Raw genomic sequence first — 54,574 nt, 5'->3', positions numbered from 1 at the left:
CCCCGGAGGCAATCAAGAAAACGTACATCATCACGACGCCCCTCAACACCCACCGCTCCCCCTGATGGAGCGTCTGCCCTTTGGAAGTAAGGGCAAGCACTGCAATACCGCGCAAGCACCTTAGCCACCAATCAACCTTGATGATTCCGACTGCAGCGAGTACTTCCGGCCGTTCGCGCTCGATTTTCAGCAACATCCTGTGAGCCGCAAATGCGTTTATCCACATGGCACCTAGAATGATGGAAGCCAAAATGGGGAATCTCTCAACAAAGCCTGGCACTCAGCCTCTCCTTTTGAAGCTACTCCATCACATAGCACCTGCACACCCAATCTTCTACGCAGCAATCAGCTGTGGAGTCGATGCGTTCCAGGGCGCAATATGACCTCTGATTCATCCCGCGAGGCCAACAACGTCCTCAGCTGCACCAGTAAACCCTCCTCATCTAGCGGCCCTCCTGAATTCCGTCATCAGAGGCAGCAATGCCATCATCGATGTAGAAGTGAACGTTGTCCTTGCCAATCAGACGCGCATACAGGGTAATCACCTGATCTGCCCTTACCAGTGCGGAGCAAATCTCTCGCGTAGCGAAGACCCTGTCCCCCGCGACCACGCGCCTCCAGAGATCACCCAGCAGCACGTCATCCGCTGAAGTTAATGTTTCAATGGCTGAAACCTCCCAGATATCCCCAGGGCCCGCAAGCGACTCGAGTGTTTCAGCGACTACTCTCCCGGCAATAGGAAATTGGGCAAACCCTTCACTCATGACCTACTACCCTCCATTCAATGGTCTTTCATCGCCACGCATTGGTGTTCCGCCCGTCTTATTCGGAATATACGGGTGTTCATGCGGATTCACATACTGACTTGGGCGACCGTGGTCAGTGAAATCAATGTCTTCCACCGGCTTTCCATCCCCATCGAACTCTCGAGCCTGATCATATCGCGACTTCCTTCCGTCCTTCTGACCAAGCTGAGTCTGTGGTCCTTTTGCACCAGGATCCGGGGTGGGATTTCCGTGTTGATCTCGCGGCAGATCTCGATCAGGAAATCGATTTCCAGAGCTCTCGCCACCAGCTGATTCCGGTTTATAACCATCAGGCTTTTTCTCCGTGCTCGGAGCACCTTTGGGAGCAGCCTTAGGAGCGGGCTTTGGCGACACCTTTGGCAAGACCTCAGGAAGAATTTTCTTTATCAATTCCGCGACAAGCTTACCGATCCGCCCATCTGGATCGGCATACTTACAAGGGTTTCCATTCGCATGGAGATATCTCGCAAAATTTCCTCCCGTCGCCTTATCCGCCGCGACGGGATCAACTGAAAGGAATACGCCAGCACTTGGGTCGGAACACCTCTGCTGCATGTAACTCAGCCCGGTCTCCGAGTCCGTCACATGCCCCGTATATCCCGGTCCATCCTTCAATCGATTTCCCATCGAATAGCCGAGGAGTGGCAGCCAGCGCCCCGAAGCTGATTCCACAAACTGGATTCTGGCCGATCCCACAGACCTTTGCGGGCGGTGTCTGCCCCCCCCTCTTTCTGAAGACCGCAACCGACCACGGAATCACCAAGAAGAAGGCCACGCAAAGCTGATAGTTTATTTTAATTTTCCTCCAGCAAGAAACTCTCGCTGTTGGCGGGCGGCAACGCGGCATCCGCAGTTGCCGCCACTGCGCTCTACCGTGCCTGGTCGCGACCGCGCAGAACTTTAACTGGATCAGCGAAGAACACTCGCAATGACTGAAGTAACATATCGCGCCCGAGCAGTAGCAACACCACTATATTCCCTCAACAAGACCCTTGACTGCTCAACCATCTCCCGCCCGCCCGTAATGGACAGAACATGAAATGCCGGCTCTATGTAACCATCACTTTTACGAATGAAGTTCATGCATTCAGTCAACCCGAAGTCTTCCCCGTAGTCGGCCCAGCGAATATATCGACCCCAGAAGTCCACCTCCCCCCATCGAAAGCAGCCATCCCCTGACATACGAATCAACTCAGAAAGCCTAGCCTCCAATTTTCCAACAAAGTCAGGATGTAGATTATTAGATGCCACATTTCCAAAATCCAAAGATTGCCAACAAAGAACCATGGAATTTGCGACAGCAGCCGAGCTCCTCGACAACCTTATTACATCATCATAAGCATCAATCGCGGCACCAACATCCCCCAGCCCCTCGATTCGAATAGCATCTTCAGTGTTCATCTCGCACTCCCAGCAGCATTGACGCCAGCATTCACAACTTCACCCTTACGAACACTTACCCATATCTGGGACCCATTTCTTGCCGTAACAGTGTAAGCGGAAACACCAGCAGCAGCTGCATCTTGCGTGATGATTCCGGCCGCAGCTGCATCCACCCTATAGTGTGCAGGATTGGAGGCAACATTCTCAAACATTCGCGCATAACGGAGGCGCGATGCCACCGCAACAGGATTAACGTGCCCCACCGCATCTCTGGAAATATGGCCAGCACGCGCAAAATTGAATTGCACTCCAGCTGCACCAACCAGAATCCCACCCGATGCCAGCACACCCCCGCCGGGAGAGTTCATCGCGGGGATCGCAATGTTCCGCACTCCGCAAGATCACTGATACTTCCGATCGCATCAGTACGGCAGCGGCTCACACTACATCGTGCTACCTGGCGGTCGCCCGCCCTCCGCCCCCGACAACCTTGGTGCTGGAAGATCGCCGGATTTATAGACTGGAATGTGGCAACGAACCTTCCGGAACGCTTGAGCCTGCCAGGATCAGCTGTAATGACCCACCGGTTTCTGCTCAGGCCATGCGGTTAATGTAGCGGCATAAGCCGCATCCGGGGTCATCATCTTCAGCGCCTGATGAAGGTGCTTTTGATTGTAGAAGGCGATCCAATCGGTGATCGCCCGTAATGCGTGTCAGTAGAAGCAGCGATCACAATAGCCAACAACGACAAGGCCAGCGATGCGGGCCTTGTACGTCATGGGCGAGGATTAATTCCCTCCGTCCCGTCTAGCTCGCGGCGGTCGAAAGTGAACCTGGAACCGTTCCTCGCTAAAAGTCAGTCCGCTGAACTACCTCTTCTAGCTTGTTCTGCTCATCTGCCAGCAGCTCAAGTGCGTACTTGATCCCGGTTGGAGATTGGATACTGAAGTCAGAACTGTAAACAATCCTGCCATCAACCTCTCCGCGATCAAATCTGACCCGAAAGTGACTCGATGCCTTCTCCCTGGACGCTTCAATGCCCTCACCAAACAGCAATCCTGCCGGCAATGTCGCTCCGGGTTTGGCATCATACTTATTCACCGAGATACGTGACAACGCACCATCGAAGAACACGTATTGCCTGCCCTGAGAGTCCTTGGCCCTGCAATCCACAAGCTCAGATTTCTCGCAGTCAGAGCTTGCGAACACAGACATGTTCTTTGGGACCTCACCAATAGAAGCAACCGCTCCTTGACCTTGCGCTCCTACGGAAGCTTGAGTATCGCCATTCTCAGCTGCATGGTATGAAGTGGCGGCAATAGCAGCTGCTAGTAGCACCGTTCTCATGGAAGACCTCATGGCTCTGACAAGTATGGGAGAGGATCAACAACAGTCCTGCCTGCTGCAACGATGCCCCGCACAAGTTCGATGCCGGCACCCCGAACATCGCCGGCTTCATCGGCCTGGGCGTGGCCGTGGACTACCTGGAAGGCCTCGGCCTGGACCACGTGGAAGCGCGCGAAGCCGAACTGCTGGCGCACTTCACCGAGGAACTGCAGAAGATCGATGGCCTGCGCATCTTCGGCACACCACCCCGGACAAGGCCGCCGTGGTCTCGTTCCTGATCGACGGCGCCCACGCCCACGATCTGGCGACCCTGCTGGCCCTGGAAGGCGCGGCAGTAGCTCGGGCCAGCACTGCGCCCACCCGCTGCTGCAGCACTTCGGCGTGGCGGCCACCTGCCGTGCCTCGCTGGCGCTCTACAACACGCACGCCGAGATCAAGCGGTTCGTGGCGGCGTTGACCAAGGTGCGCAAGCTGCTGGGCTGAGGATTCGCCAGAATCAGGGAAGTACAAGAACGCCGCAGGAAACTGCGGCGTTTTTTATTGCACGTTGGGCGCAAACAAGCAGAGGTGCAACTGGGAAACGCTGAGTGATGCCAGGAACGGGCCATCGCACCGTACCGCCTTCTACATGTCACCCAGTATGGACATCCGCAGGCAATCAAGAATACGCACGCCATCACGGCACCGCTCGGCTCACACTCCCGCCCCATTCCTCGATGATTTTCTCGACCGCCGATATCTGACTCTGCGCATAATCTCTGTCGCGAAAACGAATATCAGCATCATCGAAGTAATGCCATATCAAATGCGGAACATCGATTCCATAAACACTTGATTGAAGGGTTCGCTTAAGCGCCTCGGCCTCTTTATACCAAGCAGAGACCTGTTCCGCAGAAGCAGGCTCGGATTCCAACAACATCCGCAGACAGAAAACAACGGACTTCACTTCATCAGCAGCACTCATAGCGGCACCTTCTTCTTCATCTGCCGAGGATCAAACCATACAAGATGAGCAGCCTCATCGCGATTGGTAGACCCATGGTCAATATGAAGACCCAGAGTTCCCTTCCCACTTATCGACCGTGGGCAGCGGCGAGAACATCAATCACGAGATCCGCCCCAGCTCCAGTTGGATCCCCGTAGCTCACAGCGGTCTTTCCTATGGATCCATCGCCATCGATGAACGTAACGAACGGGATCCATCATTTCACCTTAAAGAAGCAGTCCTCAGCCGCAATGTACGCGCCAGAGCTCGCCCCAGCATTTACCACTCCATTCACACCCCTGAAGTCGAATCCCATGACTGATCCGCCGTTGGTAGCCACACAGTCACGTCATAAACTCATTACATTCACGCAAAATTTGCGACTTCAGATCCATCACTTAGACAGATTGATCACAGAAACATCGTAAATCCTTGCATCAGCAATGACGGCCGAGCAACTCTTGCGAGATGCGTCCAGCGCCACCCTGCCAGAAACCGTCGCAAAATAGACACCATGCTGCCTTTTAACCTCACCCCACTCTATGGTTTCCTTCTCGGTCCACACTACGATACAGCTATACATCTCAGTACGATTCGGGAGATCGGGTCCAGGATAAAAAACAACACCATTTTCATTTTCGTAAAGCATAAAACCGCCGGTCTCCACTTCCACAGAATCCAGCAGCCCGGGATTAACTATAATCCTGGAGATCGGCACGCCACATAGCCTTTTGAGTTCCCGAGGCACAATATCGTTACAATTGCCTCTCACAGAATCATCCGCGGCAGGAGCGGCCGTACTCGACAAAGACCAACCTGCCACTATCACGAGGGCAGCCAGTCTAAAGAATCTTCTCAAAATGTCCCGCATAGACGCGCTCCGTTCCTAAGGCTTCAACCGCAGCCCGCCAAGCCTTCTGATTAAACCATACGATCCGCCCATCTGGCCTGGCAACATAGCCATCCACCATTTCCCCGAAGGATCTCGCGATATCGTGATCATCCGCCATCCCAACATAATTAAATTTACCAGACGAAGCATATGCACCGTTCCCGCTGCGCATGTTGTTTTTCGGATGCGTGTGCAGGATTGCCCTCAACTTATAGGCACCGCCATAAGGAACGATGGACGCAGATCCACCTGAAGAACCAGCGCCCCAGCCCATTACTCTTAAGTCTCGTGAATGCCTTTCCTCCATGTTAGCGAAGACTTCTCTACCCGAGGCTTCCTGAAGAGGCATGGCTTTATCCGAAAAATATCTTACCGCACCTTCCGGACTTGAATGAGGAAGCGCTGCTGACATCTTTTCCTGCGTGCCACCCTGAACGCCCAGCGCAAGGCGCGCGGCGAAACCGCAAATTCATTTACCCACATGCCTCAGGAATGATGGGGAGCAGACAGGGTAATCCACAAAACCCTCCCATTTGGCCCCATCCCGGAAAGGCGATACCAACCTCACTCAATTACACCCCCACCCCATACTGAATCGTAAAGCCCCACCGCGAGAAATATCATGAAGGAAATCATTCCAAGATGGAGGAATCGACTCGCAAGCCGGTGCGAATCACAAACATCCTTGCTCAAAAGCACCCCATCCAATCGCCCCTCCCTTACCGCACGCAGCTGCCTGTATGCCCGGTTAGATGCCCCAAAACTCTTCCCGCACAACTCAGGGTGATCGCGCCGCAACCGCATCCTGAATTCAGCAGCAAAATAGAAATATATCGGATAGAAAATCAAAATCCCCATTCCGGAAGGCAAGAACAACCAGGCCATAGTTCATTCACTCCCATAATTTAATGTTACAGCGACTGGATTTCACAGAAGGCATAAATGAAAGGAGGCAGCGCCATCGCCACGATTCACCACTCACTTCAGATCTTCAAGATTGATGGAGACGTCTCCAAATTTCGCACGCGGCACCGGACCTGGGATTCGCAGGGATCGAACTTCAAGAGGAGCGTGAATTTCACCAAGCAGCAGATCATCCGTCGAACCGTCACTCACCCTGGTCTTGAATACTCCGATCACCGACACCCATGAGTACGCGTGCTCATTGAATACGCTCCGCTGCAGATCTATTGACCCTCTAATTCGAACTTCGGTCTCTTCATGCACCCCGGCCTCAAACCACTCTTTGCTTGAATTCAAGACAAAGAGCCCCCGAGTTACCTCAAGACAGCCCTCCATCCGCAGGGGCTTTCCATCGTATAGCAACGGATTTACCGCGAGCGCACTGGAGCCCCCCTCCCTGCAACGTGGATGATCGCCCCCCTCCCAGCCGGCCTTGCCCGCACCTAGAATGTGCGCATGAGCCCCCTGACCTTCCGCGCCGCCACGTCGGCCGACATCCCCGCCCTGATCACCCTGGTCACCTCCGCCTACCGCGGCGAAAGCAGCCGTGCCGGCTGGACCTCCGAAGCCGACCTGCTCGACGGTGCCCGCATCGACGCGCCGGGCCTGCAGGCCGACCTGGACACCCCGCGCTCGACCATCCTCATCGCCGAACGGGACGGCCAGCTGGTCGCCTGCGTGCACGTGGCCGACGTCGAGGGCAAGGGCTACTTCGGCATGTTCTCGGTCGATCCCACCCAGCAGGGTGGCGGTATCGGCAAGAGCGTCATGGAGGCCGCCGAAGCCCACGTCGTGCGCGAATGGGGCGTGCCGGTCATGCAGATGACCGTCATCGATGTTCGCGACGAACTGATCGCCTTCTACGAGCGCCGCGGCTATGCCCGCACCGGCATCAAGAAGCCCTTCCCCTACGGCGACGAACGCTTCGGCACGCCCCGGCGCGACGACCTGCGCTTTGAAGTGCTGGAGAAGCCGCTGCCCGGTACCGCCGCGTGAGCGATGCCTGGACCTTCGTCTGCCCCGGCGCCGAACTGCTGCCGGGCGAGCTGAAGAGCGTATTCGATGAAGTCACCGGCACGCCGATCGTGGTGTTCAACCTCGACGGCGAGCTGTATGCACTGGAAGACCAGTGCACGCACGAAGAGTTCGAGCTGTCCTCCGGGGCCTTCGACACCACCGAAGGCAGCATCGAATGCGTGCTGCACGGGGCGCGGTTCGACGTGCGTGATGGCCGCGCCCTGTGCGCGCCGGCCTATACCGCCGTGCCGAAGTTCCCGGTCAAGCGCGAACACGACGCCATCTGGACCCGCGACGACCGCGACTGACTGTCGCGGCCGGCCGCCCCCCCCCTTTCCTCCCATCCCCCTGCGCCAGCCCGGCGCAGCGGTCGTCCGATGCCTGCCGGATGCGCCCCGATCGCGCCCGGATGCGCACATGCGAATCATTCTCGTTGCTGTTATCCTTGCGTAACACCGTGTAATGAAGCCGCCGCGCCATGGCCCTGCCCGCGCCCATCGCCACGTTCTGCCAGGTCGCCCGTCGTGGGTGGCCGGTGCTCGCGGCTGCGCTGCTGACCCTGCTGCTGGGCTGGGCGGCCTTGCATGAAGGCCGGGGTGGGCCGGCCGGTGCCGGCTTTCAGCCCGCAGGCAGTACCGCCGCTGCAGTACTGGAAGGCGCATTGCCGGGGCCGCTCCCCGCTGGCGAGGATGCGCTGCAGTTTGCCGCCTGCGTACCGGAAGCTCCGGCGGACGGCGATGCTGGCACGCCCCCCGTCGCCGCCCGCGCGGTCCCGTGCACACGCTGGGTCGCCCATGTCGCCCCTTGGCCCGCCGATGCCCTGCGCTGGCACCGCCTCGAGCCATCCCTGCGCCTGAACCCCGGCCACGCCCCACCGGCGGCCTGATACCGCCGTAGCGCCCTCCCGGCGTTGCCCGCTTCCGCACGACCGCCGCCATCGGCCGTGCCGCGTCCCCGCACCGTTCTCCGCCCGCCTGCCGCGCCCCGTGTCCATCGGCGCTGGCCGCCCCCTCCTGCCCTGCTACCCACCCATTGCCATGAATCCGATCAAGAGCCGCAAGCACGCCTCCCCCTTCCGCCCCCTGCCGCTGGCCACCGCCAGCCTTGCCGCCGGTCTCGGCCTGGCGGTGCTGCCGGCGCTGGCCCATGCCGAGGCCAGCGACACCGCCCGCACCCTGGACAAGGTCGACGTGCACGCCGTGCGCGGCTACAAGGCCGACAAGGTCGCCTCGCCCAAGTTCACCCAGAGCCTGCAGGACACTCCGCAGACCATCCAGGTGATCACCGGTGACCTGTTCAACCAGCAGGGCGCCACCACGCTGACCGAGGCCCTGCGCAACAGCCCCGGCGTGGGCACCTTCTATGCCGGCGAGAACGGCAACACGACCACCGGCGATGCGCTGTTCATGCGCGGCTTCGACACCTCCAACAGCCTGTTCGTCGATGGCGTGCGCGATCTGGGCTCGATCTCGCGCGATGTGTTCAACATCGACCAGATCGAAGTGACCAAGGGCCCGGCCGGCACCGACAACGGCCGCTCGGCGCCGACCGGTGCGATCAATCTGGTCAGCAAGCAGGCCAACCTGCACGACAGCCTCTCCGGCACCGCCTCGCTGGGCAGTGACCAGCAGCGCCGCACCACCGCAGACTGGAACACCGCACTCGGCGCCAGCAGCGCGCTGCGCCTGAACGCCATGTGGCAGGACAGCGACCAGCCCGGCCGCGACCACGTGCAGAACAAGCGCTGGGGCATCGCGCCGTCGCTGGCGTTCGGCCTGAACACCGCCACCCGCTATTACCTCAACCTGCTGTACGTGAAGCAGGACAACGTGCCCGATGGCGGCGTGCCGACCCTGGGCCTGCCGGGCTGGACCCCGCAGCCGACGCTGGAAGCGCTGGCCGGCCATCCGGTCGATCCGTCGAACTTCTACGGCACCCGTGCCGACCACGATGACGTGACCGCGAAGATGGCCACGTTCCGCATCGAGCATGATTTCAACGATGCCGTGCGCCTGACCAACACCGCGCGCTGGGGCCGTACCGAGCAGGACTACCTGCTGACCGCCTTCATGGGCACCGGCGTGCGCGGCGCCAACGGCCGCCCGACCGGCAACATCACCTATACCAACCCGGCCGACCTTTCCACCTACGCGATCGCGCGCAGCCTGCCGACCTTCAAGGACCAGCGCAACACCATCCTGACCGACCAGGTGAACCTGCGCGCGGACTTCGCCACCGGCAGTGTCAACCATGCGCTGAGCACCGGCCTGGAGTTCACCCGCGAGGAACTGGACAGCTTCGGCCAGGCCGTCACCGGCAACACCGCCTGGCCGGCAGCCAACCTGTACGACCCGGACTGGAATGTCAGCGGCCTGACCTGGGCCCACAACGGTGCCGACGCGCATGGTCGCACCACCACGTCCTCGGCCTACCTGTTCGACACGCTGTCCTTCGGTGACAGCTTCAAGCTGACCGCTGGCGTGCGTGCCGACCACTACAAGACCACCTATGCCAGCGCCTCGGTGTGTGGCGGCCGCGCCGGTCCGGCCTGTGGCAGCAACCCGGCCGGCACGGTGCTGCGCAATCCGTCGCTGGAGGCCTCCGACACCCTGCTGAACTGGAAGCTGGGCGCGCTGTACAAGGTCGGTGACGTGGTCAGCCTGTATGCCAACTACGCCATCTCGCAGCAGCCCCCGGGCGGCGCCAACTTCCAGCTGAGCAGCTCGGCCAGCAGCGCCGACAACCCGCAGCTGGACCCGCAGAAGGCCAAGACCTTCGAAGTGGGCAGCAAGTGGGCGTTCCTCGGCGATGCGCTGGCGGTGAACCTGGCACTGTTCCGCACCGATGTGGACAACGAGATCAACACCACCGTGCTGGATGAAGCCGGCAACCCCACCCAGACCGGCCGCAAGCAGGTGCAGGGCGTGGAACTGTCGGCGGTGGGCAAGCTGACCGACAACTGGTCGGTCAGTGCCGGCTACAGCCACCTGGACACCCAGGTGAAGGAAGGCGCCAAGGTCGCGGCCGACGGCACCACCAACCTCACCTACACCCCGGCCGATACCTTCACCAGCTGGACCAGCTACACCCTGCCGTTCGGCCTGACCATCGGCGGCGGCGTGCGCTACGCCGGCGGCCTGCACCGCGGCACCGACGGTGCGGTGGGCACCCCGGCCTACACCCGTTCGTACACCGTGGTCGATGCGATGGTGTCCTGGGCGATCAACGACAACGTGTCGCTGCGCTTGAACGGCTACAACCTGTTCGACAAGGACTATGTCGCCAGCATCAACAAGAGCGGCTACCGTTACACCCCGGGTGCCCCGCGCACCTTCCTGCTCAGCGCCGACGTGCGCTTCTGAGCCGGTGGCGCGGGGAGGCCTGCCCTTCCCGCGCCTGCCATCGAGACCGCCATGCTCCTGCACATCCCCAACGTACTGAGCCCCGAGGACGTGCAGCGGCTGCGCCAGCGCCTGGACGCGGCCGACTGGACCGACGGCCGCGAAACCGTCGGCGCCCAGGGCGCCCAGGTCAAGCGCAACGAGCAGTTGCCCGATGCCTCGCCGCTGAAGGCCGAACTGGGCGCCACCGTGCTGGCCGCCCTGCAGCGCAATCCGCTGTTCTTCGCGGCTGCGCTGCCGCTGAAGATCCTGCCGCCCCGCTTCAACCGCTATGCCGGCGGCGGCACCTACGGCTTCCACGTCGATGGCGCAGTGATGGCCAACGGTGCCCAGGGCCACCTGCGTTCGGACGTCTCCTGCACCCTGTTCCTGTCCGCACCGGAAGACTACGACGGCGGCGAACTGGTGATCAGCGATACCTACGGCGAACACGAGGTGAAGCTGCCGGCCGGCGATCTCATCGTCTATCCCTCCAGCAGCCTGCACCAGGTCAATCCGGTGACCCGTGGCGTGCGCGTGGCCTCGTTCTTCTGGGTGCAGAGCATGGTCCGCGACGACGTGCAGCGCCGCCTGCTGTGGGAAACCGACAACGCGATCCAGCGCCTGCGGCAGACCGGTGGCGACGCCGACGCGGTGCTGCAGCTGACCGGGGTGTACCACAACCTGCTGCGGCGCTGGAGCGAGGTCTGAGCCGCGCCCCGCCGGCACCCGCCTTTTTGTCAATCATTCTCATTTGCAACAACTAACGACTCTCATTACAATCACGCCCCGTTGACGCCGGCCCCTGCCGGCAGACCCTCCGGGACCCCCTGCTTGCTGCGCCCGCTCCGCCCTCGCCCTGTTGTCCATCGCCAGATGGGGACCGCCATGCGCGGCCAGCGTCCTGCGCTGGCCAGCCTGCTGGCGTGGGTGGCAATGCTGGCGCTGCTGCTGGGCAGCCTGCCGCTGCTGCCACAGGCGCACGCCGCCCTGGCCGTGCAGGTGCCGCTGGAAGAACGCGGCGGTGAAGGCCCACTGCAGGAAGAAGCACCGGCCAAACTGCGGCGCTGCGCATCGGCCCCGGTGAAGCGCGCCGAACCGGCACGGCCACCGCTGCTGCTGGCCCGCCAGTGGCTGCGCACCGAACTCAACCTCGTTCCCGCCACGCCGGCCATGCCCGGCGTGCGCCCGGACTGGCCGCTGGCCGCTCCGGACACGCCCTGGGCCGACGCGCCCGGGCGCCGCCAGCAACGCGGCCAGGCACCGCCGCTCGCCTGATCCACGCTGTGACGTGACCGCCTGCGCGGTCGCGTCCACACGCCGCTGCCTGCTTCATCCCTGCCGCCCCTGACCGGGCTTTCCGTGCATGCCGCGCCCTTCGCGCCCGGCATCGCGCTTCCCTGCATCCTTCGAGGTAACTGCCATGGCCCAGCGCCATCGTGTCCGTTCGTCCCTGTCCCGCTCCCTGCTGACCAGCGCCGTGCTGGCGGCAATGTCGGCCCCTGCCTTCGCCCATGGAGAGATCGCCGGCGCCCCGCAGACGCTGGACAAGGTGGTGGTCACCGCCTCCGGCTTCGAACAGAAGGTGGTCGATGCACCGGCCAGCATCAGCGTGGTCAGCCGCGAGGAACTGAGCAAGCGCCCGTACACCAGTCTGGTCGATGCACTGCGCGACGTCGAAGGCATCGACGTCGGCCTGGAGGCCACCGACAAGAACGGCCGCGCCACCCTCTCCATGCGCGGCCTGCCCTCCGAGTACACCCTGGTGCTGATCGACGGCCGCCGCCAGAGCAATGTCGGCCAGCTGTACCCGAACAACTTCGGTGGCGGCCAGTTCGCCTACCTGCCGCCGCTGGACGCGATCGAACGCATCGAAGTGGTCCGCGGCCCGATGTCCACGCTGTACGGTTCCGATGCGATGGGCGGTGTCATCAACATCATCACCCGCCGCAACCAGGACAGCTGGCATGGCGCACTCACCCAGGGCTTCACCGTGCAGCAGGACAACCAGTTCGGTGATGCACGCACCACTGACCTGTACCTCAGCGGCCCGCTGCTGAAGGACCGCCTCGGCCTGGCAGTGCGCGGCAGCTACTACGATGCCAAGGCCTCCAACCCCGAGTGGGATGCACTGACCCTGCCCGATGGCAGCCTGTGGGAACGCAGCATCGGCTTTGGCGGCGGCGGCAAGTCGGTGGCCAACACCAACTGGAACACCGGCGTGCGGCTGAATTTCCACGTCAACGATGACCACGAACTGTGGCTGGACTACGACGTGTCGCGGCAGAAGTACGACAACAGCGAAGGCCAGACCGGCACGCTGGACAGCCTGGCCAGCCTGTGGCGCGTCGGCAACGCGGTCATTCCCAACCCCAACGGCAGCGGCACGATCACCCGCCGCGTGGTGCAGCCGCGCGTGGGCTACACCGCCTACCAACGCTACGAGCGCGACCAGCTGTCGCTGACCCACCAGGGCCGCTACAGCTTCGGCACCTGGCAGACCTCGCTGACCCACAGCAAGAGCAGCAACCTGGGCCGCTCGCTGCCGCTGACCCTGGACGAGCGCGCCAGCCTGCAGACCCTGTGGAATGACGTCTGCCGCCGCACCGGCGCGGCCAACAACTGCACGGCCGGCCGTACCAATGCGCTCACCGCGCTCAATCCCAGCGAAATGGCGCGCCTGCAGGCGTTCCTGCCGCGTCCGCTGCGCACCATGGAACTGGAAGGCTACGTGCTCGACACGATGCTCGACCTGGACTTCGGCGCGCACAAGCTCACCGTCGGCGGCCAGTACAACGACACCGACATGATCGACGGCGTGTTCGGCATGGACGGCGCCGGCTACCGCAGCAATACCCGGCAGAAGCACCGCATGTGGGCGCTGTTCGCCGAAGACAACTGGGCACTGACCGACACCCTCACCGCCACCTTCGGCCTGCGCTACGACGACCACAACATCTTCGGCAGCCATGTCAGCCCGCGCGGCTACCTGGTGTGGAACGCCAGCGATGCCTGGACCTTCAAGGGCGGCGTCAGCACCGGCTACAAGACCCCGCGCCCGGACCAGCTGTTCCCCGGCATCACCGGCTTTGGGGGCCAGGGCGTGCTGCCGCTGGTGGGCTCGCCCAACCTGAAGCCGGAAACCAGCACCAACTACGAGCTGGCCGCCTACTACGAAGGCCAGCGCTGGGGCTTCAACGTCACCGGCTTCATCAACAAATTCGAGGACAAGATCGCCAGCGGCGGCACCTTCCCGAACTGTGAAGTGGCACCGGCTGGCAGCGGCTACTGCGTGGACATCGGCCCCGGCTGGGCCGCGCTGGGCTACAGCACCTTCACCCAGAGCGTGAACATCGACAAGGCCGAGACCCGTGGTGCCGAACTGGCCGGCCACGTCGACCTGCTCGACACCCTGCAGCTGCGCGGCAACTACACCTGGACCCAGAGCGAGCAGACCAGTGGCCCGCAGAAGGGCCTGCCGATCACCGGCACCACCCCGGCCAAGCACATGGCCAATGCCAGCCTCAACTGGCAGCTCAACGACGCCATCAGCCTGTCGCTGATCGGCGAGGGCCGCTACGACCGCTACCGCGACACGCTGCTTGATGCCAGCGGCGCCAGCCAGACCCGTTACTACGAGGACTACACCATCTTCCACCTCGGTGGCAGCTGGAAGGCCACGCCGTGGCTGACCGTCAACGCGCGGGTCAACAACCTGTTCGACAAGGACTTCGTGTCGCAGTCGTGCCTGCTGATCAACCCGAGCGAGTTCAACTGCGTGGACGACTACGCCACCAAGGACCAGCGCCGCAGCTACTGGATCTCGTTGAACGCGAAGTTCTGATCGCCGCGCACCGGTAGTGCCGGCCGCTGGCCGGCATTGCCCTGCTTTGGTGGGTGCCAACCTTGGCCGGCACCGTGTCATCCACGCGTGGCATGGATCTACCGACCCGCGGTAGCCGTGGAGCCGGCCGCTGGCTGGCGGCCGGCACTACCCACGCCGGGATACACAACGACACGCAATTGCGAACTATTCTCATCAATGCTGTAATGCTCAGCCATCGCCCGCCCCGACCCCTGCCGTGAGCCGTCCTGCCCCCTCCGCCGTGCAGCAGCAACAAAGCCGCGGATTCTGGCTGCGCACGCTGCACCAGTGGCACTGGATCAGCTCGGCCGTCTGCCTGATCGGCATGCTGCTGTTCGCGGTGACCGGCCTGACCCTCAACCATGCTGCGAAGATCGAGGCCAGACCGCAGGTGCAGAACCAGCACCTGGAACTGCCGGCCAATCTGCTCGGCCAGCTCGGCACGCGCGAAGACGGCAATGCACCGATCCCGCGCCCGGCCCGGCACTGGCTGGATGCCCAGCTGGGCATCGCCATCGGCGGCCGGCCGGCCGAGTGGTCGGCCGATGAAATCTACCTGTCGCTGCCGCGCCCCGGCGGCGATGCCTGGCTGAGCATCGACCGCCAGACCGGCGCGGTGGAATACGAATCGACCTCGCGCGGGGTGGTGTCCTACCTCAACGACCTGCACAAGGGCCGCAACGCCGGCCCGGCGTGGGGCTGGTTCCTGGACCTGTTCGCCGTGGCCTGCCTGGTGTTCTGCATCACCGGGCTGTTCCTGCTGCACCTGCATGCGCGGCAGCGGCGCATGACCTGGCCGCTGGTCGGCCTGGGCCTGATGATTCCGCTGCTGATCGCCCTGCTGCTCATCCACTGACCTGTCCCGTTCCCGGAGCCGCCCCATGCGCGTCACCCTGACCATCGCCCTCAGCGGCCTGCTGGCCACCTCGCCGGCCTACGCCGCCACCCTGGACATCAATGTCGAGGTACCCAAGCTCAACGTGGCCGAGTACCACCGCCCGTATGTGGCGGTGTGGCTGGAAGGCGCCGACCAGAAGGTCGCCGCCAACCTGTCGGTCTGGTACCAGCAGACCAGCAACAGCGAAGGCCATGGCACCAAGTGGCTGCCCGACCTGCGCCAGTGGTGGCGCAAGAGCGGCCGCACCCTGGAGGTGCCGGTGGACGGCGTAACCGGCCCGACCCGTCCCGCCGGCAAGCACGCGCTGTCCTTCACCGACAAACAGCCGGCGCTGAAGCAGCTGGCCCCGGGCAACTACACCCTGGTGGTGGAAGCCGTGCGCGAAGTCGGCGGCCGCGAACTGCTGAAGATTCCCTTCACCTGGCCAGCCACCGCCGCGCAGAACGGCAAGGCGCAGGGCGCCACCGAACTGGGCCTGGTCACCCTGGCCGTCAAGCCCTGATTGAACGACCGGCCAGCGTGCTTCCGCGGGAAGCACGCCGTCCTCCCCATCACCCCTGGAGTCTTCCGCATGAAGCGCACGCTCGTCCTCGCCGCCGCTCTGGCCGCTGCCCTTCCCTTCTCCGCTCTGGCCCACAAGGCCTGGCTGCTGCCCTCGCAGACCGTCATCGCCGGCAACGCGCCGTGGATCACCGTCGATGGTGCGGTGTCCAACGACCTGTTCTATTTCAACCACGTACCGCTGCGCCTGGAATCGCTGGTCATCACCGCGCCGGACGGCAGCAGCGTGCAGCCGCAGAATGCCGCCACCGGCAAGTACCGCAGCGTGTTCGACGTGGAGCTCAAGCAGCAGGGCACCTACCGCATCGCTTCGGTCAATGACGGCCTGTTCGCCACCTATGAGCAGAACGGCGAACGCAAGCGCTGGCGCGGCACTGCCGCCACCTTCGGCGAACTGCCCAAGGATGCGAAGAAGCTGGAAGTGAGCCAGTCAGTGGGCCGCGTGGAAACCTTCGTCACCAACGGCGCACCGAACGACACCGCCCTGAAGCCGACCAACCGCGGCATCGAACTGGTGGCGGCCGGCCACCCGAACGACCTGTTCGCCGGCGAACAGGCCACGTTCCGCGTGCTGGTCGATGGCAAGCCGACCGCTGGCCTGGCATTCGAGATCGTGCGCGGCGGCACCCGCTACCGCAACGCGCAGGACGAACTGAAAGTGACCAGCGATGCCAAGGGCGAGATCAAGGTGACCTGGCCGGAAGCCGGCATGTACTGGCTGGAAACCGGCACCGAAGACACCAGGACCTCGGTCAAGCAGGCCGCCAAGCGCCGCCTGAGCTACGTCGCCACGCTGGAAGTGCTGCCGCAGTAACCGCCTGCCGCACTGCCGGGCACGCCCCGGCAGTGCGCTGCGCCCCATCCCTCATGACCGATACCCCGCTCGACATCGCCCGCCTGGGTGGCACCACCATGGGCACCACCTGGCGCGCATCGCTGGCCCTGCCGCACCAGCGTGACCTGCACCCGCTGCATGCCGGCATCCAGGCACGCCTGGACGAGGTGGTCGCGCAGATGAGCACCTGGGAACGCGATTCGGACCTGAGCCGCTACAACCACGCCGATGCCGGCCAGTGGTACCCGATGCCGGCGGAAGCACGCACGGTACTCGCCTGCGCCCAGGCCATTGCCGCAGCCAGCGAAGGTGCCTTCGATCCCACCGTCGGCCCGCTGGTCGCGCTGTGGGGCTTCGGTGCCCACGCCGGGCCGCGCCACGTGCCCGACGACGCCACGCTGCAGGCTACCCGTGCGCGCTGCGGCTGGCAGCGGCTGCGCTGGCGGGACGATGCACTGCTGCAACCCGGCGGGCTGGAACTGGACCTGTCGGCCATCGCCAAGGGCTTCGGCGTGGACCACGTTGCCGCCTGGCTGCGCGGCCAGGGCATCGGCGCAGCGCTGATCGACGTCGGCGGCGAGCTGGCCGGTTACGGCCGCAAACCGGATGGCCAACCGTGGCGTGTGCTGGTGGAATCGGCACCGGAAGAAGATGCGCGCAGCGACGCACCGCCGCGCGTGCTGGCCCTGGACGGCAAGGCGGTGGCCACCTCCGGTGACCGCTGGCACCAGTACCAGGCCGATGGCGTGGCCTACAGCCACAGCCTCGACCCGCGCAGCGGCAGGCCCGTGCGGCAGGCCGCTGCCGCGGTCACGGTGGTTGCCGACGATGCCATGCACGCCGATGCCTGGGCGACCGCGCTGACCGTGCTTGGCCGCCGGGCCGGCATGGCGCTGGCCGAACGCGAAGGCCTCGCTGCACGCTACCTGGAGCGAACGGCTCAAGGCCCGCAGGAACATCTCAGCAGCGCCTTCCAGCGCCTGCTCGACGGGCAGGTGGCGTGAGCCTGCGCCCGTCGCGTGCCGTACTCGGCAACGCCATCGTGCTGGCCCTGCTGGCGCTGGCGGCATGGGCACTGCTGCGCCTGCATCTGGATGGCACCTGGTGGCAGGGCGCGCCATCGGCACGGCACGCGCAGATCGCCGTGGCCGCCGTGCTGCTGTACGCACTGGCCTGTACCGCAGTGTGGTGGCGTGCGCGCCCACGCGACGATGCCCCCACCGGCGGGAGTGCCCCGCTGCTGCTGGCCTGGTCCAGCCAGACCGGCTTTGCCCGCGAGCTGGCCCAGCGCAGTGCCGACGCGCTGCGTGCGGCCGGCATGGCGGTGCGCGTGCGCGGCCTGCACGAACTGGACGCTGCCCTGCTCGGCGGCACCCAGCGCGCGTTGTTCATCGCCAGCACGACCGGTGAAGGCGATGCCCCCGACCACGCCCTGCCCTTCCTGCGGCGGCTGATGGCCGCACCGCCTGCCCTGGATCACCTGCAGTATGGCGTGCTTGCACTGGGCGATCGCAGCTATGGCCACTTCTGCGCGTTCGGCCACCAGCTCGACGACTGGTTGCGCCAGCACGGTGCGCATCCGATGTTCGATGCGATCGAGGTCGACAACGCCGACCCGGCCGCCCTGCGCCATTGGCAGCAGTTGCTCGGCCAGCTCGGCGGCGGTGCCAGCGAACTGCCGGACTGGAGCCCGGCCGCGTACCAGTCCTGGACGCTGCTGCAACGTACGCATCTCAACCCCGGCAGCCAGGGCGGACCGGTGTACTGGCTGCGCCTGCGGGCCCCGGCCGAGGGCCAGGTGCAGTGGCAGGCCGGCGATATCGCCGAAGTCGGCCCGCAGCATGCCGCAGCGCATGCGCGTGACTGGTTGCAGGCCCGTGCATTCGACGCGGACGAGCTGCTCGAAGATGGTCAGTCGCTGCTGACCCGGATGATGCGCTCGCACCTGCCCTCGACCGTGGCCGACGGTGACCTGCCCGGGTTGCTGGCCGCAGTGCAGCCGCTGCCGCACCGCGAGTATTCGATCGCCTCGGTCATGGCTGATGGCACGCTGGACCTGCTGCTGCGCCGCCAGCTGCGCACCGACGGCAGCCCCGGCATCGGCAGCGGCTGGCTGTGCGACCATGCCCCGGTCGGCGGACCGGTGCAGTTGCGCGTGCGCCGCAACGAGAATTTCCATGGCGTTCCCGCCGATGTTCCCGTGCTGCTGATCGGCAATGGCACCGGCATTGCCGGCCTGCGCGCACATCTGCACGCGCGCCTGCGCAGCGGCGTGCACCGTACCTGGCTGCTGTTCGGCGAACGCTCGGCCGCGCACGATTTCCACTTCGGCGAGGAACTGCGGGCGATGCAGGCCGACGGCACGCTGGCGCGGCTGGACACGGTGTTCAGCCGTGACGGTGGCGCGCACCGGTATGTGCAGGATCGCCTGCTCGCCGAAGCGGCCACATTGCGGCAGTGGATCGAGGACGGCGCAACGATCCTGGTCTGCGGCAGCCTGCAGGGCATGGCCCCGGCCGTGGATGCGGTGATCGAGCAGGTGCTGGGTGCAGAGCAGAAGGAAGCCCTGCTGCTGGCCGGGCGTTACCGGCGCGACGTGTATTGATGGGGAGCCCATCCACGCATGGCGTGGATCTACCGCCTCCATCCACGCATGGCGTGGATCTACCGCTTCCATCCACGCATGGCGTGGATCTACCACTTCCATCCACGCATGGCGTGGATCTACCACTTCCATCCACGCATGGCGTGGATCTACCACTTCCATCCACGCATGGCGTGGATCTACCGGATGGGGCGGATTGACGACCGGTCGCTGTTGTAGATCCACGCCATGCGTGGATGCTGTCCCATCGGCACCATCACACCATCAACCGCCCACCGCACTCACCCGTATCGCCAGCAGCTCACCACCACCCTCCAGCGCGTGGCGTTGCCGTGGCCCCGCGGCGAGCCATGCGGTATCACCGGCCTCCAATGCCGGCAATCCGCTGTCCGTGCCGAACCGCGCCTGCCCGGCCAGCAGATGCAGCGCCCAGGCCACACCCGGCTCGCTGAAGAAGAACATCGAGCCCGCCAGCGGCCGGTGCAGCAGTTCGGCCTGCAGCAGATCGCGCTTCCACATCAGGTTGAAATCATGGGTGGTGCCATCCACCAGTTCACCCTGCAGCGTGTCCTCACCGGCGAAGCGCACGCGGCCATGCGGCGGCAGGACCTCGGCCACGCGCCCATCCTCGAACCGCAGACGCACGCCGTTGCCGTGCAGCAGCACCAGTTCACGCTCCACGCCGGGAAACGCGGAAAACGCCGCGTCCTGTTCGATCTCGGCAATCGACAGGCGCAGCGCCCAGTCATCGCCCTGCGCCGGCAGGCGCAGGATTTCGCGGGTCCAGCCAAGCCCATTGCGCCAGCGTTCGCGGCGGTAATCGGCCTGGGAAACGACGTGGGTGGGCGTGCTCAGCAGGGCGTTGGTATCCATGCAGGCATTGTAGGGGCGGCACGCTCCACACACAGCGCGCGAGGAGGATCAGCGCGCGGCGACGTGCCCGCTGTCCCCGCAATCGGTCCCCAGCAGCTGCGAATGCTTCAGCCAGTCCTGGTCCGGGTAATAGGCGAACACCAGCGTGCCACCACGCAGCGCATCGATCAGGGGCCGGGCCACCGACAGGCGCACGGCCGGGCAGCCCAGGCTGCGGCCCAGGCGGCCCTGCAGCTGTGCAGTCGCCGGGTTCACGTACGGCGCGCCATGGATGACGATGGCACGCTCACGCGCACGATCGTTGAAGCCCGGCTCCAGCCCGGCCAGGCGCAAGGAATACCCGTTGCCGCCCATGTAGGTCTCCTGCGCGGTGAACATCCCCAGGCTGGACATGAAACTGCCATCGCGGTTGGAGAAGTGCTCGGTGCGGTTGCCGCCGCTGTTGCGGCCATGGGCCACCCATTCCTCGAACAGCAGGCGCGGGCTGGCCAGGTCGAACACCCACAGCCGGGGTTCTGTCGATGGCCGCGAGTAATCGATCACGCCCAGGCGCTGGCCGTTGATGCCCAGCTCCGGGCGGCGCAGTGCGCAGCGCATGGCGGTGGCGGCCAGCTGCAGCACGTGCGGGTCGGCCCGGGGCGCGGTACGGACCAGCATCGCGGCCAGGTCATCGCGGGGACCGGCCACGGCCGCCGTCGGCGCGGGCGCAGCACTGGCACCGCTGGTGGCCGCCAGCAGGCCGCAGGCGGCCACCCAGCGCAGGCAGGAAGGAGTCATGGGCACGGCCCGGGGAACTCAGGAACCCTTGTGGATGGTTGCCGGCGGCTCCGATTCCAAGACCGGTTGCATCCCCGATTCAGCCGCGCTTGGGCGCACCGCCGGCAGCGAGGTCACCAGCAGCGTGGTCCCCGGCACCAGCACCTGGTACAGCTGGCGGGCAAAGTCGGCCGGCAGCGCCATCGGCAGCGATGGCGTGGCCAGCAGGTCCGGGGTCGCCTGTGCCGCGTCCTGGCCCAGCAGCGGATAGGCGGTCCACTGGTGCAGGCGCTGGTGCGCATCCAGCGGGCTGGGCACATCGGCATAGCCCTGGCCCATCACGAACAGCGTGGTGCCCTGGAAGGCCGGCAACGCCGCCGCCTTCAACGGCGATTCGCCGATCATCACCCCGTCGCGGAGCACATACAGACGCTGGTCCTGCAGGCTGACCAGAATGCCGACCTGGCCGCTGGGCGCGGCGGCGTCGTTCCACCAGGCCTTGTCGGGCGAGCCTTCGGCCGCTTCCGGCAGCGCCTGGCCCTTGGCGTTCACCGGGGCCAGCACCGCCGGGTAGGCCAGCGTCATGGGGGCACTCTTGGTATCGGCCACCACCACGGTGTCACCGCGCTGGGTGGCGCCAAACAGTTTCTGGGCGAAGGCCTGCGGCAGCCGCACGCAGCCGTGCGAGGCCGGGTGGCCAGGCAGCGCACCGCCATGCAGGGCGATGCCGTCCCAGGTCAGCCGCTGCATGTAGGGCATCGGGGCACTGTTGTAGAGATTGGAACGGTGGTCCTTGTCCTTCTGCAGGATGGTGAACACACCGGTCGGCGTTTCATGACCGGTCTTGCCCGAGCTGATCGTGCTCAGGCCGATGGCGATGCCGTTGCGATACACATAGGCACGCTGCTCATCCAGGCTGACCACCAGCACGATCGGGCCAGTCGGGGAAATTTCCGGATGCCACAGGTATTCCCCGGGCTTGAGGTCGGTCGGGCCGCGCACGGGGGCGCTGGTGGGCGCCGCCGCCGGGGCCTGGGCCCGCAGGGGCAGCGGCGCGGCAAGGGCGGTGGCGAGCAGCAGGGACAACGGGATCAGGCGCATCCGTCCAGGGTTCCATTCCGGTGGAAGCTCCACGCTACACCATCGCCACCGGCAGGCCATGACGCCCGTCCGTAAAAAGCAAATTGCCCGGCGACACTACCGTGTGTCGTACCGGGCAATCCATACATCCTTGTCGGCCAACGGCACACCCCGGCGCATCCTGCGTAGGTGGGGTGGCCATGCATCCTGCACGCGGCCGTGGTTTCCTTCGTTTATCTCAGCCCCTTCCACAGGTCTGTGATGCCACCATCCTGGTGATTGGTTGCCGCGATCCCTGCGGCGGTCGTCACCCCTGCCTTCCCGGGCCGGGGCGGTGGCCGGCATCCTGCCGGTCTGCGACATTCCTGTACTGTCAGCGCCTGGGTACGGAGCGCACCGGTACCGATCCGGGCACCGGATCCGCAGGCAACCCCATGTCGCCCGTGGTGATCCGCTGTCGATTCCGTTCGACGATGGTGGGTCCTATCCCCTTCACCTGTGCCAGATCCTCGGCACGATGAAAGGGCCCATGCTGGCGCCGGTATGCAACGATGGCTTCAGCCCGGCTGGGCCCCACCATCGCCAATCCCTGCTGCAGCGCCTGCGCATCGGCCCGGTTGATGTCGACCCGGTCGGCGGCCGAAGCCCCCGCCATCCACATCCCCAGTGCCAGCACGCTTAACACGATGAACCCAGGCACGACGTGTATCTCCTTGTGGGTCTGGCCCGCCCTGCCGGCATTCCCGCCGGTGGGGACAGTGTCCGTCGCCACATGCATACAGACTATCGGTTTGCCGGATTTGTAACAGCCAGCCAACTACCCGACGTTAAGTAGGAAAATCCCTACCCCCTGGGCAGGCGTAGAATGGGCGGATCAGCCCATGCAACCGGAGTTTCAGATGGACAGCGTCAAGCTCGGCCAATTCGTCAGCGAAAAATGGGACAGCGAGATCGTCCCGCAGTTGGTCGACTACATCCGCATTCCCAACAAGTCGCCGATGTTCGACGCCAATTGGGTGCAGAACGGCTACATGGACCAGGCGGTGACCCTGATGGAAACCTGGGCCCGGGCCCAGCAGATCCCCGGCCTGACGGTCGAGGTGGTCCGCCTGGAAGGCCGTACCCCGCTGATCTTCCTGGAAATTCCGGCCAGCGGCAGCGAAACCGGCGACGACACCGTGCTGCTGTACGGGCACCTGGACAAGCAGCCGGAAATGACCGGCTGGGACGAGGACCTGGGCCCGTGGACCCCGGTGCTGCGGGGCGACAAGCTGTATGGCCGCGGCGGCGCCGATGACGGCTACGCCATCTTCGGTTCGCTGGCCGCGGTGCTGGCCCTGCAGGCCCAGGGCCTACCGCATGCGCGCTGCGTGATCCTGATCGAAGCCTGTGAAGAGTCGGGCAGCTACGACCTGCCGGCCTACGTGGACCACCTGGCCGACCGCATCGGCAAGCCGTCGCTGGTGGTCTGCCTGGATTCGGGCTGTGCCAACTACGACCAGCTGTGGTGCACCACTTCGCTGCGCGGCCTGACCGGTGGCAACTTCTCGGTGAAGGTCCTCAACGAAGGCGTGCACTCCGGCGACGCCTCCGGCGTGGTGCCCTCCAGCTTCCGCCTGCTGCGCCAGCTGCTCTCGCGCATCGAAGACCAGGACACCGGCCGTATCCTGATCGATGGCCTGCACGTGGAGATTCCGGCCGAGCGCCAGGAGCAGGCCAAGCGCGCTGCCGAAGTGGTCGATACCGCCATCTTCGAAAAATTCCCGCTGGTCGATGGCCTGCGCCCGATGAACGAGGACCTGACCGAACTGGTGCTCAACCGCACTTGGCGCCCGGCCCTGTCGGTGACCGGCATCGGTGGCATGCCGCCGCTGGAATCGGCTGGCAACGTGCTGCGCCCGCATACTGCGGTGAAGCTGTCGCTGCGCCTGCCGCCGACCGCCAACGGCAAGGCCTGCGGCGAGCTGCTCAAGGAAGCCCTGCTGCGCGACCCGCCCAACGGCGCCCACGTCACGCTGGATCTGGAAAAGGCATCCACCGGCTGGAATGCCCCGGCGATGGCGCCGTGGCTGACCCAGGCCATCGACGATGCCAGCCAGGCCTTCTTCGGCAAGCCGGCCATGTACATGGGCGAAGGCGGCTCGATTCCGTTCATGGGCATGCTGGGCGAGAAGTTCCCGGGCGCGCAGTTCATGATCACCGGCGTGCTCGGTCCGCATTCCAATGCCCATGGCCCGAACGAGTTCCTGCACATTCCGATGGGCAAGAAGGTCACCGCCTGCGTGTCCAAGGTCATCAGCGAGCACTACGCGGCCAGCCTGCGCGGTGAAACCAGCGGTTCGCCGGTGGCCGCCGACAGCGGTACCCGCCACGGCGGCCACGGCTGCTGCTGAGCCCGGCCCACCGTGACGGACGCAGCCTGGCCTTGCTAGGCTGCGTCCACCTATCGCGGAAACCTCACGCATGAATGGTCTGTTCGGCAGCAGCAGCTGGCTGTACATCCTGCTGGTCGGCTTCGTGGTCGGCCTGCTCGGGCGCTTCTTCATGCCCGGCAACAACCGCATGGGGTGCCTGCTGACCATCGTGCTGGGCATCCTCGGTGCGCTGGTGGCCGGCTGGTTCGGCCAGTACATGGGCTGGTACGCACCGGGCGAGCCGGCCGGCTTCCTGGGTGCGGTGATCGGTGCGGTGGCCGTGCTTGCCCTGCTGCGGCTGTTCAGCCCGCGCCGCTGACCCCTCCTTTCCGCTTTCCTTCCCGAGCTTGGCGCGTGATCGCGCCGGAACCGCCTGCATGACCGATCCCGCTTCCGATCTCCAGCGTGGCGCCCAGCGCCTGCACTGGGCCCGCCACCAGCTGGGCGACGCCAACGCCGTCGTCGAACGCGCCTCGGTCGATGCCGGCATGCGCAGCTACTGGCGCACCACCAGCACCCACGGCAGCCACATCATCATGGATGCCCCGCCCGGCCTGGAAGATCCACGCCCCTGGCTGCGCATGCGCACCCTGCTGGCCGACCATGGCCTGCGCGTGCCCGCCGTACTGGCCCAGGAACTGGACGCCGGCTTCCTGCTGCTGGAAGACCTCGGCGGGCCGACCCTGGCCAAGGTGCTGGACACGCACAACGCCGATGCCTGGTTCACCCGCGCCATCGACCAGCTGATCGTGCTGCAGTCGATCCCGTTGCCGGAGGGCTTTGGCCAGTTCGGCGAAGCGCTGCTGCAGCGGGACGCCGGCCTGTTCGAGGAATGGTTCCTGCAGCGCCACCTGGGCCTGCAGCTGGACTGCGATGCCGCCGAGGGCCTGCAACTGGCACAGCGCCGGCTGATGGACAACGCACTGGGCCAGGCCCAGCTGATGACCCACCGCGATTACATGCCGCGCAACCTGATGCCGGTGGCCGACGGCCCGGCCGTGCTGGATTTCCAGGACCTGGTGCGCGGGCCGATCGCCTACGATCCGGTCAGCCTGTTCAAGGACGCGTTCCTGAGCTGGCCGCTGGAACGGGTCGATGGCTGGTTGGCGCAGTACCATGCCGCCGCCGCCGCCGCCGGCCTGCCGGTGCCACCGCTGGCGACCTTCCAGCGCGATGCGGACTGGATGGGCATCCAGCGCCACGTCAAATGCCTGGGCCTGTTCTGCCGCCTGCGCTACCGCGACAACAAGGGCCACTACCTGGACGATGCCCCGCGCTTCATCACGTACCTGGATGAAGTGCTGCCGCGCTACCCGCAGCTGGACGGCCTGCGCCGGTTGATGGACGAGCAGGTCAAGCCCGCCCTGCTGGACCAGGCCGCACCGCTTCGATTCGCCCGATGAAGGCCCTGATCTTCGCCGCCGGCCTGGGCGAGCGCATGCGCCCGCTGACCCTGCACACGCCCAAACCCCTGCTGGCCGTGGCCGGCAAACCGCTGATCGCCTGGCACCTGGAACGCCTGGCCGCGCTGGGCGTGCAGGACGTGGTGGTCAATACCGCCTGGCTGGCCGCGCAGTTCCCCGCCACGCTGGGCGATGGCAGCGCGTGGGGCCTGCGCCTGCATTTCGTGCATGAAGGTGACACGCCACTGGAAACCGGCGGCGGCATCCTCAACGCCCTGCCGGTGCTGGGCGAGGCACCGTTCCTGGTGGTCAACGGCGATATCTGGACCGATTTCGATTTCGCCACCCTGCCCCGCGAACCCAACGGCGAGGCGCACCTGGTGCTGGTGGACAACCCGCCACAGCACCCGCAGGGCGATTACCGGCTGGGCGATGATGGCGTGCTGCACCACGACCGTAACGGCGCCTGCCTGACCTATGCCGGCATCGGCGTGTACCGCCCCTCGATCGTGGCCGGCTGGCGCGCGGTGATCGGCGATGCACCGGGCAGCGCACAGGTACCACCGAAGTTCTCGGTGGTGCCGCTGCAGAAGCATTTCATGGCGCAGGGACGCGTCACCGGGCAGCACCATGCTGGCCGCTGGACCGACGTCGGGACGGTGGATCGGCTGCAGGCGCTGGATGCGGAGCTGACGGCGAACGGCTGAGCCCCTCGTGGCTGGGCGTCTTGGGAGCAGAAGCCTGGCTTGGCCGGGCGGATGGGCTGCGCAGGGGACGCTGCAAGTACGTCCCTGTAAGCTCGGTCGCCGCATCCATGCGGCTCACACCCCTGCGCACCCCATCCGCCCGGCCCCTGACAATTTCCGTGCGCGTCCAGCCACGGAAAAAGAAAAAGAAAATCAAACGCCGATCGCTTCGCTCTTCGTGTCGACCAAGGTCGACACCTACCAACAGCCGCGGCCAACTGTCGAAGGCGGGGCGCTGTGGGCTTGCGGGGTGTGAGCCGCATGGATGCGGCGACCAAGCCCCCATGGATGGGTTTACGGCGTCCCCGCAAACCCACAGCGCCCCGCCAACCATCAGAAAGCCAGCCGCTGACGTTGATGTTGATGTTGCTTCGGCTTGCAGCCGGTGCAGAGCGCGCGCGTCCAGCCCCGGAAAAGAAAAAGAAAATCAAACGCCGGTCGCTTCGCTCTTCGTGTCGACCAAGGTCGACACCTACCAACAGCCGCGGCCAACTGTCGAAGGCGGGGCGCTGTGGGCTTGCGGGGTGTGAGCCGCATGGATGCGGCGACCAAGCCCCCATGGATGGGTTTACGGCGTCCCCGCAAACCCACAGCGCCCCGCCAACCATCAGAAAGCCAGCCGCTGACGTTGATGTTGCTTCGGCTTGCAGCCGGTGCAGAGAGCGCGCGCGTCCAGCCCCGGAGTCCAGCCCCGAAAAAGAAAAAGAAAATCAAACGCCGATCGCTTCGCTCTTCGTGTCGACCAAGGTCGACACCTACCAACAGCCGCGTGAAACTGTCGAAGGCGGGGCGCTGTGGGCTTGCGGGGTGTGAGCCGCATGGATGCGGCGACCAAGCCCCCATGGACGGGTTTACGGCGCCCCCGCAAGCCCACAGCGCCTCGCCAACCATGAGGAAGCCAGCCGTTGACGTTGACGTTGCCTGGGCTTGCAGCAGGTGCAGGGCGGCAGCCCTGCAAAGAAACACACCCCGATCAGTAACGCGGCTGGCCTTCTTCCAGCACCTGCCGCAGGAACGGCACGGTAATCCGCCGCTTGGCCGCCAGCGATTCGCGGTCCAGCCAGTCCAGCAGGGTGATCAACCCACCCAGCCCACGACCGGTGTGCGACAGCAGCCACTCGATCGCCGGCTCATCGATCGCCAGCCCCCGGCGCAGCGCGCGCTCGCGCAGCACCGCCGCACGGCCCTCTTCATCCAGTGCCTGCAGCACCACCCGCACGCACTGGCCCAGCCGCGACCGCAGGTCCGGCAGCACCAGCCCCAGTTCCCCCGGCGCCTGCTGCGCGGTGTAAAGCACGGTCACCCCCGCCGCACGCGCCCGGTTGTGGAAGTCGAACACCGCCACTTCGTCCTCACGGTCGCCGGCGATGGCATCCAGGCCATCCAGCGCCACCAGTTCGCGCTGCTCCAGCCCTTCCAGCGCCGCACGCACGCGGCCGGCGACCGCACCCAGCGGCACGTAGGTCGGCAGCCGCCCGGCCTGTTCGGCGGTCGAGCACATCGCCAGCGCCTGGTGGGTCTTGCCGGTACCGGCCGCCCCTTCCAGGTAGATCCAGTCCTGGCTGGCCCCCACCGCGATCGCACGCAGCTGCGCCAGCGCACCGTCCGGCGCGCCGATGAAGGTTTCCAGGCGCTGGTCCTGCGGGTAGCGCAGGGCCAGCGGCAATTGCGGGACACCACTCACTGCGGATCGGAACCCTGTCGGCCGGGGACGATGATGTTGGGCTGGTCCACAAAGGCATCAAGCACGATCGGGGTCTTTTCGCCCACGTACAGATCACTCTGGCGGTAGCGCTGGTGCGCATAGCGCAGCAGCACGTTGCTGACCGCCGCCACCGGCAGCGCCAGCAGCATGCCCAGGAAACCGAACAGCTGGCCACCGGCCATCACCGCGAAGATCACCGCCACCGGATGCAGGCCGATCTTGTCACCGACGATGCGCGGGGTCAGCACATAGCTCTCCAGCAGCTGGCCGACGGTGAACACGATGCCCACCAGCACCAGCAGCTTCAGATCGAAGCCCTGCGCCTGCACCAGGGCGGCGACGATCGCCATCAGGATGCCGGTGGTCGCGCCCAGGTAGGGGATGAAGCTGATCAGGCCGGCCACCAGGCCGATCAGCAGGCCCAGCTTCAGGCCCACCAGCGACAGGCCGGCGGCGTAGATCGCACCCAGCGCCACCATCACCAGGAACTGGCCGCGGATGAACGCGCCCAGCACCTCGTTGGATTCACGGGCCAGGTTGGTGATGGTGCCGATATGGTTGCGCGGAATGACCGACGCCACCCGCTCCACCAGCTTGTCCCAGTCACGCAGGAAGTAGAACGCCAGGATCGGCAGCAGCAGCATGTTCACCACCCAGGTGACCACGGTGAAGCCCGAGCGCGAGACATAGCCGAAGAAGGTCTTGGCGAAGCCACCGGCCTGCTGCCAATGGTTGCGCACCCAGTCGATCAGCCGGTCCGGGTCCATCCACTGCATCACTTCCAGGCCGGTCTTCTGCTCGAACCACGGAATGCCGACCTGCATCAGCCAGGCCTGCGCCTGCGGCAGCGTGGACAACAGGGTGGTGATCTGGCGCTCGATCATCGGCACCAGCACCAGCATCAGCCCCACGATCAGCAGCACCATCGCCACGAACACCAGCACCACGCCGGTATTGCGCGACAGCCCGCGGGCTTCCAGCCGGTCCACCAGCGGGTCGCCCAGCCAGGCCAGCGCCAGCGCCATCACGAAGGGGGTCAGGATCGGGGCCAGCAGCCAGACCACCCAGCCCACCAGCAGGAAGACCGCGACATACTTCATCCGCCGCAGGAACTGGGCGATTTCTGCTTCCGGGCTCTGGGTCATCGCAGGCGGTACTCGTTGCTGGCCGGAGCCGGGTTGGGATCATCGCTGCCCAGGCTGACCGGCACCGGAGCGGCGGGCACCAGCACCCCGTTGTCGCCCAGCATGCGGTTGAAGCCGGCCAGGCCGGTGGTCATCTCCAGGCTCAGTTCCAGGCGGTCACCCTGCGCGCGCAGGGGGGTCACGTTCCTGACCACCGGCACCTCGCGCAGGCCGGCGGCCAGGCGCAGGTAGGCATCGGCGCTGTTGATGCCGGTCACCACCACACGGTACTCGCCCGCCTGGCCGGTCGCCACGCCCGCCCGGGCATAGCGCTTGACCAGTGCATCGGCAGTGCCGTCGGCACCACTGGCCAGCGCACGCATGGCATTGGCGTCCTTGGTGGTCCATTTGTTCAGTTCGCGGCCATCATCGACGAACACCCAGTCCGCCGCCCAGCCGCCATCGGCGCGGTAGAGTTTGCCGATCAGCTGCATCGGCGGCGCGTAGCGGGCCGAGGCCCGGGCCACCGCCGCGCTGTCCTGGCGCCAGATCGCCCCCACCAGCGCCTGCTCGGCCGCGCCACCGCTGGGCAGGCCCAGCTTGTAGCCCCGTTCGACGGCGCGGTTCAGCAGCGCGCGGGCGGCATTGGCCTGCTGCACGCTGACCAGGCGCGGGCCGCTGCCATCATCGATGGCCAGCCAGACCACCGGCTTGGGCCGGGGCTGCGGCCATACCGGCAGGCCCAGTGCGGCCACCAGCGCATCCACATCGTCCTCGCGGAACCGGGCCACCAGCAGGGTGCGGTAGCTGGGGGCACCGCTGCTGCCGACACTCTGGTCCTGCTTGTAGTCGTAGCTGGCCACGTAGTCCTTGGCTCCGCGCAGGGCCTGCACCACGCCCGGGCGCGCGGTGATGCCGCGGTCGCCGGACAGCTTGCCCAGCACCACGCTCAGGGCCCGCGCCAGCGCCCCGTTGCGGTCGGCATCGGACTGGCTGTTGACCGGCACTTCGGCCTCGTAGGCACCGCTGGCGGTGGCCACGTCGCCCTCGGTGCGCAGGCCGCTCTGGGCCAGGACGGCCCCGGGCAGGCACAGGGCAAGAAGCAGGGTCAGGATCAGGCTGCGGCGCATCAGGACATCCATTGGCTCACGTATCCGCCTAGATTGTTGCCCGAATGCGGCCTGCACGCCAACGTGGCCTGTTAAAATCGCCGTTTCACCCCCTGCCAGCGCCGACGCCCGTGACCAACATCCCGTCTTCCGCCCCCGCCCCCCTCACCTACCGTGACGCGGGCGTTGACATCGATGCCGGCAATGCGCTGGTCGAGCGCATCAAGCCGCTGGTCAAGCGCAGCTTCCGCCCGGAGGTGATGGGCGGCCTGGGCGGCTTCGGTGCCCTGTTCGACCTGTCCAGCAAGTACCGCGAACCGGTCCTGGTGTCCGGTACGGACGGCGTGGGCACCAAGCTGAAGCTGGCCCACCAGCTGAACCGCCACGACACCATCGGCATCGACCTGGTGGCCATGTGCGTGAACGACGTGCTGGTGCAAGGCGCGGAGCCGCTGTTCTTCCTGGACTATTTCGCCACCGGCAAGCTGGACGTGGATACCGCCGCGGCCGTGGTTGGCGGCATCGCCCAGGGCTGCACCGAAGCCGGCTGCGCCCTGATCGGCGGTGAAACCGCTGAAATGCCCGACATGTATGCCCCGGGCGAATACGACCTGGCCGGCTTCACCGTGGCCGGCGTGGAAAAGAGCGAGCTGAAGGACGGCGCCGCCGTGCGCGAGGGCGACGTGCTGATCGGCATCGCCTCCTCCGGCCCGCATTCCAACGGCTACTCGCTGATCCGCCGCATCTATGACCGTGCCGGCCGCCCGGCCGAACTGGAACTGGACGGCGGCGTGAAGCTGGTCGATGCGCTGATGGCGCCGACCCGCCTGTACGTCAAGCCGCTGCTGTCGCTGCTGAAGTCGCACGGCCCGGCCATCCACGGCATGGCCCACATCACCGGCGGTGGCCTGACCGAGAACATCATCCGCGTGGTGCCCGACGGTCTGGGGCTGGACATCCAGGCCTCGGCCTGGCCGCTGCCGCCGGTGTTCCAGTGGCTGCAGCAGGAAGGTGCCGTGGCCGACAGCGAGATGTGGCGTACCTTCAACTGTGGCATCGGCTTCGTGCTGATCGTCGCCCCCGAACAGGTGGCGTCCATCGGCCAGGCCCTGCAGGCGCTGGACCTGGCCCACTGGACCATCGGCCAGGTGACCGCCGCCCAGGGCGACGAACGCGTCCACATCGCCTGATACCCACCCAAAGGAGCCCGCATGGACGCTACGCCTCCCCTGCCCGCCGCACCGGTGCCGCCCCCGGCCCCGGTTGCGCCACCGCTGACCCCGCAGGACATCGACCACCTGCGCCTGCTGTCGATCTTCCACTATGTGGTGGCCGGCCTGGCCGCCGTGTTCGCGCTGATCTTCGTCATTCACATCGTGATGGGCGCCGCGATGCTCACCGGCACCCTGCCTATGGACTCCAATGGCCGGCCGCCCTCGCCGCACGAGCAGCGGTTCATGGGCTGGATGTTCATCATCATGGGCGCGGGCATCGTCAGCTGCGGCCTGGCAATGGCCGCCCTGATCGCCTATGCCGGGCGCTGCCTGAAGCAGCGGCGCCGCTATCTGCTGTGCATGGTGATCGCCGCCCTTTCCTGCCTGTTCACCCCGTTCGGTACCGTGCTGGGCGTGTTCACCCTGATCGTGCTGCTCAAGCCCTCGGTGAAAGCCGCCTTCGGGCAGGCCCCGGCATGAACACGCCCCCGCCGCTGCCCCGACAGAGCCTGGCCGAACTGCAGCTGGCCAGCCACCTGTACACGTTGAAGATCCTGTTCTACGCGCTGTCCGCCTTCCATGGCGTGGCCGCCGTCTGCTTCCTGGGCTTCGGCGCCCTCGTGCTGGTCGGGCGCGCCGGCGGCGGCAGTGCCACCGTGCTGGCCGTGGTCTATGCCACGACGGCGCTCATCGCGGCCCTGCTGTGCCTGCTGCAGCTGCGCACGGCACGGCTGCTCGGCCAGCGCAGCCAGCTGGCCTGGTGCCAGCGCGCGGCCTGGCTGGCGGTGCTGGCCGGCCCGCTGGGCATCGCGCTGACCGGTTATGCGGTGTACCTGCTGCGCAAGCCCGAGGTGGCCGCCCAGTTCGACCAGGGCGCGCACCTCAGCGCCTGATCCCCCGGCCCCGGGCCGCCCCCACCCGATCGACACCATGCCCACGCCCGCTTCGCCCGCCTCCTCCTCCGCCCGCGCCCGACTGGCGGTACTGGCCTCCGGTCGTGGCAGCAACCTGCAGGCCATCCTCGATGCCATCGCGGCCGGGCAGCTGGCCGCTGACGTGGTGGGCGTGTTTTCGGACCGCAGCGATTCAGCCGCCCTGCAGCGCGTGGATGCCGGCCGCCGCTGGACACGTTCGCCCCGCGATTTCGCCGACCGCTTCGCCTTTGACACCGCCCTGGGCGATGCCCTGCAGGCCTGTGCACCGGACTGGATCATCTGCGCCGGTTACATGCGCATCCTCGGCGAGGCCTTCGTGCACCGCTTCCAGGGCCAGCTGGTCAACATCCATCCCTCGCTGCTGCCCCGCCACAAGGGCCTGCACACCCATGCCCGCGCGCTGGAAGCCGGCGATGCCGAACACGGCGCCAGCGTGCACTTCGTGGTGCCCGAACTGGATGCCGGCACCGTACTGGCCCAGGCCGCGGTCCCGGTGCTGCCCGGCGACGACGCCGAACGCCTGGCCCGCCGCGTGCTGGCCGTGGAACACCCGCTGCTGATCGCCAGCCTGCAGGTGCTGTGCAGCGGCCGCGTGGCTGAACGGGAGGGCCAGCTGCTGCTGGACGATCACCCCCTGTTCAAGCCGCTGCACCTAGATTCCGCCGGACAGCTGAACAGGTGAGTGGCGCCCACACGCGCTGCTGACCGCTGAACTGGCATCCTGCCCCCTCACCTCATTCCTGCCCGGTATGAACAAGACGCTGTGCACGCCCGTGTTGCTGCTGACCGCCCTGCTCGGCCCCGCCGTGTCCGCACAGGAGCATGCGCCGGCCCCCACCGTGCCGGCCCCGGCCAGCACGGCGGCCAGCCCTGCCGAGGTCCCGGCACTGCCGGCGCTGCCGCCGATGGCCTGGGAAGCCCCCCCGCTGCAACCCTTCACCGCCACCTACCAGGCCTTCTACAAGGGCAAGGAAGCCGGTGATGCCACCATGAAGGTCACCCACACCGGCGGCGACCAGTGGCGGGTGGACATGCAGGTCATCGGGCGCCGCGGCTTCGCCAGCATCCTGGGCCTGAACATCGAACAGAGCACGGTCTTCGAGCAGCGCGGCAACAGCTACGCGCCGCTGAGCCAGAGCACGGTGCGCAAGGGCCTGTTCCTGGGCAAGAAGGCCGTGGGCCTCTACAACTGGCAGGCCGGCACCGCGCAGTGGACCGGCGACCTGAAGAAGGAACGCACCCAGCCCATCCCGCTGCAGGCCGGTGACCAGAGCGCGCTGCTGATCAACCTGTCGATCATGCGCGACGCGCACCCGGGCGCGTCCATGCACTACCGCTACGTGGACATGGGCAAGGTCCGCGAACACGACTACCAGGCGGCCACCGACACCGAGAACGTGCAGGTCGGTGAGCTGTCCTACAACGCACTTCGCGTGTACCGCAGCAACGGCGGCCGCGATGAAACCATCCTCTGGATCGCCAACGGCGTGCCGACGCCCGTGCGCATCCTGCAACGCGAAGACGGCGAAGATCGCATCGACCTGCGCCTGATCGAATACCAAGGAGTCTGACCATGAATACCCTGACCCGCCCGCTGAACTGGATCGCCGCCGCCGCGCTGTCGCTGGCCAGCCTGCCCGTGCTGGCCGCGCAACCGGTGAAGCCGTTCCAGGCCGATTACCTGGCCAGCTACATGGGCATGCAGGCCAACGGCACCATGAGCGTGAGCAGCGAAGGTGCCAACAAGTGGCGCTACAGCCTGAAGGTGAAGAACCAGCTGGCCGACCTGAGCCAGAGCACCGTGTTCGAGGAAGCCAACGGCCAGCTGCGCCCGCTCAGCAGCCAGGACAGCTCGGTGCTGCTGGTGAAAAAGCGCAACGTGCAGGCCAACTACAACTGGACCAGCAACCAGGCCACCTGGACCGGCGACCTGAAGCCGGACCGCCGTGGCCCGGTGGCCCTGAAGGCCGGCGACCTGGATGCGCTGCTGATCAACCTGGCGATCGTGCGCGACCTGGCGGCCAACAAGCCGCTGAGCTATCGCATGGTCGACGAAGGCCGCATCAAGCCGATGACCTACACCGTGGTCGGCAAGGAACAGGTCTCGGTGGGCGGCAAGAACTACGACGCCACCAAGGTCTCGCGCGTGGACGGCAACAAGGAGCTGCTGGCCTGGATCGTGCCGCAGCTGCCGGTGCCGGCGCGCCTGCTGCAGCGTGAGAACGGCCGCGATGCGCTGGACCTGACCATCAAGGCGGTGAACTGACCGCGACGGGCATCGCCCCCGCGTGTGCAACAGAAAACGCCCGGTTTCCCGGGCGTTTTCATTACTTGGCGTCGTCGGCCTTGAACACCGTCTTGCAGTCCACGCGGATCTGCTCGCCGCTGCTGCGCCAGGCAAAGGTGCGGCAATGGCGGTTGCCGTCCTGGGTGTCGGTCACGCCCACCGCGTAGAACGCCTGCAGGATCTCGTCACGGGTGACGGTGCCGTCACCGTTCCAGTCCATGTCCTTCTGCTCGATGCCCTGGGTGATGGCGATGCCGGCGTACCAGGCATAGCCCAGCCACGCCAGCACGATCAGCACCAGCACCAGCAGCGCCTTGCGGCGGCGGGTGAATTTTCCGCGCAGGATCATGGCACCCGCCGGATGGTGGCGCCGAGCGAAGACAGCTTCTCTTCGATGTTCTCGTAGCCACGGTCGAGGTGGTAGATGCGGTCGATGGTGGTCTGGCCCTCGGCCATCAGGCCGGCCAGGATCAGCGAGGCCGATGCGCGCAGGTCGGTGGCCATCACCGGGGCGCCGCTCAGGCGCTCGGCACCACGCACGATGGCCGTATGGCCCTCGATCTGGATGTCCGCGCCCAGGCGCAGCAGTTCGTTGACGTGCATGAAGCGGTTTTCGAAGATCGTTTCATTGATCACGCCCACGCCGTCGGCCACGCAGTTGAGCGCCATGAACTGCGCCTGCATGTCGGTCGGGAAGGCCGGGTACGGCGCGGTGGTCAGGTTGACCGCCTTCGGCCGCTTGCCCTGCATGTCCAGGGTGATGGTGTCTTCGGTGGTCTCGATCTTCGCACCGGCCTCGATCAGCTTGCCCAGCACCGCGTCCATCGTGTCCGGGCGCGCGCGGTTGACCGTGACCTTGCCGCCGGTCATCGCCGCAGCGACCAGGAAGGTGCCGGTCTCGATGCGGTCCGGCAGCACTTCGTGGCGGCCGCCGCTCAGGCGCTCCACGCCGTGCACCACCAGGCGCGCGGTGCCGATGCCGTCGATCTTCGCGCCCAATGCCACCAGGCAGTGCGCCAGGTCGCTCACTTCCGGTTCCATCGCGCAGTTGTCGAGGATGGTGGTGCCCTCGGCCAGTACCGCGCCCATCAGCACGTTCTCGGTGCCGGTCACGCTGACCATGTCGAAGGTGAAATGGCCGCCCTTCAGGCGCTTGGCCGAAGCCTTGATGAAGCCGTTCTCGACCACGATCTCCGCGCCCAGCGCCTGCAGGCCCTTGATGTGCTGGTCCACCGGGCGCGAACCGATCGCGCAGCCGCCGGGCAGCGACACTTCGGCCGCACCGAAGCGGGCCAGCAGCGGGCCCAGCACCAGGATCGAGGCACGCATGGTCTTGACCAGCTCGTAGGGGGCCACGTGCTGGTTCACCGAACGCGGGTCGACCACGATCGCGCTGCCGCGCGACAGGGTGCCCTGGTCGATGGTGACCTTGGCGCCCAGTTCGCCCAGCAGCTTCACCGTGGTGACCACATCGTGCAGGTGCGGCACGTTGGTGATCTCCACCGGCGCATCGGCCAGCAGGGTCGCGCAGAGGATGGGGAGGACGGCGTTCTTGGCGCCGGAGATGCTCACTTCACCGTGCAGCGCAGCGCCGCCGGTCACAACGATCTTGGCCATGGAGTTCGGGATCTTCTGCGGTTCAGCCGGCTTCGGCCGGGGTCACGGTTTTCAGCGCCAGCGCGTGGATCGCGCCGCCCATCAGGTCGCCCAGGGTCGCATAGACCATCCGGTGGCGGGCCAGCGGCATCTTGCCGGCAAAGCCTTCATAGGCCACGGTGGCCTCGAAGTGCACGCCGTCATCGCCGCGCACGTCGGCACGGGCGCCCGGCAGGCCGGTTTCGATCAGGTTGCGGATGGTCTCAGCGTCCAACGGGCTTTCCTAATAAAATGTGCAGTCATTCTACTCCGCTGCGTGGCCTTCGCATGGCTGATCTCCTGCCCCCCCGTACCGACACCGTCGACCCCGCCGCGCTGGTGGCCAGCGGCCGCCGCGTGTTCGCCATCGAGCAGCAGGCACTGGACGCCGTGGCTGCCCGGCTGGGCGACGCCTTCCAGCAGGCCTGCCAGGCCATCCTGGGCAGCCGTGGCCGGGTGGTCGCCACCGGCATGGGCAAATCGGGCCATATCGCCCGCAAGATCGCCGCCACCCTGGCCTCCACCGGCACCCCGGCGTTCTACGTGCACCCCGGCGAAGCCGGCCATGGCGACCTGGGCATGATCACCGAGGACGACGTGGTGCTGGCCCTGTCCTATTCGGGCGAATCGGACGAGGTGCTGATGCTGCTGCCGGTGCTCAAGCGCCAGGGCAACGTCTTGATTTCCATGACCGGCCGGCCGCAGTCCAGCCTGGCCACCGCCGCCGACGTGCATCTGGATGTGAGCGTACCGGCCGAGGCCTGCCCGCTGGCGCTGGCCCCGACCTCCAGCACCACCGCCTCGCTGGCCATGGGCGACGCCCTGGCGGTGGCCCTGCTGGATGCGCGCGGCTTCACCGCCGACGATTTCGCCCGTTCCCACCCGGCCGGCAGCCTCGGCCGCCGCCTGCTGCTGCACATCACCGATGTGATGCACACCGGCGAAGACCTGCCCAAGGTCGATGCCGGCGCCAGCCTCAGCCAGGCCCTGGTGGAAATGAGCCGCAAGCGGCTGGGCATGACGGCCGTGGTCGATGCCGACGGCGTGCTGATCGGCCTGTTCACCGACGGCGACCTGCGCCGGGCGCTGGATACCGACCTGGACGTGCGCACGGCCAGGATCGCCGATGTAATGACCCGCCAGCCGCGCACCATCGGCGCCGACCAGCTGGCGGTGGAGGCCGCCCGGCTGATGGAAACCCACAAGATCAACGGCCTGATCGTGGTCGATGGCCAGGGCCGGGCCGTGGGTGCGCTGAACATTCATGACCTGTTGCGGGCCCGGGTGGTTTAACCGACAGTCCGCAGACCCCATTCAGATACCACGCCCGAGATCGACAGCCTGATGCCCTGGTCCCCCCTGCCCGCCTTCCCCGCCCACCTGCATGCCACTGCGGCCGGCATCCGCCTGGCCTGCTTCGACGTGGACGGTACGCTCACCGATGGTCAGCTGTACTACGACCATGAGGGCAACGAGAGCAAGGCGTACTTCGTGCAGGACGGCCTGGGACTGAAACTGCTGCAGCAGCACGGTATCCACCCCGTGCTCATCACCGCGCGCAACAGCCAGTCCGCGCTCCGGCGCGGTGCCGACCTGGGCGTCGAGACCTATATCGCCGTGGGTGACAAGCTGGCCAGCGTGCAGGCGCTGTGCGCGCGAGAAGGCATCGGCCTGGGCCAGGTGGCCTTCCTCGGTGACGACCTGCCCGACCTGGCGCCGCTGTGCGCGGTCGGCCTGGCCGTCGCCCCGGCCAATGCCCACCCGTGGGTGGCCGAGCGCGTGCACTGGCAGACCCGCGCCGCCGGTGGCCGCGGCGCCGCCCGCGAACTGTGCGACGTGCTGCTGGCCGCACAGGGCAAGGTCGATGCGGTGCTGGCGAGGTTCGGCGCATGAACTGGCGCAGCGCCGTGGGCGCCCTGCTGCTGGTGGTGGCCGTGCTGACCGGCTGGTCGCTGCTGCGCAACCGCGACAAGGGCCCGGTCAGCGTCGGCCAGGACGGCGGCGTGGACTACATCCTGCACGACTTCCAGATCGTCTCGCTGGACGACAAGGGCCAGGAATCCACCACCCTGCGCGCGCCCCGCCTGGAACGCCAGCGCGATGACCAGACCGTGGACATCGCCACCCCGGTGTTCGAGATGCCCGACAAGGACGGCAACCACTGGACCCTGCGCGCGAAGACCGGCTGGCTCAGCGCCAAGGGCGACGAAATGAAGCTGCGCGGCGACGTGGCCGGCGACAGCCCCGCCGCGCCGGGCGTGGTGCCGACCACCTTCCGGACCGACCACCTGGATGTGTTCCCCAAGGAAGACCGCGCAAAAACCGACGCCCGCGTGGTGCTGACCCGGCCCGGCATGGAGCAGTCCGGCGTAGGGTTCGAGGTCGATTCCAAGAACAACACGTATCATTTCCTGAGCCAGGCCAAGGGCCGCTACACGCCCCGCCGATGACCCCCGACGCCCCGACTGGCCTGCCCAGACGACCCACCCCGGCACAATGGACCCCGATGAAGATTCCCTTTGCAGCTTTCTGCGCGCTCTGTCTGATGATCCCTGGCCTGGCCAGCGCGAAGTCCACGGACCGCGACCAGGAAATGGTCATCGACGCCGCCACCCAGTCCGGCACCCTCACCGGTGACGGCAAGACCACCCTGTCCGGCAACGTGGTGATCACCCAGGGCACGCTGGACATGCGTTCGGACCAGGCCGAGGTGTACCTGAAGGACGGTGAGCCCGTGCGCGCCGTGTTCACCGGCAAGCAGGCCAAGCTGAAGCAGCAGCTCGACGACGGCACCTGGATGGACGCGGTGGCCGACAAGATCGACTACGACATCAAGACCGACATCGTCACCCTGACCGGCAACTACAAGGTCACCAGCGAGCGCGGCACCAATGCCGGCCAGCGCATGACCTACAACACCAAGACCGGCGAAATGAACAGCGGCGGCGACGGCACCCGCGTGCGCTCGGTCATTCCGCCCAAGAACAAGACCCCGGGCGCCGCCGCACCGGCCGCAAAGCCGGCAACGCCGGCCAGGCCCCCGGCCCAGCCCGCAGCCACCGGGAGCAAGAAGTAATGCTCGTCGCCAAAGGCCTGCGCAAGCGCTACAAGCAGCGCGAAGTCGTCAAGGACTTCGGGCTGACCCTCGATGCCGGCGAAGTGGTCGGCCTGCTCGGCCCGAACGGTGCCGGCAAGACCACCTGCTTCTACATGATCGTCGGCCTGGTCCAGGCCGACGCCGGCAGCATCGTGCTGGACGGCAAGGACATCACCGCCGACCCCATGTACACCCGCGCCAAGCAGGGCGTGGGCTACCTGCCGCAGGAACCGTCGGTGTTCCGCAAGCTGACCGTGGCCGACAACATCCGCCTGGTGCTGGAACTGCGCCCGGACCTGGATGCGGCCGGCCGCGAACGTGAACTGGCCGGCCTGCTGGACGAACTGCAGCTGGGCCACGTGGCCGACCAGCTCGGTGCCAGCCTGTCCGGCGGCGAGCGCCGCCGCTGCGAGATCGCCCGCGCCCTGGCCGCCCAGCCGCGGCTGATCCTGCTGGACGAACCGTTTGCCGGCGTGGACCCGATCTCGGTCGGTGAAATCCAGCGCATCGTCACCCACCTCAAGCAGCGTGGCATCGGCGTGCTGATCACCGATCACAACGTGCGCGAAACCTTGGGAATCTGCGACCGCGCGTATATCCTCGCCGAGGGCACCGTGCTGGCCCAGGGCTCGCCGGAGGCGATCCTGGACAACGCCGACGTGCGCCGCGTCTACCTTGGGGACACCTTCAAGCTCTGATCCGGCGCCGGTCGTGCCTTCCTCCTTCCGCTCGGCACAGGTATGAAGACACGGCTGCAGACATCGTTGGGACAGCAGCTGGTGATGACCCCCCAGCTGCAGCAGGCGATCAAGCTGCTGCAGATGTCCACGGTCGAGCTGGACGCGGAAATCGCCGCGGCCGTGGAAAGCAACCCGCTGCTGGACTGGGCCGACAACGAAGGCCCCGGCGGTGACGCCGGTGACGGCAGCAGCGATGCCCCCGCCACGGACGCCGCCAGCGAAGGCGGCGAGGACTGGGAGGCCCCGTCCGAACCGGACTGGAGCACGCCCGGCAGCGGCGGCAGCTTCGATGACGATGACGGCGGCAGTGCCGCCGAGCGCATCGCCGAGACCGAAACCCTGGCCGACCACCTGCTGTGGCAGCTGCACCTGTCGCACCTGTCCGCGCGCGACCGCAGCATCGGCGTGGCCCTGATCGATGCCCTGGACGAGGACGGCTACCTGCGCGAGCCCCTGTCCGCCATCGCCGACACCCTGCGCCCGGCGCTCGTCGCCGATGAGGATGAGATCCTGACCGTGCTGCACCAGGTGCAGCGCTTCGACCCGGTCGGCGTGGCCGCCCGCAGCCTGGGCGAATGCCTGCAGCTGCAGCTGGACCTGCTCGACCCGGACACCCCCGGGCTGCCCCTGGCCCGGCAGATCGCCGCCGGCCCGCTGGAACGCCTGCCGCGCAGCGGCGTGGCCGGGCTGGCCCATGAACTGAAGCAGCCGCTGGAGCAGGTGGATACCGCCGTGGCCCTGCTGCGCTCGCTGGACCCGCGCCCGGGCAGCCAGATCGCCCCGCTGTCGCAGGACACCTATGTGGTGCCGGACGTGGTGGTCTGGCGCCACAACGGCGTCTGGCGGGCCGCCCTGGCCGGCCATGCCGGGCCCAAGGTGGTCATCCACCGGGGCTACGAACAGATGATCCGCCGCTGCGGCGAGGCCGATGCCGGCTACCTGCGCGCCCAGCTGCAGGAGGCCCGCTGGCTGCTCAAGGGCCTGCAGGCCCGTGGCGAGACCCTGCTGCGGGTGGTGCGGGCCCTGCTGCTGCACCAGGCCGGCTTCCTGGAGTTCGGTGAACAGGCACTGCGCCCGCTGACCCTGCGCGAAGTGGCCGCCGAACTGGGCCTGCACGAGTCCACCGTGTCCCGGGCCATCGCCCGCAAGCACGTCCGGACCCCGCGCGGCACCCTGCCCCTGCGGGCCTTCTTCGCCTCCGGCATCGACACCGACGGCGGCGGCGAAGCCTCCAGCACGGCCATCCAGGCCATGATCCGGCGCCTGATCGACGACGAGAACCCGCGCAAGCCCCTTTCTGACGCCAAGCTGGCTGACCTGCTCAAATCGTCGGGAATTCCTGTGGCGCGACGCACCGTGGCGAAGTATCGTGAAGCCATGAACATTTCCGCCTCACACGAACGGGTAAGAATCGTCTGACGCGCCGCCGTGGCTGGCGGGAAGGTTCATTGGCAAATCCGAACAAGGAGAAACCCGATGCGCATCGAAACGTTTGGCAAAGACGTCGAAGTCACCCCCGCCCTGCAGTCCTATGTGGAGGAAAAACTGGCCAGGATCGGCAAGCACTTCGACCAGCACTGCGAGACTCGGGTCACCCTGAAGCTGCAGAAGACCGAACACCACGTCGATGCCAGCGTGAACATCCCCGGCCAGACCCTGCACGCCGAGGCCGGCGGCCAGACCATGTATGCCGCCATCGACCTGCTGGCCGACAAGCTGGACCGGCTGGTGATCAAGCACAAGGAAAAAAAACAGCAGCACGCACCGCTGCCGGTGGGTGACAATGGCGGCTGACCGCCGCCTCCGCTTCCCGACATGCCCCTGACCGACATCCTGGCCGCCGTGCAGACCCAGGTCTGCACGGCCCATGACCGCGACAACGTCCTGCGGGCCGCCGCCCAGCTGCTGGCCTGCCGCGAGGCCAATGCCGAGCAGATCTTCGGCGAACTGCGCCAGCGCGAAACGCTGGGCAGCACCGTCATCGGCCATGGCATCGCCATCCCCCATGGCCGCGGCTGCACCCTGGAACGCCCACGCGGCGCCCTGCTGCGGCTGCAGTCCCCGGTCGATTTCGGCGGCGATGAACCGGTGGACCTGGTGTTCGCCCTCGCCGTCCCCGCCCATTACACCCACCAGCACCTGATGCTGCTGTCCGAACTGGCCGAACTGTTCTCGGACCCGGCCATCCGCCAGGCCCTGCGCGCCGCCGGCGATGCCCGCGCGCTGCGCCAGGTGCTGGACTACCCGCCACCGGCCAGCGCCGCATGAATACCAGCATCACCGCCCGCGAACTGTTCGAACAGCAGCGCGATCGGCTGGCCCTGCGCTGGGTGGCCGGCCAGTCCGGCGAAAAGCGCGAGCTGGAAGCCGGCAACACGGTCTCCCGCCGCCCCTCCCTGGCCGGTTACCTCAATGCGATCTACCCCAACAAGGTGCAGATCCTCGGTACCGAGGAACTGTCCTGGTTGGACTCGCTGGAACCGCGCCTGCGCTGGGAAACCATCGAGCGCATCATGCAGTCGCACCCGCTGGCGCTGGTGATCACCCGCAACCAGCCCTGCCCGGAAGACCTGCGCGCGGCGGCCGACGAATCGCAGACCCCGCTGTGGGTATCGCCCAAGCGCGGCCATGAACTGCTCAACCACCTGTCCTACCACCTGGCACGGACGCTGGCACCGCGGGTGATCCTGCATGGCGTGTTCATGGAGATCTACTCCATCGGCGTGCTGATCACCGGCGAAGCCGGGTCGGGCAAGAGCGAACTGGCGCTGGAACTGCTCAGCCGTGGCCACCGCCTGGTGGCCGACGACGCCCCCGAATTCACCCAGATCGCCCCGGACGTGCTCGACGGCACCTGCCCGGAGCTGCTGCAGGACCTGCTGGAAGTGCGCGGCCTGGGCGTGCTGAACGTACGCGAGATGTTCGGTGACACGGCCGTAAAGAAGAACAAGTACCTTCGGCTGATCGTCCACCTGACCAAGCCGATGACCGAACCCACGCCCCATGGCTATGAACGCCTGACCGGCGATTCGGGCACCCGCCACGTGCTCGACCTGGATGTGCCGCTGATCACCCTGCCGGTGATGCCCGGCCGCAACCTGTCGGTGCTGACCGAAGCGGCCACCCGCCTGCACATCCTGCGCACCAAGGGCATCGACCCGGCGGCCATGTTCATCGCCCGCCACAGCAACCTGCTGGAACGGCGCACCCCCTGACCCTGCCCCACCACGAGCCTGTCCATGAGCACCGCAACGCCCTCCGCCCCGACCCTGATGATCGTCAGCGGCCTGTCCGGCTCGGGTAAATCCGTCGCCCTGAAGACCTTCGAGGACCAGGACTACTACTGTTCGGACAACCTGCCCATCCAGCTGCTGCCCGATTTCGTGCGCAGCGTGCTGGGCAACCTCGATGGTGGCGCGCCGCGACGGCTGGCCGTGGGTATCGACGTACGCGGGCAGAGCGACCTGGGCCAGCTGGCCCACTGGCGGCAGCTGGCCACCGATGCCGGCGTGGACGCGCAGCTGCTGTTCTTCGAGGCCAGCGACGAAACCCTGCTCAAGCGCTACGCCGACACCCGCCGCCGCCATCCGTTGAGCCAGCGCGGCCTGTCCCTGCCCGAGGCCATCGCCCGCGAGCGCGAACTGGCACTGCCCCTGCGCCAGCAGGCCGATGCCGTGATCGATACCAGCACCTTGAACGTGCACCAGCTGCGCCGCCGGGTCATCACCGAATTCGCGCTCGGCCACGCCACCCGCCTGTCACTGCTGTTCGAATCGTTCGCCTACCGGCGCGGCGTACCGGCCGAGGCCGATTTCGTGTTCGACGCGCGCATGCTGCCCAACCCCCACTGGGACCCGGAACTGCGTGCCCTCAGCGGCCGCGAGCCCGGCGTGCGTGACTACCTGGAAGCGCAGCCGGACGTGCAGCGCTACCTGGCCCAGCTGATGGACTTCCTCGACACCTGGCTGCCGAAGCTGGGCGATGGCACCCGCAGCTACGTGACCGTGGCCTTCGGCTGTACCGGCGGCAAGCACCGTTCGGTGTTCCTGGCCGAACGCATGGCCCGCCATGCCCGCGAGATGGGCTGGGACGACGTGGCCACCTACCACCGCGAACAGGATTGACCGTCGGGCGAAGACGGAACACTGGGCGTGGACCACGCCCTGCGTGGCGACCGCCCGCAGGGCATGGATCCAAGGGGGCGGAAATTCATGAATACGGGACACAGTGCCCCTCATCTGCTGCTATCGCCAGTTCACATTGACCTGTTAACGTGCAGTAATGACCTGTGGCATTCTCCTCGTAACACATCCCGGGGTCGGGACCGCCCTGCTTGACGTGGCGACCCGGCTCCTGCGGCACCTGCCGCTGAAGACCGAAGCTTTCGAAGTACCGTTCGATGCGGACATGGACGCCCTGCTGCCCCTCGCTTCCGCCGCCCTGCGGCGGGTCGATGGCGGTGCAGGCGTGCTGATCCTGACCGACCTGTACGGCGCCAGCCCCAGCAACCTTGCCGGGCAGCTGGCCCGGCTGGGGACCCCGGTTCGCCGGGTGTCGGCGCTGAGCCTGCCGATGTTGCTGCGGGTGATGAATTATCCGGAACAGGGCCTGGATCAACTGCCCGCCACTGCGGCGGCGGGCACCCGCAATGGAGCGATAGTCGACGATGCTTGAACGAGAACTCACCGTAAGCAACCGCCTGGGATTGCACGCGCGCGCCACCGCCAAGCTGGTGCAGACGCTGGCGCCGTTCCGCTGCAACGTGACCATGGCCGCCAAGGGCCGTGAGATCAACGCCAAGAGCATCATGGGCGTGATGCTACTGGCCGCCGGCCAGGGCACGCCGGTCACCATCCGCATCAGTGGCGAGGACGAAGCGGTCGCCATGGACGCGGTGGTCGATCTGTTCGAACGCCGCTTCGACGAGGACAGCTGAGGGTGCCGCGCGCCCGCGCGGGCGTCGCCGATACCGGCCAACGGCCGGTGTTGCTGCTGGCCGGCCACGGTGCCTCGCGCGGCACGGCGCTGGGCCGTGCCCGGGTGCGCCTGCCGCATGCCCTGGAAGTGGCCGAGCAACGCATCGCCCCGGCCCGGGTCGAGGCCGAACTGCAGCGCCTGCACCATGCCGTGGATGCCGCCCGTGCGGAAATGCACGAACTGCGCCAGCGCCTGCATGGCGCGCTGAACCAGGAAGTGGGCGAGTTCCTCGACCTGCATGCCCTGCTGCTGGATGACCCCGAGCTGCTGTTCGGGCTGGACGAACTGATCCGCAGCGGCCCCTACAGCGCCGGCTATGCCCTGCGCCTGCAGCGTGACCGCCTGGCCAAGGTCTTCGATGGCATGGACGATGCCTACCTGAAGAGCCGCATGGACGACCTGGACCATGTGATCGGCCGCATCCACGCCTTCCTGCAGCCGGAGCGGCCGCCGGCGGTGAAGGGCCTGGCCGGCGAGATCCTGGTCTGCGACAACATCGCCCCGTCCGAGCTGGCACAGCTGCAGTCGCAGGGCGTGGTGGCCATCGTCACCGCTGCCGGCAGCGCGCTCTCACACAGCGCCATCCTCGCCCGCAGCCTGCACCTGCCGTTGATCGTCAACGTGCCGCAGCTGCTGTGCAAGGTCAGCGATGGCGACGTGCTGATCGTCGATGCCAGCGACGGCAGCATCACCGTCAACCCGCAGGCCGACAACCTCAGCGACTACCGCCTGCGCCTGAAGGAACACGCGCGCGAACAGCGCGAACTCAGCCGCCTGCGCAGCAAACCCAGCCGTACCCGTGACCAAGTCGACATCGCGGTGCTGGCCAATGCCGAATCGCTGGACGATGTCACCCAGGCCCACGCGCTCGGCGCGCAGGGGCTGGGCCTGTACCGCACCGAATTCCTGTTCCTGCAGCGCAACGAACTGCCGGACGAGGAAGAACAGTTCCAGACCTACCGCGATGCCGCACTGGGCATGAGCGGCCGGCCGGTCACCATCCGCACCCTCGACCTGGGCGCGGACAAGGCCGACCGTACCGGCCTGACCCTGAGCAACGAAGAAAACCCGGCCCTGGGCCTGCGCGGCGTGCGCCTGTCGCTGGCGCGCCCGAAGGTGGCCGACACCCAGCTGCGCGCCATCCTGCGCGCCTCGGCCTACGGCAAGCTGCGCGTGCTGGTGCCGATGATCAGCACCCGCGAAGAGCTGCTGGCGGTGCGCCGGCGCATGCTCAAGCTGACCGAACAACTGCGCGCCGAAGGCCACGTGGTGGCCGAGCACGTGCCGCTGGGCGCGATGATCGAAGTGCCCGCCGCCGCACTGGCGCTGGAGAGCTTCATCGACCTGGTCGACTTCCTCTCCATCGGCACCAATGACCTGGTGCAGTACCTGCTGGCCGCCGATCGCAACAACGAAGCACTGGGCGAACTGTATTCGCCCCTGCACCCGGCGATGCTGCGGCTGCTGCAGATGGTCATCGAGACCGGCGCGCGCCACCGCATCCCGGTGGCGGTCTGTGGCGAGATGGCCGGCGATGCGCGCATGACCCCGCTGCTGCTGGCACTGGGCCTGACCGAATTCAGCCTGCACCCGGGCACCCTACTGGAAGTCCGCCGCGCGATCCGCGAAAGCGACCTGTCCGTACTGCGCGCGCGTGCGCCCAAGCTACTGGCCATGCGTGACCGGCGGGGCATCGAACGCTGGATGGCGCTGGTGGCCGATACGCCCTGAAGCGCGGTGTAGTCACGACCTGCTCGACTGGAACGCGTACGCCATGAAAGAAATGCTTCTTGCAGGGATCCTCATCGTTGCGACAGGCTCCGCACAGGCAAACGGCTGCCCGGGCGTTGCATCCGATACGTCCGTGGCAACGCTCAAGGCTGGCATACCACTGGAGAAGCCCGTGATCGTTGCCGGCTGCTTCCAGGGCACCCGCCACGGCATCTCCCTGCACGATTGCGAGAGCGGATTTGGATCCGGCCTCTGGCTGGAGTTCACGGAGGACCTGCGGAAGGCTCCATACGTGGATGCATTCATTACCGCGACGTTCCGGATGCAGGCCCATAGGGATCTGCCACCCCTGCATCTGCGCGTCAGCGGACATCTCCAACGGAGCGATGCCCATGTGCCGGGCGGGACCGTGTTTCTGGCCACCGCGCTCCAGTGCTTCGAGCCCCTTCCCGAAGCGGGGCCGGGCATGGCCCGGCGGACCGCCAAGCCCCTGCGGGAGGCAGGCCAGCGGGGTATGCGTTGAAACATCCCCTTGCGATAATGACGCGCTGAACACCCCTCTTGCCGCATCCTTGCCGGGATCGCGGCTTTTCTTATCCCGCGGGAGCTGCGATGGCTGAAGCCGTACGCCACGACAAGACTGCGCGCCAGCTGCGCATGCTGTCCGATGCCCTGGACAGTGGCCGCCTGGGGCCGGTGCGCCGGCTGGTCAACACGCTGGCGCCGGCGGAGATCGGCAACCTGCTCGAATCGCTGCCGCCGGGCAAGCGCGCGATCGTGTGGGGGCTGGTCGACCCCGAGGACGACGGTGAGGTGCTGGTCCACGTCGGCGAGGACGTGCGCGAAAGCCTGCTGGCGGACATGGACCCGGACGAAATCATCGCCGCGGTCGAAGACCTGGACATCGACGATCTGGCCGACCTGGTCGAAGACCTGCCCGATACGGTCATCGACGAAGTCCTCAAGTCGATGGACCGCGAGAACCGCGAGCGCCTGGAACAGGTGCTGTCCTACCCCGAGGACAGCGCCGGCCGCCTGATGAACCCGGACGTGGTGACCGTGCGCGCCGACGTCAACGTGGACGTGGTGCTGCGTTACCTGCGCCTGCGCGGCGAGCTGCCCGACCATACCGACCACCTGTTCGTGGTCAGCCGCCGCCACCAGTATCTGGGCCGCGTGTCGCTGGCTTCGCTGGTCACCCACGAAGACACCACGCCGATCAACCGCCTGATCGACGATGAGCAACCCGCCATCGATGTCGGCGAGAGCGACCAGGAAGTGGCCCGCCAGTTTTCCGACCATGACTGGATCTCCGCGCCGGTGGTGGACGACAACAACATCCTGATCGGCCGCATCACCATCGATGACGTGGTCGACATCATCCGCGCGCAGGCCGAGCACCAGGCGCTGGGCGCGGCCGGCCTGGACGAGGACGAAGACCTGTTCAGCCCGGTCTGGCGCGCCATGCGCCGCCGCCTGATGTGGCTGTCGGTGAACCTGTGCACGGCCTTCCTGGCCTCCAGCGTGGTCGGCCACTTCGAGGGCACGATCGACAAGCTGGTGGCGCTGGCGGTACTGATGCCGATCGTGGCCGGCCTGGGCGGCAATGCCGGCACCCAGGTGCTGGCGCTGATGGTGCGCGGCCTGGCGCTGGGCCAGGTCGGTGCCTCCAATGCCCGCACGCTGCTGTGGAAGGAAGTGCGCGTGGCCCTGCTCAACGGCCTGATGCTGGGCACGGTACTGGGCCTGATCGTGCTGGCCTGGTTCCATTCGCCGGGGCTGTCGGCGGTGATCGCCATCGCCCTGACCTGCAATCTGCTGTTTGCCGCCCTGGCCGGCGTGCTGGTGCCGCTGACGCTCAAGCGCTTCGGCTTCGACCCGGCCCTGGCCAGCGGCATCTTCCTGACCGCCGTGACCGACTCGATGGGCTTCTTCACCTTCCTCGGCCTGGCCACCCTGGTGCTGCTGCACTGACCGCTGCCAGGCCCCGACCGGAATTTCCCATGGCGACCACGATCGAAAACTATTTCCAGCCCGGCTGGCGCGAGCAGATGCATACCTGCGCCGCCTGCGAATGGAAGGGCAATGCACCGGCCATGACGATGGAGGTGGATGAAGATGCCACCGAATACGCCTGCCCGGTCTGCGAGAACCCGCTGCTGGTGGTGATGCACCCGGATCTGGAACAGGTACAAGCGGCCGCTGCCAGCGGCAATGACGAAGCCCAGGCCTACCTGGCCATCATCGCCGACGCCCCGCGCCCGGACTGATGCGCTGCACGATGCCCTGCTGGGCTGGGGGCGCTACCATGAAAACGATTACATTCATGGAGCGATCGTCATGGCCCGTCCGTTGTCCCGCTGGCTGCCCTTGCTGGCCCTGCTGATGCTCGCCGGTTGCGCCACCACCCCGGCGGACAGCGCGCGCGGCCGTTTCGAAGCCCGCGCCGTGAAGGTGGACGGCCAGACCGCCTACTACCAGGTGTTCATCCCCGCGATGGCGGCACGCACGCCCGGCGCGCTGCCGGTGGTGCTGTTCCTGCACGGCTCGGGCGAGCGCGGCAACGACGGCGTCAAGCAGACCCATGCCGGGTTGGGCCCCTACCTGCGTGACCACCCGGACTTCCCGGCGCTGGTGGTACTGCCACAGGTGCCGCGGCACCAGGAATGGAGCGGCCACAGCAACCGCGCCGCGTTGGCCGCACTGGACGCCACGATCGCCGAATTCGGTGCCGACCCGGCGCGGCAGTACCTGACCGGCATGTCGATGGGCGGCTACGGCACCTGGAACATCGCGTTGGACCAACCCGGCCGCTTTGCCGCGCTGGTGCCCGTCTGCGGTGCGGTACTGGCCCCGCGCGCAGTGCGCCCCACCCTGTTCGTGGAACAGGTCGAGCACGAAGCCGATCCCTATACGGCCATCGCCGCGCGGTTGAAAACCACCCCGGTGTGGATCTTCCACGGCGCGCGCGATGATGTCGTACCGCCCGCCGATGACCGCCGCCTGCATGCCGCCTTCCAGGCCGCCAATGCGCGCGATGTCCGTTACACCGAGTACCCCGATGGCAATCACAACGCCTGGGATGCCACCTATGCCGATCCGGCGATGTGGACGTGGTTGTTCGCGCAGAAGCGCTGACAGCTCCGGTAGCGGCCAACCTTGGTTGGCCCACGGGCACCCGAAATGATCCGAATGCCGCGCCGGTGGATGCCAACCTTGGTTGGCGCTATGCCAGCGCGTCACATGACGTGCCGAGCTCCCACGCGCACCACGCGTGCGGATACTCCCCCAGCTGCGTTGCCAGCCCAGCCCTGACCGGGTTGGCCATCAGATACATCGCATGCCGGTGCAGCGACTCGTCCGAACGAATCGCGTGGTCGTGATAGCAGGCCTGCCAGAAACGCCCAACCCGCCCCAGCAACCGGTTTGCCTGCAGGGCGGTACGCGACTTGAATCGCTTCATCACATTCTCCAGTGTCCCTGCGCGCAGTTCGACCAGCCAGTGGATGTGATCGGGCATGACCACATAGGCAATGGAATGCGTGAATCCTTCCTGATCGAGCCTCTGGAACTCCCCAAGGGCCAGGAGCGCCGCCGCATCGTTGGCGAACAACGGTGCGCGGCCGTCCACGACCGTGGTGAGGATGTAGGAGAGGCCGACGCTGGAATGGCGGCCGACAAGAAGGCGGACGTTCTGCATGGAGCAAGCATGGCCCGGCATGCGTGCCGGGAACATCGGAAAACAGCGTGGCTTCGGGTAGGTCAGTGCCAACCAAGGTTGGCATCTACCAAAGAGGGGCGTGCGCCAACCAAGGTTGGCAGCTGCCAGGATCAGCCCAGCAGCGTTTCCAGCACGGCCATGCGCACGGCAACGCCGTTGGCGACCTGGCGCAGCACCCACGACTGCGGGCCGTCGGCCACTTCGTCAGTGACTTCCACGCCACGGTTGATCGGGCCCGGATGCAGTACCGCCGCGCCCTTGCCGGCGCGGGCCAGGCGGTCGTTGGTCAGGCCATAGTCGGCGTGGTACTGCTCCAGCGACGGCACCAGGCCTTCTTCCATGCGCTCGCGCTGCAGGCGCAGCATCATCAGCGCGTCGGCACCTTCCAGCAGCGCGTCGAAATCCTGGCCGACGATGCAGCCCTTGAGGGTTTCATCGTCCGGCAGCAGCGACTGCGGGCCACACACGCGGATCTCGCCCACGCCCAGCGTGCGCAGCGCATGCAGGTCGGTGCGGGCCACCCGCGAATGCTTCACGTCACCGACGATGACCACCTTCAGCTTCGAGAAATCCGGGCCCTTGGCCTGGCGCAGGGTCAGCATGTCCAGCAGGCCCTGGGTCGGGTGCGCGCTGCGGCCATCACCGGCATTGATCAGCGCGGTGCCTTCGCCGGCCGCGGCGGCCAGTTCGGCTACCGCGCCGTCATCGGGGTGGCGCACCACGAAGCCACGCACGCCCATCGCTTCCAGGTTCTTCAGCGTGTCGCAGGCGGTTTCACCCTTGCGCGTGGACGAGGTGGACGCATCGAAGTTCAGCACGTCCGCGCCCAAGCGCTGCGCGGCCAGCTGGAACGAGCTGCGGGTGCGGGTGGAGGGCTCGAAGAACAGCGTGCACACCGCCGAACCGGCCAGCACCTGGCGCTTGTTGCCGACCCGGCCGACCGCTGCATCGCGGATCTGCCCTGCCCGGTCCAGCAACTGCAGCAACGTCTCGCGGGGCAGGCCCTCAAGGGTGAGCAGGTGGCGCAGGCGGCCGGAAGCGTCGAGTTGCGATGCGGTCATGGCGAGGGTGTCAGGCAGGTCAGGGAATGGGGATGGCGTCGTCGGGCGATGACAGCCAGCGGTCGATGATCACCGCGGCGGCCACGGCATCGAGGGCGGCCGCATCACGGCGGCGCTTGCGCCCTTCGGCGCGCTCGGTGGCGAAGCGGCGCGCGGCCTCGACCGAGCTGGAACGCTCGTCGATCATCACCACCGGCAGCTTGAAGCGTTCCCGCAGCTGGCGGGCGAAGCCCTGCGCGCGCTTGCGGTTGGGTTGGTCCTGGCCGTCCAGGGTGAGCGGATCGCCCACCACCAGGCCGTCGGGCTTCCATTCCTTGAGCAGGCGCTCGATGGCGGCCCAGTCCGGGCCATTGCCATGCACGTCGACCACGGCCACCGCCCGCGCATGCGCGGCAAAGGCGCTGCCGATGGCCACGCCGATACGGCGCGAGCCGACATCGAAGCCGAGCACGGTGCCATCGCGGCGCAGAGCGGCCGGCTCAGACATGGCCGCTGTAATCGGTCAGCCGGAACAGGTCCACGCCGATGCGGGCGGCGGCCCCCTGCCAGCGTTCTTCCAGCGGGACATCGAACAGGATGCCGGCATCGGCCGGTACGGTCAGCCAGCTGTTCTCGGCCAGTTCGCCTTCCAGCTGGCCAGCGCCCCAGCCCGCACAGCCCAGGGTGACCAGGGCGTTGGCCGGGCCTTCGCCGCGGGCCATCGCCTCGAGGATGTCGCGCGAGGTGGTCAGATACAGCCCCTCGCCCACCGCCAGGCTGGAATCCCATTCGCGCGCATCGTCGTGAATGACAAAGCCACGCTCGGGGTGCACCGGGCCGCCGTTGAGCACCATGCGGCTGCGCAGGCGCTCGTCGCTGGTGCGGATGTCCATCTGGGCCAGCACCTCGCCCACGGTGTACTCGGAGGGCTGGTTGACCACCACGCCCATCGCCCCGTTGCCGTCGTGCTGGCAGATCAGCGCGACGCTGCGGGCGAACGGCGCCTCGGTCAGCGAGGGCAATGCCACCAGCAGGTGATCGGCGAGGGAGGTCGAGGTCACGGACATGCCGCCATTCTAGCCGCTGGCCACGGCATTCGCCCGCATGGCGCGCATAATGAACGGCCCTTGCCAGAGGAGTTGCCGGTGTCCGGTTACTGCAGCATCGCCCCGGGCCACCCGGTGCACGATTACTACCACGCCCACGAGTACGGCTTCCCGCAGCGCGACGAGCGCGAGCTGTTCGAGCGGCTGGTGCTGGAAATCAACCAGGCCGGGCTGAGCTGGGAAACCATCCTGAAGAAGCGCGAGGGCTTCCGCCGCGCCTACGAGGGATTCGAGGTGGACCGCGTGGCCCGCTACGCCGAGCAGGACATCGAGCGCCTGCTGTCCGATGCGGGCATCATCCGCAACCGGTTGAAGGTGCTGGCGGCCATCCACAACGCCCAGGTCATCCAGGGCCTGCGTGCCAGCCATGGCAGCTTCGCCGCGTGGCTGGACGCACACCACCCGCGCAGCAAGGCCGAGTGGGTGAAGCTGTTCAAGAAGACCTTCCGCTTCACCGGCGGGGAAATCACCGGCGAGTTCCTGATGAGCCTGGGCTACCTGCCCGGTGCGCACCATGAAGGATGCCCGGTGTATGCGCGCATCGCCACGCTCACGCCGGCGTGGATGCAGGCCGTCTGAGGCGGTGCGGCCTCAGACGCCCATGTAGCGCCCGGGGCGGTGGTTGAACATCAGCACCAGCGCCAGCACCACCGCGCCGATGGCTGAATAGAACACCTTCGACGGCGCCAGCACGAAGAACGCGGCCACCATCAGGCAGCTGTCGAAGGACAGCTGCACCTTGCCGGCACTCCAGCCACGGGTGCGCTGCAGGTACACCGCCAGGATGCCGATGCCCCCCAGGCTGGCACGGTGGCGGATGAAGAACAGGATGCCCAGGCCGGACAGTGCGCCGCCGACCAGCGCCGAATACAGCGGCGCCATGTTCGCAAAGTCCACCCAGCGCGGCATGATGTCGGTCAGCACGCCGCAGGCCGTCACCGCGGCGAAGGTCTTCAGGGTGAATTCCCAGCCCATGCGGCGCACGGCCACCCAGTAGAACGGCAGGTTCACCAGCACGAACACCAGGCCGAAGTTCCAGCCCAGCCCGTAGTGCAGCAGGAACGCCAGCCCGGCCATGCCGCCGATCATCAGCCCGCCCTTGGCGAAGATGGCCAGGCCCAGCGAGGCCACCAGCGTGGCCAGCACCATGCCCTGCACGTCTTCGGCCACCGAATGGCGCAGGGCTTTTTCATCGGCGGCGGTACCGGCACTGTCGGCGGGCGGGGTCAGCGGGCCGGCGGTGACGAGGTGGCCGTCAGCGTCGTCACACGGCACGGGGCCATGGGATTGGAGGGACATGGGGCTGGGGGGACTGCGGGTGGGGAGCGGTATTAGACACGATCG

The 54,574-nt window shown here is 66.6% G+C and carries 63 protein-coding genes and 2 pseudogenes; 42 read left to right on the top strand and 23 right to left on the bottom strand.

The window, feature by feature from the left end; translation table 11 throughout:
• Positions 1–443 precede the first annotated feature (443 nt).
• The 5 genes and pseudogenes from Q9R17_RS13260 to Q9R17_RS13240 all read right to left on the bottom strand — a co-directional run bounded on the left by Q9R17_RS13260 (position 444) and on the right by Q9R17_RS13240 (position 3,536).
• Entirely contained in the window at positions 444–764 is a 321-nt protein-coding gene (locus tag Q9R17_RS13260) for a hypothetical protein (RefSeq protein WP_308155072.1), read from the bottom strand.
• Between the two features lie 6 nt (positions 765–770).
• Positions 771–1,478, bottom strand: a complete 708-nt coding sequence (locus Q9R17_RS13255; protein ID WP_308155071.1) for an RHS repeat-associated core domain-containing protein — start codon at positions 1,476–1,478, stop codon at positions 771–773.
• A 237-nt stretch (positions 1,479–1,715) separates the two neighbouring features.
• Positions 1,716–2,207: a hypothetical protein gene (locus Q9R17_RS13250; protein ID WP_308155070.1), complete on the bottom strand. Its 492-nt coding sequence runs from the start codon at positions 2,205–2,207 to the stop codon at positions 1,716–1,718.
• Positions 2,208–2,755: 548 nt separating this feature from the next.
• Positions 2,756–2,890, bottom strand: a pseudogene (locus Q9R17_RS13245) (hypothetical protein); the annotation flags it as partial.
• Between the two features lie 148 nt (positions 2,891–3,038).
• Positions 3,039–3,536 carry a hypothetical protein gene (locus Q9R17_RS13240; protein WP_308155069.1) on the bottom strand — a complete coding sequence of 166 codons (498 nt, stop codon included), beginning with the start codon at positions 3,534–3,536 and terminating at the stop codon, positions 3,039–3,041.
• 59 nt (positions 3,537–3,595) lie between these two features.
• Between Q9R17_RS13240 and Q9R17_RS13235 the strand changes: the two are divergent.
• A pseudogene (locus Q9R17_RS13235) lies at positions 3,596–4,019 on the top strand (aminotransferase class V-fold PLP-dependent enzyme); the annotation flags it as partial.
• A gap of 193 nt (positions 4,020–4,212) precedes the next feature.
• Here Q9R17_RS13235 and Q9R17_RS13230 read toward each other — a convergent pair.
• The 3 genes from Q9R17_RS13230 to Q9R17_RS13220 all read right to left on the bottom strand — a co-directional run bounded on the left by Q9R17_RS13230 (position 4,213) and on the right by Q9R17_RS13220 (position 5,825).
• A complete protein-coding gene (locus tag Q9R17_RS13230) occupies positions 4,213–4,500 on the bottom strand; it encodes a hypothetical protein (protein ID WP_308155068.1) in 288 nt (95 codons plus the stop codon).
• A 415-nt stretch (positions 4,501–4,915) separates the two neighbouring features.
• On the bottom strand, positions 4,916–5,239 hold the full coding sequence (locus tag Q9R17_RS13225; protein ID WP_308155067.1) for a hypothetical protein: 324 nt from the start codon (positions 5,237–5,239) through the stop codon (positions 4,916–4,918).
• Positions 5,240–5,363: 124 nt separating this feature from the next.
• Positions 5,364–5,825 (bottom strand): hypothetical protein, encoded by a 462-nt coding sequence (locus tag Q9R17_RS13220; protein WP_308155066.1) that lies wholly within the window; start codon positions 5,823–5,825, stop codon positions 5,364–5,366.
• A 1,007-nt stretch (positions 5,826–6,832) separates the two neighbouring features.
• Between Q9R17_RS13220 and Q9R17_RS13215 the strand changes: the two genes are divergently transcribed.
• The 13 genes from Q9R17_RS13215 to Q9R17_RS13155 all read left to right on the top strand — a co-directional run bounded on the left by Q9R17_RS13215 (position 6,833) and on the right by Q9R17_RS13155 (position 19,756).
• Positions 6,833–7,372 (top strand): GNAT family N-acetyltransferase, encoded by a 540-nt coding sequence (locus Q9R17_RS13215; protein ID WP_308155065.1) that lies wholly within the window; start codon positions 6,833–6,835, stop codon positions 7,370–7,372.
• The gene (locus tag Q9R17_RS13210) at positions 7,369–7,701 is read left to right on the top strand and encodes a non-heme iron oxygenase ferredoxin subunit (RefSeq protein ID WP_308155064.1); all 333 of its coding nucleotides are present in this window, start codon (positions 7,369–7,371) and stop codon (positions 7,699–7,701) included. Before Q9R17_RS13215 ends, Q9R17_RS13210 begins: the two co-directional genes overlap by 4 nt.
• A 170-nt stretch (positions 7,702–7,871) precedes the next feature.
• On the top strand, positions 7,872–8,279 hold the full coding sequence (locus Q9R17_RS13205) for a hypothetical protein (RefSeq protein ID WP_308155063.1): 408 nt from the start codon (positions 7,872–7,874) through the stop codon (positions 8,277–8,279).
• Between the two features lie 151 nt (positions 8,280–8,430).
• Positions 8,431–10,755, top strand: a complete 2,325-nt coding sequence (locus Q9R17_RS13200) for a catecholate siderophore receptor Fiu (RefSeq protein ID WP_308155062.1) — start codon at positions 8,431–8,433, stop codon at positions 10,753–10,755.
• 51 nt (positions 10,756–10,806) lie between these two features.
• The gene (locus Q9R17_RS13195; RefSeq protein WP_308155061.1) at positions 10,807–11,484 is read left to right on the top strand and encodes a Fe2+-dependent dioxygenase; all 678 of its coding nucleotides are present in this window, start codon (positions 10,807–10,809) and stop codon (positions 11,482–11,484) included.
• 165 nt (positions 11,485–11,649) lie between these two features.
• Complete coding sequence (locus tag Q9R17_RS13190; RefSeq protein WP_308158342.1) at positions 11,650–12,051, top strand: hypothetical protein; 402 nt, start codon at positions 11,650–11,652, stop codon at positions 12,049–12,051.
• Between the two features lie 145 nt (positions 12,052–12,196).
• Positions 12,197–14,617, top strand: a complete 2,421-nt coding sequence (locus Q9R17_RS13185; protein ID WP_308155060.1) for a TonB-dependent receptor — start codon at positions 12,197–12,199, stop codon at positions 14,615–14,617.
• Between the two features lie 238 nt (positions 14,618–14,855).
• Positions 14,856–15,494 (top strand): PepSY-associated TM helix domain-containing protein, encoded by a 639-nt coding sequence (locus tag Q9R17_RS13180; protein ID WP_308155059.1) that lies wholly within the window; start codon positions 14,856–14,858, stop codon positions 15,492–15,494.
• Positions 15,495–15,519: 25 nt separating this feature from the next.
• Positions 15,520–16,038: a DUF2271 domain-containing protein gene (locus Q9R17_RS13175; RefSeq protein WP_308155058.1), complete on the top strand. Its 519-nt coding sequence runs from the start codon at positions 15,520–15,522 to the stop codon at positions 16,036–16,038.
• A 69-nt stretch (positions 16,039–16,107) separates the two neighbouring features.
• Positions 16,108–16,911, top strand: a complete 804-nt coding sequence (locus tag Q9R17_RS13170) for a DUF4198 domain-containing protein (protein WP_308155057.1) — start codon at positions 16,108–16,110, stop codon at positions 16,909–16,911.
• Positions 16,912–16,964: 53 nt separating this feature from the next.
• Positions 16,965–17,936, top strand: a complete 972-nt coding sequence (locus tag Q9R17_RS13165; protein WP_308155056.1) for an FAD:protein FMN transferase — start codon at positions 16,965–16,967, stop codon at positions 17,934–17,936.
• Positions 17,933–19,537 carry a sulfite reductase subunit alpha gene (locus Q9R17_RS13160; RefSeq protein ID WP_308155055.1) on the top strand — a complete coding sequence of 535 codons (1,605 nt, stop codon included), beginning with the start codon at positions 17,933–17,935 and terminating at the stop codon, positions 19,535–19,537. The genes Q9R17_RS13165 and Q9R17_RS13160 overlap by 4 nt, the downstream gene beginning before the upstream one ends.
• Before the next feature lie 48 nt (positions 19,538–19,585).
• Entirely contained in the window at positions 19,586–19,756 is a 171-nt protein-coding gene (locus Q9R17_RS13155) for a hypothetical protein (protein ID WP_308155054.1), read from the top strand.
• Between the two features lie 45 nt (positions 19,757–19,801).
• On the opposite strand, the gene Q9R17_RS13150 is transcribed toward Q9R17_RS13155, so the two are convergent.
• The 4 genes from Q9R17_RS13150 to Q9R17_RS13135 all read right to left on the bottom strand — a co-directional run bounded on the left by Q9R17_RS13150 (position 19,802) and on the right by Q9R17_RS13135 (position 22,946).
• On the bottom strand, positions 19,802–20,410 hold the full coding sequence (locus Q9R17_RS13150; protein ID WP_308155053.1) for a HutD family protein: 609 nt from the start codon (positions 20,408–20,410) through the stop codon (positions 19,802–19,804).
• Positions 20,411–20,458: 48 nt separating this feature from the next.
• A complete protein-coding gene (locus Q9R17_RS13145) occupies positions 20,459–21,187 on the bottom strand; it encodes a murein L,D-transpeptidase catalytic domain family protein (RefSeq protein WP_308155052.1) in 729 nt (242 codons plus the stop codon).
• 18 nt (positions 21,188–21,205) lie between these two features.
• Positions 21,206–22,267: a L,D-transpeptidase gene (locus Q9R17_RS13140; RefSeq protein ID WP_308155051.1), complete on the bottom strand. Its 1,062-nt coding sequence runs from the start codon at positions 22,265–22,267 to the stop codon at positions 21,206–21,208.
• A 352-nt stretch (positions 22,268–22,619) separates the two neighbouring features.
• Positions 22,620–22,946, bottom strand: a complete 327-nt coding sequence (locus Q9R17_RS13135) for a helix-hairpin-helix domain-containing protein (protein ID WP_308155050.1) — start codon at positions 22,944–22,946, stop codon at positions 22,620–22,622.
• Between the two features lie 199 nt (positions 22,947–23,145).
• Between Q9R17_RS13135 and Q9R17_RS13130 the strand changes: the two genes are divergently transcribed.
• The 4 genes from Q9R17_RS13130 to murU all read left to right on the top strand — a co-directional run bounded on the left by Q9R17_RS13130 (position 23,146) and on the right by murU (position 26,770).
• The gene (locus Q9R17_RS13130) at positions 23,146–24,639 is read left to right on the top strand and encodes a M20 family metallopeptidase (RefSeq protein ID WP_308155049.1); all 1,494 of its coding nucleotides are present in this window, start codon (positions 23,146–23,148) and stop codon (positions 24,637–24,639) included.
• Positions 24,640–24,709: 70 nt separating this feature from the next.
• Complete coding sequence (locus tag Q9R17_RS13125; RefSeq protein WP_308155048.1) at positions 24,710–24,979, top strand: GlsB/YeaQ/YmgE family stress response membrane protein; 270 nt, start codon at positions 24,710–24,712, stop codon at positions 24,977–24,979.
• Between the two features lie 58 nt (positions 24,980–25,037).
• A complete protein-coding gene (locus tag Q9R17_RS13120) occupies positions 25,038–26,063 on the top strand; it encodes a phosphotransferase (RefSeq protein ID WP_308155047.1) in 1,026 nt (341 codons plus the stop codon).
• Entirely contained in the window at positions 26,060–26,770 is a 711-nt protein-coding gene (gene murU, locus Q9R17_RS13115) for an N-acetylmuramate alpha-1-phosphate uridylyltransferase MurU (protein WP_308155046.1), read from the top strand. The genes Q9R17_RS13120 and murU overlap by 4 nt, the downstream gene beginning before the upstream one ends.
• Positions 26,771–27,782: 1,012 nt before the next feature.
• On the opposite strand, the gene hda is transcribed toward murU, so the two are convergent.
• From hda to Q9R17_RS13100, 3 genes are read right to left on the bottom strand one after another with little or no spacing between them, the layout of a single operon-like run.
• On the bottom strand, positions 27,783–28,493 hold the full coding sequence (hda, locus tag Q9R17_RS13110) for a DnaA regulatory inactivator Hda (RefSeq protein ID WP_308155045.1): 711 nt from the start codon (positions 28,491–28,493) through the stop codon (positions 27,783–27,785).
• Positions 28,490–29,659: an AI-2E family transporter gene (locus tag Q9R17_RS13105; RefSeq protein ID WP_308155044.1), complete on the bottom strand. Its 1,170-nt coding sequence runs from the start codon at positions 29,657–29,659 to the stop codon at positions 28,490–28,492. Before Q9R17_RS13105 ends, hda begins: the two co-directional genes overlap by 4 nt.
• A complete protein-coding gene (locus tag Q9R17_RS13100) occupies positions 29,656–30,768 on the bottom strand; it encodes a DUF2066 domain-containing protein (protein WP_308155043.1) in 1,113 nt (370 codons plus the stop codon). The genes Q9R17_RS13105 and Q9R17_RS13100 overlap by 4 nt, the downstream gene beginning before the upstream one ends.
• Positions 30,769–30,878: 110 nt before the next feature.
• On the opposite strand from Q9R17_RS13100, the gene purM reads away from it, so the two are divergent.
• From purM to Q9R17_RS13070, 6 genes are all read left to right on the top strand, one after another.
• Positions 30,879–31,937, top strand: coding sequence for a phosphoribosylformylglycinamidine cyclo-ligase (purM, locus tag Q9R17_RS13095; RefSeq protein ID WP_308155042.1), 1,059 nt, complete (start codon positions 30,879–30,881; stop codon positions 31,935–31,937).
• Between the two features lie 21 nt (positions 31,938–31,958).
• Entirely contained in the window at positions 31,959–32,441 is a 483-nt protein-coding gene (locus Q9R17_RS13090; RefSeq protein ID WP_308155041.1) for a hypothetical protein, read from the top strand.
• On the top strand, positions 32,438–32,854 hold the full coding sequence (locus Q9R17_RS13085) for a hypothetical protein (protein ID WP_308155040.1): 417 nt from the start codon (positions 32,438–32,440) through the stop codon (positions 32,852–32,854). Before Q9R17_RS13090 ends, Q9R17_RS13085 begins: the two co-directional genes overlap by 4 nt.
• 37 nt (positions 32,855–32,891) lie before the next feature.
• Entirely contained in the window at positions 32,892–33,578 is a 687-nt protein-coding gene (purN, locus tag Q9R17_RS13080; protein WP_308155039.1) for a phosphoribosylglycinamide formyltransferase, read from the top strand.
• A gap of 67 nt (positions 33,579–33,645) precedes the next feature.
• Entirely contained in the window at positions 33,646–34,467 is an 822-nt protein-coding gene (locus tag Q9R17_RS13075) for a DUF3108 domain-containing protein (RefSeq protein ID WP_308155038.1), read from the top strand.
• 2 nt (positions 34,468–34,469) lie between these two features.
• Positions 34,470–35,162, top strand: coding sequence for a DUF3108 domain-containing protein (locus Q9R17_RS13070; protein ID WP_308155037.1), 693 nt, complete (start codon positions 34,470–34,472; stop codon positions 35,160–35,162).
• Positions 35,163–35,223: 61 nt separating this feature from the next.
• On the opposite strand, the gene Q9R17_RS13065 is transcribed toward Q9R17_RS13070, so the two are convergent.
• From Q9R17_RS13065 to Q9R17_RS13055, 3 genes are read right to left on the bottom strand one after another with little or no spacing between them, the layout of a single operon-like run.
• Positions 35,224–35,532, bottom strand: coding sequence for an EF-hand domain-containing protein (locus Q9R17_RS13065; protein ID WP_308155036.1), 309 nt, complete (start codon positions 35,530–35,532; stop codon positions 35,224–35,226).
• Positions 35,529–36,800 carry a UDP-N-acetylglucosamine 1-carboxyvinyltransferase gene (murA, locus tag Q9R17_RS13060; protein WP_308155035.1) on the bottom strand — a complete coding sequence of 424 codons (1,272 nt, stop codon included), beginning with the start codon at positions 36,798–36,800 and terminating at the stop codon, positions 35,529–35,531. The genes Q9R17_RS13065 and murA overlap by 4 nt, the downstream gene beginning before the upstream one ends.
• A gap of 22 nt (positions 36,801–36,822) precedes the next feature.
• A complete protein-coding gene (locus tag Q9R17_RS13055) occupies positions 36,823–37,053 on the bottom strand; it encodes a BolA/IbaG family iron-sulfur metabolism protein (protein ID WP_308155034.1) in 231 nt (76 codons plus the stop codon).
• Positions 37,054–37,106: 53 nt separating this feature from the next.
• Here Q9R17_RS13055 and Q9R17_RS13050 point away from each other — a divergent pair, with 53 nt between their 5' ends.
• The 17 genes from Q9R17_RS13050 (at position 37,107) to Q9R17_RS12970 (ending at position 50,501) form a co-directional block, all read left to right on the top strand.
• Entirely contained in the window at positions 37,107–38,111 is a 1,005-nt protein-coding gene (locus Q9R17_RS13050; RefSeq protein WP_308155033.1) for a KpsF/GutQ family sugar-phosphate isomerase, read from the top strand.
• A gap of 51 nt (positions 38,112–38,162) precedes the next feature.
• Positions 38,163–38,711 (top strand): HAD hydrolase family protein, encoded by a 549-nt coding sequence (locus tag Q9R17_RS13045; RefSeq protein ID WP_308155032.1) that lies wholly within the window; start codon positions 38,163–38,165, stop codon positions 38,709–38,711.
• The gene (lptC, locus tag Q9R17_RS13040; RefSeq protein ID WP_308155031.1) at positions 38,708–39,268 is read left to right on the top strand and encodes an LPS export ABC transporter periplasmic protein LptC; all 561 of its coding nucleotides are present in this window, start codon (positions 38,708–38,710) and stop codon (positions 39,266–39,268) included. Before Q9R17_RS13045 ends, lptC begins: the two co-directional genes overlap by 4 nt.
• A 56-nt stretch (positions 39,269–39,324) precedes the next feature.
• On the top strand, positions 39,325–39,894 hold the full coding sequence (gene lptA / locus Q9R17_RS13035; protein ID WP_308155030.1) for a lipopolysaccharide transport periplasmic protein LptA: 570 nt from the start codon (positions 39,325–39,327) through the stop codon (positions 39,892–39,894).
• Complete coding sequence (lptB, locus tag Q9R17_RS13030; protein ID WP_308155029.1) at positions 39,894–40,613, top strand: LPS export ABC transporter ATP-binding protein; 720 nt, start codon at positions 39,894–39,896, stop codon at positions 40,611–40,613. Before lptA ends, lptB begins: the two co-directional genes overlap by 1 nt.
• A gap of 42 nt (positions 40,614–40,655) precedes the next feature.
• Positions 40,656–42,074, top strand: a complete 1,419-nt coding sequence (locus Q9R17_RS13025) for an RNA polymerase factor sigma-54 (RefSeq protein ID WP_308155028.1) — start codon at positions 40,656–40,658, stop codon at positions 42,072–42,074.
• Between the two features lie 57 nt (positions 42,075–42,131).
• Positions 42,132–42,449: a ribosome-associated translation inhibitor RaiA gene (raiA, locus tag Q9R17_RS13020; RefSeq protein ID WP_308155027.1), complete on the top strand. Its 318-nt coding sequence runs from the start codon at positions 42,132–42,134 to the stop codon at positions 42,447–42,449.
• 21 nt (positions 42,450–42,470) lie between these two features.
• Positions 42,471–42,923 (top strand): PTS sugar transporter subunit IIA, encoded by a 453-nt coding sequence (locus Q9R17_RS13015; RefSeq protein ID WP_308155026.1) that lies wholly within the window; start codon positions 42,471–42,473, stop codon positions 42,921–42,923.
• The gene (gene hprK, locus Q9R17_RS13010) at positions 42,920–43,870 is read left to right on the top strand and encodes an HPr(Ser) kinase/phosphatase (protein WP_308155025.1); all 951 of its coding nucleotides are present in this window, start codon (positions 42,920–42,922) and stop codon (positions 43,868–43,870) included. Before Q9R17_RS13015 ends, hprK begins: the two co-directional genes overlap by 4 nt.
• Before the next feature lie 24 nt (positions 43,871–43,894).
• Positions 43,895–44,779: an RNase adapter RapZ gene (rapZ, locus tag Q9R17_RS13005; RefSeq protein ID WP_308155024.1), complete on the top strand. Its 885-nt coding sequence runs from the start codon at positions 43,895–43,897 to the stop codon at positions 44,777–44,779.
• 157 nt (positions 44,780–44,936) lie between these two features.
• The gene (locus Q9R17_RS13000; protein ID WP_308155023.1) at positions 44,937–45,329 is read left to right on the top strand and encodes a PTS fructose IIA subunit family protein; all 393 of its coding nucleotides are present in this window, start codon (positions 44,937–44,939) and stop codon (positions 45,327–45,329) included.
• On the top strand, positions 45,322–45,591 hold the full coding sequence (locus Q9R17_RS12995; protein ID WP_308155022.1) for an HPr family phosphocarrier protein: 270 nt from the start codon (positions 45,322–45,324) through the stop codon (positions 45,589–45,591). The genes Q9R17_RS13000 and Q9R17_RS12995 overlap by 8 nt, the downstream gene beginning before the upstream one ends.
• Positions 45,592–45,593: 2 nt before the next feature.
• A complete protein-coding gene (ptsP, locus tag Q9R17_RS12990; protein ID WP_308155021.1) occupies positions 45,594–47,363 on the top strand; it encodes a phosphoenolpyruvate--protein phosphotransferase in 1,770 nt (589 codons plus the stop codon).
• Positions 47,364–47,406: 43 nt separating this feature from the next.
• Positions 47,407–47,886 (top strand): hypothetical protein, encoded by a 480-nt coding sequence (locus tag Q9R17_RS12985; protein ID WP_308155020.1) that lies wholly within the window; start codon positions 47,407–47,409, stop codon positions 47,884–47,886.
• An 89-nt stretch (positions 47,887–47,975) separates the two neighbouring features.
• Complete coding sequence (mgtE, locus tag Q9R17_RS12980) at positions 47,976–49,337, top strand: magnesium transporter (protein WP_308155019.1); 1,362 nt, start codon at positions 47,976–47,978, stop codon at positions 49,335–49,337.
• A gap of 29 nt (positions 49,338–49,366) precedes the next feature.
• Positions 49,367–49,633: a hypothetical protein gene (locus tag Q9R17_RS12975; RefSeq protein WP_308155018.1), complete on the top strand. Its 267-nt coding sequence runs from the start codon at positions 49,367–49,369 to the stop codon at positions 49,631–49,633.
• 70 nt (positions 49,634–49,703) lie between these two features.
• On the top strand, positions 49,704–50,501 hold the full coding sequence (locus tag Q9R17_RS12970; protein ID WP_308155017.1) for a prolyl oligopeptidase family serine peptidase: 798 nt from the start codon (positions 49,704–49,706) through the stop codon (positions 50,499–50,501).
• An 88-nt stretch (positions 50,502–50,589) separates the two neighbouring features.
• Here the strand turns inward: Q9R17_RS12970 and Q9R17_RS12965 are convergent, their stop codons facing one another.
• The 4 genes from Q9R17_RS12965 to Q9R17_RS12950 form a co-directional block, all read right to left on the bottom strand.
• Positions 50,590–51,063: a transposase gene (locus Q9R17_RS12965; RefSeq protein ID WP_308155016.1), complete on the bottom strand. Its 474-nt coding sequence runs from the start codon at positions 51,061–51,063 to the stop codon at positions 50,590–50,592.
• A 131-nt stretch (positions 51,064–51,194) separates the two neighbouring features.
• Positions 51,195–52,145 (bottom strand): aspartate carbamoyltransferase catalytic subunit, encoded by a 951-nt coding sequence (locus tag Q9R17_RS12960; protein WP_308155015.1) that lies wholly within the window; start codon positions 52,143–52,145, stop codon positions 51,195–51,197.
• Between the two features lie 19 nt (positions 52,146–52,164).
• A complete protein-coding gene (ruvX, locus tag Q9R17_RS12955; RefSeq protein WP_308155014.1) occupies positions 52,165–52,632 on the bottom strand; it encodes a Holliday junction resolvase RuvX in 468 nt (155 codons plus the stop codon).
• Positions 52,625–53,191 carry a YqgE/AlgH family protein gene (locus Q9R17_RS12950; protein WP_308155013.1) on the bottom strand — a complete coding sequence of 189 codons (567 nt, stop codon included), beginning with the start codon at positions 53,189–53,191 and terminating at the stop codon, positions 52,625–52,627. The genes ruvX and Q9R17_RS12950 overlap by 8 nt, the downstream gene beginning before the upstream one ends.
• A gap of 78 nt (positions 53,192–53,269) precedes the next feature.
• On the opposite strand from Q9R17_RS12950, the gene Q9R17_RS12945 reads away from it, so the two are divergent.
• The gene (locus Q9R17_RS12945; protein ID WP_308158341.1) at positions 53,270–53,809 is read left to right on the top strand and encodes a DNA-3-methyladenine glycosylase I; all 540 of its coding nucleotides are present in this window, start codon (positions 53,270–53,272) and stop codon (positions 53,807–53,809) included.
• A 12-nt stretch (positions 53,810–53,821) separates the two neighbouring features.
• On the opposite strand, the gene Q9R17_RS12940 is transcribed toward Q9R17_RS12945, so the two are convergent.
• Entirely contained in the window at positions 53,822–54,529 is a 708-nt protein-coding gene (locus Q9R17_RS12940) for a YitT family protein (protein WP_308155012.1), read from the bottom strand.
• Between the last annotated feature and the right edge of the window lie 45 nt (positions 54,530–54,574).

This window comes from Stenotrophomonas sp. 24(2023) (assembly GCF_030913365.1).
Lineage (GTDB): Bacteria > Pseudomonadota > Gammaproteobacteria > Xanthomonadales > Xanthomonadaceae > Stenotrophomonas.
Note: the sequence above shows the minus strand (reverse complement) of the source record. Positions and strands in the feature narration are given on the sequence as shown.

Coding starts and splice junctions, on each gene's coding strand:
- Q9R17_RS13230 (WP_308155068.1), bottom strand. CDS start 4,500: ATGAGTGCTGCTGATGAAGTGAAGTCCGTTGTTTTCTGTCTGCGGATG.
- Q9R17_RS12965 (WP_308155016.1), bottom strand. CDS start 51,063: ATGCAGAACGTCCGCCTTCTTGTCGGCCGCCATTCCAGCGTCGGCCTC.
- Q9R17_RS13260 (WP_308155072.1), bottom strand. CDS start 764: ATGAGTGAAGGGTTTGCCCAATTTCCTATTGCCGGGAGAGTAGTCGCT.
- Q9R17_RS13120 (WP_308155047.1), top strand. CDS start 25,038: ATGACCGATCCCGCTTCCGATCTCCAGCGTGGCGCCCAGCGCCTGCAC.
- ruvX (WP_308155014.1), bottom strand. CDS start 52,632: ATGTCTGAGCCGGCCGCTCTGCGCCGCGATGGCACCGTGCTCGGCTTC.
- purN (WP_308155039.1), top strand. CDS start 32,892: ATGCCCACGCCCGCTTCGCCCGCCTCCTCCTCCGCCCGCGCCCGACTG.
- lptC (WP_308155031.1), top strand. CDS start 38,708: ATGAACTGGCGCAGCGCCGTGGGCGCCCTGCTGCTGGTGGTGGCCGTG.
- lptB (WP_308155029.1), top strand. CDS start 39,894: ATGCTCGTCGCCAAAGGCCTGCGCAAGCGCTACAAGCAGCGCGAAGTC.
- Q9R17_RS12960 (WP_308155015.1), bottom strand. CDS start 52,145: ATGACCGCATCGCAACTCGACGCTTCCGGCCGCCTGCGCCACCTGCTC.
- Q9R17_RS13205 (WP_308155063.1), top strand. CDS start 7,872: ATGGCCCTGCCCGCGCCCATCGCCACGTTCTGCCAGGTCGCCCGTCGT.
- Q9R17_RS13165 (WP_308155056.1), top strand. CDS start 16,965: ATGACCGATACCCCGCTCGACATCGCCCGCCTGGGTGGCACCACCATG.
- Q9R17_RS13150 (WP_308155053.1), bottom strand. CDS start 20,410: ATGGATACCAACGCCCTGCTGAGCACGCCCACCCACGTCGTTTCCCAG.
- Q9R17_RS12975 (WP_308155018.1), top strand. CDS start 49,367: ATGGCGACCACGATCGAAAACTATTTCCAGCCCGGCTGGCGCGAGCAG.
- Q9R17_RS13085 (WP_308155040.1), top strand. CDS start 32,438: ATGAACACGCCCCCGCCGCTGCCCCGACAGAGCCTGGCCGAACTGCAG.
- Q9R17_RS13185 (WP_308155060.1), top strand. CDS start 12,197: ATGGCCCAGCGCCATCGTGTCCGTTCGTCCCTGTCCCGCTCCCTGCTG.
- Q9R17_RS13195 (WP_308155061.1), top strand. CDS start 10,807: ATGCTCCTGCACATCCCCAACGTACTGAGCCCCGAGGACGTGCAGCGG.
- Q9R17_RS13000 (WP_308155023.1), top strand. CDS start 44,937: ATGACCTGTGGCATTCTCCTCGTAACACATCCCGGGGTCGGGACCGCC.
- Q9R17_RS13045 (WP_308155032.1), top strand. CDS start 38,163: ATGCCCTGGTCCCCCCTGCCCGCCTTCCCCGCCCACCTGCATGCCACT.
- Q9R17_RS12950 (WP_308155013.1), bottom strand. CDS start 53,191: ATGTCCGTGACCTCGACCTCCCTCGCCGATCACCTGCTGGTGGCATTG.
- Q9R17_RS13250 (WP_308155070.1), bottom strand. CDS start 2,207: ATGAACACTGAAGATGCTATTCGAATCGAGGGGCTGGGGGATGTTGGT.
- raiA (WP_308155027.1), top strand. CDS start 42,132: ATGCGCATCGAAACGTTTGGCAAAGACGTCGAAGTCACCCCCGCCCTG.
- Q9R17_RS13240 (WP_308155069.1), bottom strand. CDS start 3,536: ATGAGAACGGTGCTACTAGCAGCTGCTATTGCCGCCACTTCATACCAT.
- Q9R17_RS13125 (WP_308155048.1), top strand. CDS start 24,710: ATGAATGGTCTGTTCGGCAGCAGCAGCTGGCTGTACATCCTGCTGGTC.
- Q9R17_RS12940 (WP_308155012.1), bottom strand. CDS start 54,529: ATGTCCCTCCAATCCCATGGCCCCGTGCCGTGTGACGACGCTGACGGC.
- Q9R17_RS13140 (WP_308155051.1), bottom strand. CDS start 22,267: ATGCGCCTGATCCCGTTGTCCCTGCTGCTCGCCACCGCCCTTGCCGCG.
- hprK (WP_308155025.1), top strand. CDS start 42,920: ATGAATACCAGCATCACCGCCCGCGAACTGTTCGAACAGCAGCGCGAT.
- rapZ (WP_308155024.1), top strand. CDS start 43,895: ATGAGCACCGCAACGCCCTCCGCCCCGACCCTGATGATCGTCAGCGGC.
- Q9R17_RS13065 (WP_308155036.1), bottom strand. CDS start 35,532: ATGATCCTGCGCGGAAAATTCACCCGCCGCCGCAAGGCGCTGCTGGTG.
- Q9R17_RS13190 (WP_308158342.1), top strand. CDS start 11,650: ATGGGGACCGCCATGCGCGGCCAGCGTCCTGCGCTGGCCAGCCTGCTG.
- Q9R17_RS12985 (WP_308155020.1), top strand. CDS start 47,407: ATGAAAGAAATGCTTCTTGCAGGGATCCTCATCGTTGCGACAGGCTCC.
- Q9R17_RS13175 (WP_308155058.1), top strand. CDS start 15,520: ATGCGCGTCACCCTGACCATCGCCCTCAGCGGCCTGCTGGCCACCTCG.
- Q9R17_RS13145 (WP_308155052.1), bottom strand. CDS start 21,187: ATGACTCCTTCCTGCCTGCGCTGGGTGGCCGCCTGCGGCCTGCTGGCG.
- Q9R17_RS13105 (WP_308155044.1), bottom strand. CDS start 29,659: ATGACCCAGAGCCCGGAAGCAGAAATCGCCCAGTTCCTGCGGCGGATG.
- murA (WP_308155035.1), bottom strand. CDS start 36,800: ATGGCCAAGATCGTTGTGACCGGCGGCGCTGCGCTGCACGGTGAAGTG.
- Q9R17_RS13090 (WP_308155041.1), top strand. CDS start 31,959: ATGGACGCTACGCCTCCCCTGCCCGCCGCACCGGTGCCGCCCCCGGCC.
- Q9R17_RS13100 (WP_308155043.1), bottom strand. CDS start 30,768: ATGCGCCGCAGCCTGATCCTGACCCTGCTTCTTGCCCTGTGCCTGCCC.
- Q9R17_RS13200 (WP_308155062.1), top strand. CDS start 8,431: ATGAATCCGATCAAGAGCCGCAAGCACGCCTCCCCCTTCCGCCCCCTG.
- Q9R17_RS13130 (WP_308155049.1), top strand. CDS start 23,146: ATGGACAGCGTCAAGCTCGGCCAATTCGTCAGCGAAAAATGGGACAGC.
- Q9R17_RS13025 (WP_308155028.1), top strand. CDS start 40,656: ATGAAGACACGGCTGCAGACATCGTTGGGACAGCAGCTGGTGATGACC.
- murU (WP_308155046.1), top strand. CDS start 26,060: ATGAAGGCCCTGATCTTCGCCGCCGGCCTGGGCGAGCGCATGCGCCCG.
- Q9R17_RS13050 (WP_308155033.1), top strand. CDS start 37,107: ATGGCTGATCTCCTGCCCCCCCGTACCGACACCGTCGACCCCGCCGCG.
- Q9R17_RS13075 (WP_308155038.1), top strand. CDS start 33,646: ATGAACAAGACGCTGTGCACGCCCGTGTTGCTGCTGACCGCCCTGCTC.
- lptA (WP_308155030.1), top strand. CDS start 39,325: ATGAAGATTCCCTTTGCAGCTTTCTGCGCGCTCTGTCTGATGATCCCT.
- Q9R17_RS13155 (WP_308155054.1), top strand. CDS start 19,586: ATGGCGTGGATCTACCGCTTCCATCCACGCATGGCGTGGATCTACCAC.
- Q9R17_RS13215 (WP_308155065.1), top strand. CDS start 6,833: ATGAGCCCCCTGACCTTCCGCGCCGCCACGTCGGCCGACATCCCCGCC.
- Q9R17_RS13170 (WP_308155057.1), top strand. CDS start 16,108: ATGAAGCGCACGCTCGTCCTCGCCGCCGCTCTGGCCGCTGCCCTTCCC.
- Q9R17_RS13070 (WP_308155037.1), top strand. CDS start 34,470: ATGAATACCCTGACCCGCCCGCTGAACTGGATCGCCGCCGCCGCGCTG.
- mgtE (WP_308155019.1), top strand. CDS start 47,976: ATGGCTGAAGCCGTACGCCACGACAAGACTGCGCGCCAGCTGCGCATG.
- Q9R17_RS13015 (WP_308155026.1), top strand. CDS start 42,471: ATGCCCCTGACCGACATCCTGGCCGCCGTGCAGACCCAGGTCTGCACG.
- Q9R17_RS12970 (WP_308155017.1), top strand. CDS start 49,704: ATGGCCCGTCCGTTGTCCCGCTGGCTGCCCTTGCTGGCCCTGCTGATG.
- Q9R17_RS12995 (WP_308155022.1), top strand. CDS start 45,322: ATGCTTGAACGAGAACTCACCGTAAGCAACCGCCTGGGATTGCACGCG.
- Q9R17_RS13220 (WP_308155066.1), bottom strand. CDS start 5,825: ATGTCAGCAGCGCTTCCTCATTCAAGTCCGGAAGGTGCGGTAAGATAT.